At 73.3% G+C, this 55,886-nt stretch carries 54 protein-coding genes and 1 pseudogene (1 of these 55 running past the window's edge); 27 read left to right on the top strand and 28 right to left on the bottom strand.

Going from position 1 to position 55,886, the window contains the following annotated elements; translation table 11 throughout:
- From AB0B83_RS15955 to AB0B83_RS15940, 4 genes are all read right to left on the bottom strand, one after another.
- A protein-coding gene (locus AB0B83_RS15955) for a PPOX class F420-dependent oxidoreductase (RefSeq protein ID WP_357578825.1) crosses the window boundary here: on the bottom strand, positions 1-184 show its 5' end (the start). The gene continues 257 nt to the left of window position 1, outside the view; 184 of the gene's 441 nt are visible here — the first part of the coding sequence; the start codon lies at positions 182-184; the stop codon falls past the left edge of the window.
- 146 nt (positions 185-330) lie between these two features.
- A complete protein-coding gene (locus tag AB0B83_RS15950) occupies positions 331-1,356 on the bottom strand; it encodes an aspartate-semialdehyde dehydrogenase (RefSeq protein ID WP_311411981.1) in 1,026 nt (341 codons plus the stop codon).
- Between the two features lie 257 nt (positions 1,357-1,613).
- A complete protein-coding gene (locus tag AB0B83_RS15945) occupies positions 1,614-2,960 on the bottom strand; it encodes a pitrilysin family protein (RefSeq protein ID WP_357578824.1) in 1,347 nt (448 codons plus the stop codon).
- Positions 2,960-4,252 (bottom strand): pitrilysin family protein, encoded by a 1,293-nt coding sequence (locus AB0B83_RS15940; RefSeq protein ID WP_357578823.1) that lies wholly within the window; start codon positions 4,250-4,252, stop codon positions 2,960-2,962. Before AB0B83_RS15940 ends, AB0B83_RS15945 begins: the two co-directional genes overlap by 1 nt.
- A gap of 89 nt (positions 4,253-4,341) precedes the next feature.
- On the opposite strand from AB0B83_RS15940, the gene AB0B83_RS15935 reads away from it, so the two are divergent.
- Positions 4,342-5,082, top strand: coding sequence for a phosphodiesterase (locus tag AB0B83_RS15935; RefSeq protein WP_357578822.1), 741 nt, complete (start codon positions 4,342-4,344; stop codon positions 5,080-5,082).
- Here AB0B83_RS15935 and AB0B83_RS15930 read toward each other — a convergent pair.
- Positions 5,049-5,264: a hypothetical protein gene (locus AB0B83_RS15930; RefSeq protein ID WP_101415193.1), complete on the bottom strand. Its 216-nt coding sequence runs from the start codon at positions 5,262-5,264 to the stop codon at positions 5,049-5,051. The genes AB0B83_RS15935 and AB0B83_RS15930 overlap by 34 nt on opposite strands.
- A gap of 449 nt (positions 5,265-5,713) precedes the next feature.
- Between AB0B83_RS15930 and AB0B83_RS15925 the strand changes: the two genes are divergently transcribed.
- The 3 genes from AB0B83_RS15925 to AB0B83_RS15915 all read left to right on the top strand — a co-directional run bounded on the left by AB0B83_RS15925 (position 5,714) and on the right by AB0B83_RS15915 (position 7,709).
- Positions 5,714-6,811, top strand: coding sequence for a 3-deoxy-7-phosphoheptulonate synthase (locus AB0B83_RS15925; protein ID WP_357578828.1), 1,098 nt, complete (start codon positions 5,714-5,716; stop codon positions 6,809-6,811).
- Between the two features lie 315 nt (positions 6,812-7,126).
- Positions 7,127-7,366 carry a hypothetical protein gene (locus tag AB0B83_RS15920; protein ID WP_132239397.1) on the top strand — a complete coding sequence of 80 codons (240 nt, stop codon included), beginning with the start codon at positions 7,127-7,129 and terminating at the stop codon, positions 7,364-7,366.
- A 133-nt stretch (positions 7,367-7,499) separates the two neighbouring features.
- The gene (locus AB0B83_RS15915; RefSeq protein WP_088998736.1) at positions 7,500-7,709 is read left to right on the top strand and encodes a hypothetical protein; all 210 of its coding nucleotides are present in this window, start codon (positions 7,500-7,502) and stop codon (positions 7,707-7,709) included.
- A 54-nt stretch (positions 7,710-7,763) separates the two neighbouring features.
- On the opposite strand, the gene AB0B83_RS15910 is transcribed toward AB0B83_RS15915, so the two are convergent.
- From AB0B83_RS15910 to AB0B83_RS15900, 3 genes are read right to left on the bottom strand one after another with little or no spacing between them, the layout of a single operon-like run.
- Positions 7,764-8,300 (bottom strand): DUF1360 domain-containing protein, encoded by a 537-nt coding sequence (locus tag AB0B83_RS15910; RefSeq protein WP_132239401.1) that lies wholly within the window; start codon positions 8,298-8,300, stop codon positions 7,764-7,766.
- Between the two features lie 34 nt (positions 8,301-8,334).
- The gene (locus tag AB0B83_RS15905; RefSeq protein ID WP_132239403.1) at positions 8,335-8,655 is read right to left on the bottom strand and encodes a hypothetical protein; all 321 of its coding nucleotides are present in this window, start codon (positions 8,653-8,655) and stop codon (positions 8,335-8,337) included.
- Positions 8,655-8,981 carry a DUF6158 family protein gene (locus AB0B83_RS15900; protein ID WP_132239489.1) on the bottom strand — a complete coding sequence of 109 codons (327 nt, stop codon included), beginning with the start codon at positions 8,979-8,981 and terminating at the stop codon, positions 8,655-8,657. The genes AB0B83_RS15905 and AB0B83_RS15900 overlap by 1 nt, the downstream gene beginning before the upstream one ends.
- Before the next feature lie 122 nt (positions 8,982-9,103).
- Between AB0B83_RS15900 and AB0B83_RS15895 the strand changes: the two genes are divergently transcribed.
- Both AB0B83_RS15895 and AB0B83_RS15890 read left to right on the top strand, forming a co-directional pair.
- Entirely contained in the window at positions 9,104-9,541 is a 438-nt protein-coding gene (locus tag AB0B83_RS15895; RefSeq protein WP_357578821.1) for a hypothetical protein, read from the top strand.
- A gap of 26 nt (positions 9,542-9,567) precedes the next feature.
- On the top strand, positions 9,568-9,897 hold the full coding sequence (locus AB0B83_RS15890) for a DUF3817 domain-containing protein (protein ID WP_311411988.1): 330 nt from the start codon (positions 9,568-9,570) through the stop codon (positions 9,895-9,897).
- 6 nt (positions 9,898-9,903) lie between these two features.
- Here the strand turns inward: AB0B83_RS15890 and AB0B83_RS15885 are convergent, their stop codons facing one another.
- Positions 9,904-10,428, bottom strand: coding sequence for a DUF6232 family protein (locus tag AB0B83_RS15885; protein ID WP_357578820.1), 525 nt, complete (start codon positions 10,426-10,428; stop codon positions 9,904-9,906).
- Between the two features lie 496 nt (positions 10,429-10,924).
- Between AB0B83_RS15885 and AB0B83_RS15880 the strand changes: the two genes are divergently transcribed.
- Entirely contained in the window at positions 10,925-11,899 is a 975-nt protein-coding gene (locus tag AB0B83_RS15880) for an NlpC/P60 family protein (protein WP_357578819.1), read from the top strand.
- Positions 11,900-11,968: 69 nt separating this feature from the next.
- On the opposite strand, the gene AB0B83_RS15875 is transcribed toward AB0B83_RS15880, so the two are convergent.
- From AB0B83_RS15875 to AB0B83_RS15860, 4 genes are all read right to left on the bottom strand, one after another.
- On the bottom strand, positions 11,969-12,958 hold the full coding sequence (locus AB0B83_RS15875; RefSeq protein ID WP_207914530.1) for a sigma-70 family RNA polymerase sigma factor: 990 nt from the start codon (positions 12,956-12,958) through the stop codon (positions 11,969-11,971).
- A 448-nt stretch (positions 12,959-13,406) separates the two neighbouring features.
- Positions 13,407-14,363, bottom strand: a complete 957-nt coding sequence (locus AB0B83_RS15870; protein WP_357578818.1) for an N-acetylmuramic acid 6-phosphate etherase — start codon at positions 14,361-14,363, stop codon at positions 13,407-13,409.
- Positions 14,360-15,274, bottom strand: coding sequence for a MurR/RpiR family transcriptional regulator (locus AB0B83_RS15865; RefSeq protein WP_357578817.1), 915 nt, complete (start codon positions 15,272-15,274; stop codon positions 14,360-14,362). The genes AB0B83_RS15870 and AB0B83_RS15865 overlap by 4 nt, the downstream gene beginning before the upstream one ends.
- Before the next feature lie 282 nt (positions 15,275-15,556).
- A complete protein-coding gene (locus tag AB0B83_RS15860) occupies positions 15,557-16,300 on the bottom strand; it encodes a dTMP kinase (RefSeq protein WP_357578816.1) in 744 nt (247 codons plus the stop codon).
- Between the two features lie 101 nt (positions 16,301-16,401).
- Here AB0B83_RS15860 and AB0B83_RS15855 point away from each other — a divergent pair, with 101 nt between their 5' ends.
- The 5 genes from AB0B83_RS15855 (at position 16,402) to AB0B83_RS15835 (ending at position 18,884) form a co-directional block, all read left to right on the top strand.
- Positions 16,402-17,040: a nucleotidyltransferase gene (locus AB0B83_RS15855; RefSeq protein WP_357578815.1), complete on the top strand. Its 639-nt coding sequence runs from the start codon at positions 16,402-16,404 to the stop codon at positions 17,038-17,040.
- Positions 17,037-17,312 carry a hypothetical protein gene (locus AB0B83_RS15850; protein ID WP_132239421.1) on the top strand — a complete coding sequence of 92 codons (276 nt, stop codon included), beginning with the start codon at positions 17,037-17,039 and terminating at the stop codon, positions 17,310-17,312. The genes AB0B83_RS15855 and AB0B83_RS15850 overlap by 4 nt, the downstream gene beginning before the upstream one ends.
- Positions 17,313-17,321: 9 nt before the next feature.
- Complete coding sequence (locus AB0B83_RS15845; protein ID WP_357578814.1) at positions 17,322-18,098, top strand: metallophosphoesterase; 777 nt, start codon at positions 17,322-17,324, stop codon at positions 18,096-18,098.
- Positions 18,089-18,232 (top strand): GPGG-motif small membrane protein, encoded by a 144-nt coding sequence (locus tag AB0B83_RS15840; protein WP_007464364.1) that lies wholly within the window; start codon positions 18,089-18,091, stop codon positions 18,230-18,232. Before AB0B83_RS15845 ends, AB0B83_RS15840 begins: the two co-directional genes overlap by 10 nt.
- Before the next feature lie 157 nt (positions 18,233-18,389).
- The gene (locus tag AB0B83_RS15835; protein ID WP_357578813.1) at positions 18,390-18,884 is read left to right on the top strand and encodes a TspO/MBR family protein; all 495 of its coding nucleotides are present in this window, start codon (positions 18,390-18,392) and stop codon (positions 18,882-18,884) included.
- Positions 18,885-18,950: 66 nt separating this feature from the next.
- On the opposite strand, the gene AB0B83_RS15830 is transcribed toward AB0B83_RS15835, so the two are convergent.
- Positions 18,951-19,727 (bottom strand): peptidoglycan DD-metalloendopeptidase family protein, encoded by a 777-nt coding sequence (locus tag AB0B83_RS15830; protein WP_357578812.1) that lies wholly within the window; start codon positions 19,725-19,727, stop codon positions 18,951-18,953.
- Between the two features lie 247 nt (positions 19,728-19,974).
- Between AB0B83_RS15830 and AB0B83_RS15825 the strand changes: the two genes are divergently transcribed.
- From AB0B83_RS15825 to AB0B83_RS15805, 5 genes are all read left to right on the top strand, one after another.
- Positions 19,975-21,315, top strand: a complete 1,341-nt coding sequence (locus AB0B83_RS15825) for an ABC transporter substrate-binding protein (protein ID WP_357578811.1) — start codon at positions 19,975-19,977, stop codon at positions 21,313-21,315.
- A 69-nt stretch (positions 21,316-21,384) separates the two neighbouring features.
- Positions 21,385-22,434: a sugar ABC transporter permease gene (locus AB0B83_RS15820; protein ID WP_132239431.1), complete on the top strand. Its 1,050-nt coding sequence runs from the start codon at positions 21,385-21,387 to the stop codon at positions 22,432-22,434.
- A gap of 1 nt (position 22,435) precedes the next feature.
- Positions 22,436-23,404, top strand: coding sequence for a carbohydrate ABC transporter permease (locus AB0B83_RS15815; RefSeq protein WP_357578810.1), 969 nt, complete (start codon positions 22,436-22,438; stop codon positions 23,402-23,404).
- Positions 23,405-23,463: 59 nt separating this feature from the next.
- Positions 23,464-24,510 carry a LacI family DNA-binding transcriptional regulator gene (locus AB0B83_RS15810; protein ID WP_357578809.1) on the top strand — a complete coding sequence of 349 codons (1,047 nt, stop codon included), beginning with the start codon at positions 23,464-23,466 and terminating at the stop codon, positions 24,508-24,510.
- A 60-nt stretch (positions 24,511-24,570) separates the two neighbouring features.
- Positions 24,571-26,247: a glycoside hydrolase family 13 protein gene (locus AB0B83_RS15805; protein WP_357578827.1), complete on the top strand. Its 1,677-nt coding sequence runs from the start codon at positions 24,571-24,573 to the stop codon at positions 26,245-26,247.
- A 54-nt stretch (positions 26,248-26,301) separates the two neighbouring features.
- Here the strand turns inward: AB0B83_RS15805 and AB0B83_RS15800 are convergent, their stop codons facing one another.
- The 4 genes from AB0B83_RS15800 to xylA all read right to left on the bottom strand — a co-directional run bounded on the left by AB0B83_RS15800 (position 26,302) and on the right by xylA (position 31,583).
- Positions 26,302-27,726 (bottom strand): MFS transporter, encoded by a 1,425-nt coding sequence (locus AB0B83_RS15800; RefSeq protein ID WP_357578808.1) that lies wholly within the window; start codon positions 27,724-27,726, stop codon positions 26,302-26,304.
- A 62-nt stretch (positions 27,727-27,788) separates the two neighbouring features.
- Positions 27,789-28,892: a DUF5925 domain-containing protein gene (locus tag AB0B83_RS15795; protein WP_357578807.1), complete on the bottom strand. Its 1,104-nt coding sequence runs from the start codon at positions 28,890-28,892 to the stop codon at positions 27,789-27,791.
- Positions 28,893-28,932: 40 nt separating this feature from the next.
- On the bottom strand, positions 28,933-30,384 hold the full coding sequence (gene xylB / locus AB0B83_RS15790; RefSeq protein ID WP_357578806.1) for a xylulokinase: 1,452 nt from the start codon (positions 30,382-30,384) through the stop codon (positions 28,933-28,935).
- An 11-nt stretch (positions 30,385-30,395) separates the two neighbouring features.
- Positions 30,396-31,583 (bottom strand): xylose isomerase, encoded by a 1,188-nt coding sequence (xylA, locus tag AB0B83_RS15785; protein WP_357578805.1) that lies wholly within the window; start codon positions 31,581-31,583, stop codon positions 30,396-30,398.
- Between the two features lie 75 nt (positions 31,584-31,658).
- Between xylA and AB0B83_RS15780 the strand changes: the two genes are divergently transcribed.
- Complete coding sequence (locus AB0B83_RS15780) at positions 31,659-32,897, top strand: ROK family protein (protein ID WP_357578804.1); 1,239 nt, start codon at positions 31,659-31,661, stop codon at positions 32,895-32,897.
- A gap of 127 nt (positions 32,898-33,024) precedes the next feature.
- Positions 33,025-34,695, top strand: a complete 1,671-nt coding sequence (locus AB0B83_RS15775) for a PP2C family protein-serine/threonine phosphatase (RefSeq protein ID WP_357578803.1) — start codon at positions 33,025-33,027, stop codon at positions 34,693-34,695.
- Positions 34,696-34,769: 74 nt separating this feature from the next.
- Here the strand turns inward: AB0B83_RS15775 and AB0B83_RS15770 are convergent, their stop codons facing one another.
- A complete protein-coding gene (locus AB0B83_RS15770; RefSeq protein ID WP_132239497.1) occupies positions 34,770-35,303 on the bottom strand; it encodes a MarR family transcriptional regulator in 534 nt (177 codons plus the stop codon).
- 96 nt (positions 35,304-35,399) lie between these two features.
- Between AB0B83_RS15770 and AB0B83_RS15765 the strand changes: the two genes are divergently transcribed.
- Positions 35,400-36,530, top strand: a complete 1,131-nt coding sequence (locus tag AB0B83_RS15765) for a PP2C family protein-serine/threonine phosphatase (protein ID WP_357578802.1) — start codon at positions 35,400-35,402, stop codon at positions 36,528-36,530.
- Positions 36,531-36,542: 12 nt separating this feature from the next.
- On the opposite strand, the gene AB0B83_RS15760 is transcribed toward AB0B83_RS15765, so the two are convergent.
- From AB0B83_RS15760 to AB0B83_RS15725, 8 genes are all read right to left on the bottom strand, one after another.
- Complete coding sequence (locus AB0B83_RS15760) at positions 36,543-38,024, bottom strand: sugar transferase (RefSeq protein ID WP_357578801.1); 1,482 nt, start codon at positions 38,022-38,024, stop codon at positions 36,543-36,545.
- A 213-nt stretch (positions 38,025-38,237) separates the two neighbouring features.
- The gene (locus AB0B83_RS15755; protein ID WP_357578800.1) at positions 38,238-39,998 is read right to left on the bottom strand and encodes a substrate-binding domain-containing protein; all 1,761 of its coding nucleotides are present in this window, start codon (positions 39,996-39,998) and stop codon (positions 38,238-38,240) included.
- Between the two features lie 143 nt (positions 39,999-40,141).
- Positions 40,142-41,179, bottom strand: coding sequence for a lactonase family protein (locus AB0B83_RS15750; RefSeq protein WP_357578799.1), 1,038 nt, complete (start codon positions 41,177-41,179; stop codon positions 40,142-40,144).
- A gap of 115 nt (positions 41,180-41,294) precedes the next feature.
- Positions 41,295-41,897, bottom strand: a complete 603-nt coding sequence (locus AB0B83_RS15745; RefSeq protein ID WP_357578798.1) for an ATP/GTP-binding protein — start codon at positions 41,895-41,897, stop codon at positions 41,295-41,297.
- On the bottom strand, positions 41,878-42,267 hold the full coding sequence (locus AB0B83_RS15740) for a DUF742 domain-containing protein (protein ID WP_357578797.1): 390 nt from the start codon (positions 42,265-42,267) through the stop codon (positions 41,878-41,880). Before AB0B83_RS15740 ends, AB0B83_RS15745 begins: the two co-directional genes overlap by 20 nt.
- Positions 42,257-42,676, bottom strand: coding sequence for a roadblock/LC7 domain-containing protein (locus tag AB0B83_RS15735; protein WP_311412012.1), 420 nt, complete (start codon positions 42,674-42,676; stop codon positions 42,257-42,259). Before AB0B83_RS15735 ends, AB0B83_RS15740 begins: the two co-directional genes overlap by 11 nt.
- Positions 42,676-45,417 carry a nitrate- and nitrite sensing domain-containing protein gene (locus tag AB0B83_RS15730; protein ID WP_357578796.1) on the bottom strand — a complete coding sequence of 914 codons (2,742 nt, stop codon included), beginning with the start codon at positions 45,415-45,417 and terminating at the stop codon, positions 42,676-42,678. Before AB0B83_RS15730 ends, AB0B83_RS15735 begins: the two co-directional genes overlap by 1 nt.
- A 230-nt stretch (positions 45,418-45,647) precedes the next feature.
- Positions 45,648-47,138, bottom strand: a complete 1,491-nt coding sequence (locus AB0B83_RS15725) for a catalase (protein WP_357578795.1) — start codon at positions 47,136-47,138, stop codon at positions 45,648-45,650.
- Positions 47,139-47,345: 207 nt separating this feature from the next.
- Between AB0B83_RS15725 and AB0B83_RS15720 the strand changes: the two genes are divergently transcribed.
- The 5 genes and pseudogenes from AB0B83_RS15720 to AB0B83_RS15700 all read left to right on the top strand — a co-directional run bounded on the left by AB0B83_RS15720 (position 47,346) and on the right by AB0B83_RS15700 (position 51,626).
- Positions 47,346-47,939 carry a hypothetical protein gene (locus AB0B83_RS15720; RefSeq protein WP_151453310.1) on the top strand — a complete coding sequence of 198 codons (594 nt, stop codon included), beginning with the start codon at positions 47,346-47,348 and terminating at the stop codon, positions 47,937-47,939.
- Positions 47,940-48,201: 262 nt separating this feature from the next.
- Positions 48,202-48,393 (top strand): annotated as a pseudogene (locus tag AB0B83_RS15715) (hypothetical protein); the annotation flags it as partial.
- A 795-nt stretch (positions 48,394-49,188) separates the two neighbouring features.
- Positions 49,189-50,847, top strand: a complete 1,659-nt coding sequence (locus tag AB0B83_RS15710; RefSeq protein WP_357578794.1) for a sodium:solute symporter family protein — start codon at positions 49,189-49,191, stop codon at positions 50,845-50,847.
- A gap of 16 nt (positions 50,848-50,863) precedes the next feature.
- Positions 50,864-51,172, top strand: a complete 309-nt coding sequence (locus tag AB0B83_RS15705; protein ID WP_357578793.1) for a hypothetical protein — start codon at positions 50,864-50,866, stop codon at positions 51,170-51,172.
- An 88-nt stretch (positions 51,173-51,260) separates the two neighbouring features.
- The gene (locus AB0B83_RS15700) at positions 51,261-51,626 is read left to right on the top strand and encodes a hypothetical protein (protein ID WP_327029414.1); all 366 of its coding nucleotides are present in this window, start codon (positions 51,261-51,263) and stop codon (positions 51,624-51,626) included.
- Between the two features lie 111 nt (positions 51,627-51,737).
- Here AB0B83_RS15700 and AB0B83_RS15695 read toward each other — a convergent pair whose 3' ends face one another.
- Positions 51,738-53,525, bottom strand: coding sequence for a glycoside hydrolase family 6 protein (locus AB0B83_RS15695; RefSeq protein ID WP_357578792.1), 1,788 nt, complete (start codon positions 53,523-53,525; stop codon positions 51,738-51,740).
- 569 nt (positions 53,526-54,094) lie between these two features.
- Here AB0B83_RS15695 and AB0B83_RS15690 point away from each other — a divergent pair.
- Complete coding sequence (locus AB0B83_RS15690) at positions 54,095-55,129, top strand: hypothetical protein (protein WP_357578791.1); 1,035 nt, start codon at positions 54,095-54,097, stop codon at positions 55,127-55,129.
- A gap of 1 nt (position 55,130) precedes the next feature.
- A complete protein-coding gene (locus AB0B83_RS15685) occupies positions 55,131-55,814 on the top strand; it encodes a class F sortase (RefSeq protein WP_357578790.1) in 684 nt (227 codons plus the stop codon).
- Positions 55,815-55,886: the final 72 nt, after the last annotated feature.

Below are 55,886 nucleotides of genomic sequence, written 5' to 3'. Positions count from 1 at the left end.
GCAGGTTGGCGGTCTTGGCCCGGCCGTCGGTCACCGAGACGCGGATCAGGGCCGAGCCGCTGTCGAAGGCGTAGATCACGGTGGAGAGCTGCGGGCGACCGTCCCGCTTGAGCGTGGCCAGCACCCCCAGCCGGTGACCGGCGATCAGCTCCGTCAACGCCCGCTGGGTCTCGTCGTCCGCCACGGCAACCTCCGCTCGACCGGTCACGGCGTTCCCATCGAACCACGGCGGACGCCCCGCGTGACTGCCGTACGCCGACGCGGCGGGCCGCACCGGGGGACGCGACGGGCCCCCGCCACAGCCGGCGGGGGCCCGGGAAGGCGCGTCGGTCAGCGGCGCTCGGCGGCGACCAGCTCGGCGAGCTGCACCGCGTTGAGCGCGGCGCCCTTGCGCAGGTTGTCGTTGGAGCAGAACAGGGCGAGGCCGTGCTCGACGGTCTCGTCGGCGCGGATCCGACCGACGAAGGTGGGGTCCTGGCCGGCCGCCTGCAACGGGGTCGGCACGTCCGCGAGCGCCACGCCGGGGGCGCCGTCGAGCAGCTCGCGGGCCCGCTGCGGGCTGATCGGGCGGGCGAACCGGGCGTTGATCTGGAGCGAGTGGCCGGTGAACACGGGCACCCGCACGCAGGTGCCGGAGACGCGCAGCCCGGGGATCTCCAGGATGCGGCGGCTCTCGTTGCGCAGCTTCTGCTCCTCGTCGGTCTCGAAGCTGCCGTCGTCGACGATCGAGCCGGCGAGCGGGAGCACGTTGAACGCGATCGGCCGGGCGAACGAGCGGGGGGCCGGGAACTCCACGGCCGCGCCGTCGAAGGCGAGGCCGGTGGCGTGCTCGGCGACCTTGCGGACCTGCTCGTCAAGCTCGGCGACGCCGGCCAGGCCGGCGCCGGAGACCGCCTGGTACGTCGAGACGACCAGGCTGACCAGCTCCGCCTCGGCGTGCAGCGGGCGCAGCACGGGCATCGCGGCCATCGTCGTGCAGTTCGGGTTGGCGATGATCCCCTTGGGGCGTACGGCGGCGGCGTGCGGGTTGACCTCGGCGACGACCAGCGGCACCTCCGGGTCCATGCGGAACGCCGAGGAGTTGTCGATGACGACGGCGCCGGCGGCGGCGACCCGGGGCGCGAGTTCCTTCGCGCTGCCCTTGCCGGCGGAGAAGAGCACGATGTCGAGCCCGGAGTAGTCGGCGGTGGCCGCGTCCTCCACGGTCACCTCGCCGTCCCGCCAGGGCAGGGTGCGCCCGGCCGACCGCGCCGAGGCGAACAACCGCACCTGCTCCGCCGGGAACTCCCGCTCCGCCAGCACCTGCCGCATCACGCCACCGACCTGGCCGGTGGCCCCCACAATGCCGATCCTCATGCCCGCGAGGCTACCCAGCCCGGCGACCCGACCGGGAACGCTTTCCCACCCACCGGGGCCGGCGGCGCTCCCGCCCGGCGGTGGCCGTGGTCACCCCGGGCCGCGCCGGGACGCAACGACATCGCCGGAGGGGCCGGTGGGACGGGAGGATCGTCAGCCGGCGGGGCGGCCCGCCGGAGCATCCACGCCGGCCGCCCCGGACGGGCCACCCGCGCCGACCGGGGGCGGCGCGATCCATGTCACACCCCCCGCGCCGGTCAGGAGGCGTGCTCGACCAGCTCGCCCAGGCCGGCGGCGACGAGTTCGTCGCGGATCACCGCAGCGTCGCCCTCCACCACGATGGTGAGATCCTCCGGACGCAGGTGCGTGGCCGCCGCCGCGGAGACCTCCGCCAGGTCGGCGGAGAGCAGCGACTCGCGCAACCGGGCGTGGTAGTCGTCGGGCAGGTCGTGCACGACCAGGGTGGTCAGCGCGGAGGCGATCGACCGGGGGCTCTGCAACTCGACCGAGAGCTGCCCGGCCCGCCAGGAGCGCGCGACCGCCAGCTCCTCCTCGGTCACCCCGGTCTCCCGGGTACGGGTGATCTCGCCGACCGCCTCGACGACGGCCGGCGCGGTGACCGCCGTCTGCACGCTGGAGCTGACCCCGAACCGGCCGAACCGGCGGGACGAGGCGAAGTCGCCCCGGATGCCGTACGTGTAGCCGCGTACCTCGCGGATCAGGTGGTTGAGCCGGGAGGTGAACGCCCCGCCGAGCACCGTGCCGGCGAGCGTCATCGGCACGTGGTCGGGGTGGGAGCGGTGCGGCGACGGGTGGCCCAGTCGCAGCGTGGACTGCACCGAGCCGGGCCGGTCCACCAGGATGATCCGCCGGCCGGGGCGGGTCGGCACCTCGATCGGGCCGCCCCGGTCGACCGGCCCGCCACCGGTGCCCGCGAACGCCGCCGCGCCGAGCGCGTCCAGGTCCAGCCGGTCCAGGTCCCCGGCGACGACCAGCGTGCCGGGACGGATGAACCACTCGGAGTGGAAGACCGTGACGTCCTCGACGTCCAGCGCCGCCACCGACTCCGGGTCGCCGTAGAGGGGACGGCCCCAGCGGTTGCCGGCGCCGAACAGGTCCGCGCGCAGCGCCGCGTCGGCCCGCGGGCCGGGGTTGGCCCAGTCCATCCGCAGCGCGGTCGCCTCGTCGTCGCGGACCCGCCGGACGTCGTCCGGGTCCAGCTTCGGGGTGCGCACCGCCTCGGCGAGCAGCTCCACGGCGGCGTTCAGGCGCTCCACCGGCACCTGCACGCTGACCTGGAAGGAGTCCCAGTCCAGCCCGATCACCAGCTCGGTGCCGAGCCCTTCGATCGCCAGCGCGTACGCCGTCGCGTCGCGCTGCGCGGTCCCCTCCTCCAGGGCCTTGGCGAGCACCGCGCCGAGCCCTTCCTTGCCGGTGGGCTCGCGGACGGCGCCCGCGTCGAGCAGCAGCAGCGCCACGGCCAGGTTCTGCCCGGGCAGGTGCGCGGCGACCACCTGACCACCCGCCACCGTGCGGCGGACCACCTGCGGGAACCGGTACGGGCGGGCGGCGCCGGGCCCGGGACGGTCGGCGATCAGCGTCATCAGGGCTTCTCCTCGGGCAGGTAGGTCAGGGTGACCCGGTCGTCGGAAGCGAGCACCTCGGCGGCGGCCTCGGCGATCTGCTCGGCGGTCACCGCGAGCCAGGCCGGCAGCCGCTCCGCGGCCTTCGCCGGGTCGCCGAACTGGGTGGCGTAGCGCCCGAGCGTGTCCGCCCGGCCGTCCACCGTGGACATCTGCCGCCACCACGAGGTGCTCAGCAGGGACTTGGCCCGGTCCAGTTCGGTGGTGGTGACCGGGACGGTGGCCAGTTCGTCGACCACCTCGGCCAGCCCGGCGCCCAGCCGTTCGGCGCTCACCCCGGGGCGGGCCGTGGCGGTGGCGATCAGCGGCGCGGGGGCGTGCGCCAGGTCCACGCCGTACGCCCCGACCATGTCGGGCTGGGCGATCCGCTCGCCGTCGGCGAGGCGCTGGTAGAGGCGGCTGCCCCGGCCGCTGCCCAGCACGGTGGCGAGCACCGTCAGCACGTCGTAGCCGGGGCTGCCGAAGGGGTGGGTGCGGTGCGCGACGTAGACGCGCGGCGCCGGCACCTCGGCGGTGACCGTCTCCACGGCGGGTCGGCCGGTGGCCGGGACGGTCCGGCCGTCCGGGGCGGACGGGATCTCCGCGCGCGGCGGGATGGCGCCGAAGTACTTGTCGGCCAGCGCGAACACCTCGGCGGCCGAGGCGTCGCCCACGACGGTGAGCACGGCGTTGTTCGGCGCGTAGTACGTCCGGTGGAACGCCTGGAAGGTGGCCAGGTCGGCGGCGTTCAGGTCGGCCATCGACCCGATCGTGGCGTGGTGGTAGGGGTGCCCGGGCGGGTAGAGCAGCGGCAGCAGGCGCAGCCAGGCGTCGCCGTAGGGCACGTTGTCGTAGCGCTGGCGCCGCTCGTTCTTGACCACGTCCCGCTGGTTGTCCAGCGTCTCCTGGGTCAGCGCGGGGACCAGGCCGCCCATCCGGTCCGCCTCGAGCCACAGCGCCAGTTCCAGGTGCTCGGCGGGGACGGTCTCGAAGTAGTTGGTGCGGTCCGGGTTGGTGGTGGCGTTGAGCGAGCCGCCCGCGCCCTGCACCAGCTTCATGTGCTCGGTCTTCGCCACGTTGACCGAGCCCTCGAACATCAGGTGCTCGAAGAGGTGCGCGAAGCCGGTCTGGCCCTCGGGCTCGTGGCGGGAACCGACGTCGTACCAGAGGTTCACCGCGACCGCCGGGGCGGTGCGGTCCTCACTCACCACCACGCGCAGGCCGTTGTCCAGGCGGGTGGTCTCGATGGGCCAGGGGTAACCGCTGTCGGGCATGGCACGACGCTATCCGATCAGGTGGGCGGGAAGGGGACGCGCCGCACGCGGCGAGGCATCGACCGGCGGCCGCCGGGTACCGGGGAGGCATGCCGCCTGCCGCCACCGTGACCGACCGGGCCGCCGTCGCGGTCGACCGCGCGACCGCCGCCCTGACCCGGCTGCGCCGGGCCCGCCTGCTGCATCCCGCGGGCCGCTCGTTCGCGGGCGAGGTCGTCGTCTGGGGTACGCCGGGACCGCCGACCGGGGTGCCGCTGCTGGACGGCCCAGGCCGCTTCCGGGCGACCGTCCGGCTCTCCAAGGGCGTGCCCACGCCGGGCTCCTGGCCGGACGTGCTGGGGCTGGCCGTGCGGCTGCACCGCGACGGTGGCCGGCCGTTCGACCTGCTGGTCAGCTCCAGCGGGGCCGCGCCGCTGCTGCGGAACCTGCCGCTGCCCCGGCGGCGCTTCGCGGGGACGTACAGCACGATCATGCCGTTTCGCGCGGGTCGGCGGCGGCTCTTCCTGGCCGCGCTGGCCGACCCGGAGTCGCCCGACCTGGGCCGCAGCCTGGCCGAGGTGGCCGCCGCGGCCCGGGCGGACGCGCCGCGCCTGGTGCTCGCGGTCGCGTCCGCCGTCGGACCGTGGCGTCCGTTCGGGCAGGTCAGCCTCGGTGCCCAGCTCAGCGCCCGGGAGGACGCGGCGCTGGCCTTCGACCCGATCGGCAACCTGCCGCCGGGGCTGCGGGCGGTCGGCCCGATCGCCTGGCTGCGGGAGCACAGCTACCGGGGCTCGCGACGGACCCGGGGGGCCGTGGCTCAGTCGGGGGGCTCGATGGGGGTCACCGTCTGATCGGAGGTACGCCGCTCCAGCACGGTGTCGGGGGCGGCGTTGCGGTCCTCCTCCCGGAGGTCGGACTCGGCGAGGATGGCCTCCGCCTGCGCGTGGGGGTCGTCGCTGCCGGCCGCCGCCTCCTCCGGCAGCAGGTGTGCGCGGGACTCCACTCGTTCCTGGTCGCTCTGCTCGTGACTCATGACCGCCCACATACCCCGCCGCCGCCTCCGGCACGCCGCATGATCGCGCCCGGCTGATCGCGACCGGCCCCACCGGTGCTCGGGATCTCGGAGTTCGAGACGTGGATCCAGCCGGTGCCGGCGACGGAGCAGGCGCCGCCGTCGGGCGCGTCGTGCCAGGTGTCCGACGACCGGTGTCGTGAAACTACCGCCGCACGCATCGATGAAGGTGAACACGAAGCGAGTCTTTCCCGACGACCGGGTGGACCTTCCCGCGCAAACGGGTACGCTGGGCCGCGTGACGCGTTCGTATCGATGGTTTAGGCAGCCGGCTCGCACGCCGGTGACTTCACCATGATCTGACGTCACCACATTCGAGCCGGCCGGGCAGGAGCTCTCGTTCCTGCCCTTTTGCGTACGAGCAGCCGGCTCGACCTGGGCACCGGCCCCGGGGCACGGTCGGCGGAAGGATTCCCACCGTGACGACCCCGGAGACCGTTCGGGTCAGCGATCAGCGGATCGACCGTGTCGTGCCGCTGACCACCCCGGCCCTGCTGCACCACGACCTGCCCCTCGACGACACGCTCGCCTCGGCCGTGCTGGCCGGGCGACGCGCGGTCGGCCGGGTGCTGGACGGCGCCGACGACCGCCTGCTGGTGGTGGTGGGCCCGTGCTCGGTGCACGATCCGGCCGCCGCCCTGGAGTACGCCCACCTGCTCCGCGACGCCGCCGCCCGGGTGGCCGACGACCTGCTGGTGGTGATGCGGGTCTACTTCGAGAAGCCGCGCTCGACGGTGGGCTGGAAGGGCCTGATCAACGACCCCGGGCTGGACGGTTCCGGCGACGTCAACACCGGCCTGCGTACCGCCCGGGCGCTCCTGCTCGACGTGCTGCGCCTGGGGCTCCCCGTCGGCTGCGAGTTCCTCGACCCGATCACCCCGCAGTACATCGCCGACACGGTGGCGTGGGGCGCGATCGGCGCGCGGACGGTGGAGAGCCAGGTGCACCGGCAGCTCGCCTCCGGCCTGTCGATGCCGATCGGCATGAAGAACCGCCCGGACGGCAGCATCGGCACCGCCGTGGACGCCATCCGCGCCGCCGGCGTACCGCACGTCTTCCCCGGCATCGACGTCTCCGGCACGCCGGCGATCCTGCACACCCGGGGCAACGCGGACGGGCACCTGGTGCTGCGCGGCGGCGGCGGGCGGCCGAACTACGACGCGGAGTCGGTGGCCGGCGCCCTGGAGCTGCTGCGGGCGGCGGGCCTGCCCGAGCGCGTGGTGATCGACGCGAGCCACGCCAACAGCGGCAAGGACCACCGCAACCAGCCGCGGGTGGCGGCCGACGTGGCGGCCCAGCTCGACGCCGGCCAGCGCGGCATCGTCGGGATCATGCTGGAGAGCTTCCTGCTCGCCGGCCGCCAGGACCTCGACCCGACCCGCGAGTTGACGTACGGCCAGTCGGTCACCGACGCCTGCATCGGCTGGGACACCACCGAGGAGGTCCTCAGCCACCTGGCCGCCGCCGTCCGCACCCGCCGTCGCACCCCGGCCGCCACCCCCGCCTGACCTCCACCCCGCCCGCCACGGGGGTGGTGGAGACGGACAGTGCCGCCCCCGGGCCCGGGAGGGCTCGGGGGCGGCACCGGTGTCGGTGTGCAGGTCGCCTCTCGGCGAGTGGCACGACGCGGCTCCAGCCGGACGGAATTCCGCGAAGGCAATTTGGGTGAGGCCCGGGGACACTGGACACACCGACACCTGACTCAACCGGGGGCCCGCCGCCGGTGTTCCGGCCCTCGCCATAACCGCCGTCACAGCCCCGGCGACCACTCCGCGCACGGCCCGGCGACGTTTCACCGGTCCCGGCGCGGGTAGCTGACCGTCGTGACCGACGACGCACCCGTGACGGACGCGCCCGTGATCGAGGAGCCGGACATCCGGCGCCTCGACGACCTCCTCGAGGATCTCTACCACGGCCAGGAGCGGATCAGTCAGGCGGACATCTACCGCCGGGCCGTCGCCGCCGAGCTTCCCGCGCAGCTCCTCACCCGCATGGCCGCCCTGCCCGAGGGCGAGTACGCCGTGGACGAGGTGGCCGACCTGCTCGGCGGCTCGGTCACCTGACGCCGGGCGGCCGGGACCGGCACGGCCCCGGCGGGCCGTGACGCCCCGTCGTGGGGCGAGACCGCCGCCCACCCGTCCCCCGGGGGCGGACGGCCTTCCGCACCGGAGGCCGACGAGCAGTGAGGAGAGCGAGATGTCCCACCACGAGGAAGAGCACGAGAAGCTGCCGGCGCTCGGTCAGCCCCCCGGGGGCCGGGACACCCTGCCGGAGCCCGACTTCGCCAACGAGCACGACCGCACCGCGGTCGACCGGGACATCATTACCGGTGCGGACGCCGACGAGCGCGAGCCGGAGACGTCCCGCGGCTGGGCCGGCGAGGACCACGGCACGACCCCGACCTGAGGACAGCCACGACGAAGGGGCCGGCTCAAGCGCCGGCCCCTTCGTCGTACGTCGTCAGTCCTCGTCGTGGTCGCCGCCCTCGGCGGCCTGCTGGGCCACCGCGTACGCCATCTGGAGGAAGTCCGAGGCGGCCACGGCGGTCAGCGCGGTCGCCACCAGGCGGGTGAGCCTGGGGGCGAGCACCAGGCCGCCGGTGAACCCGGTGGCGACCCAGACGGCGAGGCAGAACGGGCAGCTCAGCAGCTCCCCGATCGCGTGCCGGGTGGAGCTGCCCTGGTCGCGGACCTGCTCCATCACCTCGCCGCTGCCGATCGGCTTGTCGTACCGGGTGAACGGCGCCCGCAGGGGGCTCGTCACCGCGTCCTTCGTCAGCAGCCGGCTCAGCTTGTGGGTGGCGATGCTCAGCAGCACCACGTCGGCCGGGGCGGGACGCTCGGGCACCGGTCGGCCGGTCGCCCTGACCAGACCGGCGATGCCGGCGGTCACCCCGGCGTAGGTTCCCATCGCCGCCAGGTACCCGCCCAGCGGCCGGTGTTCGTGCGGCGCGTACGCCTGGCGCAGCCGCGCCACCTTCTCCTTCAGGGCGGTCACCCGGTCTCCTCGATCCTCTCGGGGGCGGTCCGGCTCAGCCGGCCTGCAGGTTGTCGGCCACCTCGCGGGCGAGACTGTCCAGCGCCTCGTCGGCCAGCCGCTCGGCGTCCGGCCCGCCGGTGAGGTCGAGCCGCATCCGGGCGCCACCGGCCTGGGCGGGCTCCACCAGGATCTCCGCCGACCAGTCCTCGGCGGCGCTCCAGCGGGCCCGCAGCTCCTCGGCGCTGACCTCGTCCGCCGGGCTGCCGTCGGCCCGCAGCGGCTCGGGCAGCCACGCCGACGCCCGGGCGGGGTCGGTGGCGGTGTTGAACACGACCTCCGGCGGCGCGGACATCCCGCGCTCGGCGGATGCCATCAGGCGTCCCGCAGCCGGCTCGGGTCGACCTCGCGGCCGGGGTGCCGGGCGAGGTACTCGGTCTCCAGCTCTGCGGTGCGCCGCAGGTGGTTGGCGAGCGCGGAGTCCGCCGCGTGGCGCAGGGTGTCCAGGCGGGTCCGATGCAGGCTGTGCATCTCCCGGATCAGGTCCTCGTCGGCCAGCTCGGCGGGGTCGACGCCGAGCAGCTCGCCGTCGGGCGGATCGGCCTCGCCGGAGGCCCTGTCGTGGACATGGTCGCCGTCCCACTCGGGCATCCGCTGCTCCGGGCTGCCGAAGTCGTCCTGCCGTACCGATCCCGTCATGATCGACCCCCTGCTCTGGTTTGGGCTCGCGTCTAGACGGATGCCCACACCGGCAGGCACCAAACCATCCCCGCACCTACGACGCCGCGTCGGAGACCCCGGCGGCCCCCGGTACTCTCGATGCCATGAAACGGCTCTGGACCCCGGCGTGGATCGCGCGCCACGTGGCCATGGTCGTGCTCGTCTCGGGTTTCCTGGCGCTGGGCTGGTGGCAGGTCAGCCGGGCCGCCGCCGGCAACGCGATCAGCTGGGGCTACGCGGTCGAGTGGCCGATCTTCGCGGGCTTCGTGGTCTTCGTCTGGTGGCGTGAGGTCCGGCACGCCCTGCGCGGGCCGGCGGCGCCGGCCGACGCGCAGGGGGAAGCGTCGACCGCCGCCGGGACGCGACAGGCCGACGCCCCGCAGGCCGCCGCGACGCGCCCGGTCGTACGCCGACCCGTGCGGGTCGCCCGCGTGCCCGCGGCTGCCGGCGGCGGCGAGGACGGCGACCTCGTCGCCTACAACCACTACCTGCAATGGCTGAACGACAACCCGGGTGCCAAGCCCGGTGACTACCCCGGCTGAGGCCGGGCGCGAAAGGACGGACGACGGTGGGCGCAGCCCTGACCCGGTACCGAGTCATCGCCTGGATCGTCGGCGTGGCGCTGATCCTGCTGGTCGTGATCGGCATGCCGATGAAGTACGGCTTCGACGACCCGATCCTGGTGGAGACCGTGGGCCAGGCGCACGGCTTCCTCTACATGCTCTACCTGGTGGCCGCCTTCGACCTGTCCCGCCGGGCCGGCTGGCCGCTGAAGCGGATGGTCCTGGTGATGTTGGCCGGCACGGTGCCGTTCGTCTCCTTCTACGCGGAGCGCCGGGTCAGCAACTGGGTGACGGCGGAGCAGTCCGAGCGCACCCCGGAGCCGGTCGCCGGCTGATCCCGGTCACCGGGTGGGCCGCCACGGGTCGGCCGAGGCGAGCGGGTCCTCCCAGCCGCCGTACCGGTTCATCTCCCGGGCCCGGCGCAGGGCCCGGGTGACCTGGCCGAACTGCCGCTCGTCGTCACTGCTGAACAGCAGCACCCGGTCGCCCCGGCGTCGGCCCCACAGCTCGTACGCGGGCGGCCGCCACCGGTCCCCCACCAGCGCGACCAGCACCGGTAGCAGGAACACCAGGCCCAGAACGAGGTACGCCCCCGCGGTGAGCCGTTGCAGCCCGCCGGTGAAGCCGAGCAGCAGGCCGACGCCGCCGACCATGGCGCCGGTGACCAGGACGGCCCGTACCGCGACGCGGTCGTGCGGGCCGCGGCCGGTCTGCAGGTGGGTCAGCTCGGTGACCTGCCAGCTGTTGCGGCCGACGGTGAAGCGGTCGACCGTCACGATGATCCCGGGTCGGGCGTAGAGGAGGGTGCTCTTCTGCGCGGTCGTCCGCGATGACCGCGTCTGTCGGGTGGCGCCTTGAGGGTTCACGGTTCTACCTCCCGCGGCTGGGTGCCGGGTCGGCTCCCGTCGACGGTCTCGCATCGCCGGTCGACGGGATTCCCGGCTGCGCGCTTCATTGTGTGGCGCACGTGCCAGCCCGGACGGCGATTTCGGCTCGCGTCCGGGGGCCGCGGTCGCGTGGCCCGCCGGTTCCGGCCGCCATGTCGGTCTTGTCGGTCATAACGGCTCACGGTCCGCCGGCATACGCCGACAACGACGAACGGCACGGATCGCCCGATCGCCGACAATAGCCGCCGCCCGCAGCGGCTAGCCGGAGGAGTCGATCACGCGCCGCACCCGTCGTGATCCGCAATTTCCGTCACTCGGCCAACATTCGACCCTGCTTCAACTGCGCATCACTCCTGCCCCGGGATAGGTTGTCCCGGTCGGCCCGGTCGATCGCCGTCCACCCGGACGGCACCGGCCCGGTGCCGCCGGGGCGTCAGCAGCCCACGGCGGCCGATGGGAGAGGAGCCTTCCGCTCTTGTCGTCCCTCAGGAACACGCTGCGCGCCCTGGCGGTCGCCGTGGTGTCGGCCACGCTGCTCGCCCCGGCGATACCCGCCCGGGCCGAACCGTCCCCCGCCGAGCTGACCCGGCGGATCGAGAATTCCTCCTCCCAGCTGGAGCACGTCGTCGAGGCGTACAACAAGCTCCGGGAGGAGATCAAGACCAACCAGGCCGCCGTGGCGCGGGTGCAGAGCCGCATCGGTCCGCTGGAGCAGGAGACCGAACGGAGCCGGGCGGACGTCGGCGAGATGGCGGTGACCGCGTACAAGACCGGCAACAACCTGAGCACCGCGGAGGCGCTGCTGCGTCCCGGCGGTGCCGACACCCTGCTCGACCGGCTGAGCATGCTCGACCAGCTCACGCGGCAGCGGCAGGCGAAGATCTCGAACTTCACCGGCAACCAGCGCCGGCTGCTCGACGAGAAGACCCGGCTGGAGGTCACGCTGGGCCGGCAGGCGGTGCAGGCCCGAGAGATGACCGCCACGAAGAAGCGGATCGAGCGCGACCTGGCCGAGCTCTACGAGCTGCGCCGACAGGCGTACGGCCGGGCCACCGAGAAGCCGGCCGCCCGGTCCGACAGCGCGAAGGAGGCGCCCACGGTCTCGGGCAAGGCCGGCGTCGCGGTGCGGTACGCGTACGGCGCGCTCGGCAAGCCGTACGTCTGGGGCGCCGACGGACCGAACGGCTACGACTGCTCGGGCCTGACCTCGGCGGCCTGGCGGGCGGCCGGCAAGTCACTGCCGCACAACACCCGGATGCAGTGGGGCGCGGTGGCCCACATCAGCCGCAGCGAGCTGCGTCCCGGCGACCTCGTCTTCTACAGCGGGCTCGGGCACGTGGGCCTCTACGTCGGCGGCGGTCAGGTGATCGACGCGCCGAGCGCCGGGCGCAACGTGCTCAAACGGGGCATGAACCTGATGCCCATCCAGGGCTACGGTCGGGTCCGCTGACCCACCGGCAACGCGAACGGCCGGCGTCCCCCTATCGGACGCCGGCCGTTCGCGTTGTTCCTACCCTGCTCAGGCCGCCTGCAGGCCCTCGGCCCGGGCCAGCTCGCGGAGCCGACCGAGCGCCTGGATCTCCAGCTGCCGGATCCGCTCCCGGGAGAGCGAGAACCGCGAGGCCACCTCGGTGAGGGAGTGCTCCCGGCCGTCCTCGAGCCCGTAGCGGGCCCGCATGATGCCGGCCGAACGGTCGTCGAGGTGGTTGAGCAGACCCTCGATCCGCTGCCGCTCCAGCCCCGTCAGGACGATCTCCTCCGGCGACGGCGCGTCGCTGTCGGCGACCAGGTCACCGAGGTTGGTGTCGCCGTCGTCGCCCACCGGGGTGTCCAGCGAGACGGTGTCCTGCGACCAGCGGACCAGCTCGTTGACCCGCTCGACGGTGACCCCGAGGGCCGCCGCGATCTGCTCCGGCTCCGGGTCGCTGCCCAGCTCACGGGTGAGCTGCCGGGCCACGTTGCGCATCCGGTTGACGTCCTCGACCAGGTGCACCGGCAGTCGCACGGTGCGCTCCTGCTGGGCGATCGCCCGGCTGATCGCCTGGCGGATCCACCAGGTCGCGTAGGTGGAGAACTTGTAGCCGCGCACGTAGTCGAACTTCTCGACCGCCCGCACCAGGCCGGTGTTGCCCTCCTGGATCAGATCCAGCATGGGCATGCCCGAACGCACGTAGCGGCGGGCGATCGACACGACCAGTCGCAGGTTGGCCCGGATGAACAGATCCTTGGCCCGCTCGCCCTCGGCGACCAGCCGCTCCAGGTCGTCCCGGTCGGCACCGGCGGGGACGCGGTCCTCGCCGAGCAGGTGCTCGGCGTAGAGGCCGGCCTCGATGGCCTTGGAGAGGTCGACCTCCTTGGCGGCGTCCAGCAGTGGCGTCCGGGAGATCTCGTGAAGGTAGACGCCGACCAGGTCGCGCTCCTCGGCAACCTCGTCGGTTCGCATGCCGATGTTCTTGTCCACGTTGCCCACGGTCCCCTCGCTCGCGCCGGTTGCCCGGTTCCTTGCCATCCCCACGTCCATCAGCCCTCCCCCGTAACTTCCGCTGTGCCCACCGGTGCTGACACCTACACAACAGTTGAGACGCGTCGGGGATTCCATGTCGTGAGTCGAAAGTGTCACGAATGCCTGATAATCCGCTGAGAGCGCGGTCCATGTTTGCTGTCAGCACCCCGGGTGGCGGCTCTCCGATGGGCACCACGCCAGGGGCGGCGGATCGACGTGTCGCCGTGTCCCGGTCCATGGCAGCATTGCCCCGCCCGCACACGCAGCGACCCGGGTCACCGTCGGGCTGCGATCCTGGTCACTGCGGAGTCACGCACGGGTGGACCGGTCGGTTCATCCACGCCCGTGGTAATACCCCACCCCCCGGTGAACAATCCGCACCGCGGAACCGTGCCCGTACGTGACGGGGATCGCAGGGCGGGTGTGGCGGGGGCTGGGGCGGGAGTGGGTCGGGTCAGGAGGCGAGCAGGGCCAGGGCGCCGCGGACCTGGTCGGCGGAGCGGGAGAGGGCGGCCCGCGCGGCGGACACCTCCACCCCGGAGACGAGCGAGACCAGCGCCACCTTCATGTCGCCGTCGGCCTCGTTGAGTGCCCGCCGGCAGATCTCCTCCGAGCAGCCGGTCGCCTCGATCAGGATCGAGATCATCCGGCCCCGGAGCTTGGCGTTGGTGGCGACCATGTCGATCATGAGGTTCGAGTAGACCCGGCCCAGCCGGACCATCACGGCCGTGGAGAACGTGTTCAGCACCAGCTTCTGCGCGGTGCCCGCCTTCATCCGGGTCGACCCGGTGACGACCTCCGGTCCGGTGTCCACCCCGATGAAGACGTCCACCGACCGGGCGGCCTGCGCCTCCGGGTTGGCACAGAGCAGCACGGTCGAGGCCCCCTTGGCACTCGACGCGGCGAGCGCCCCCAGGACGTACGGTGTGCGTCCGCTGGCGGCGAGCCCGACCACCAGGTCCCCGGCCCGTACGCAGTCGGCGGCCTCCGCCGCGCCGCCCCGGTCGTCGTCCTCGGCGTCCTCGACCGCCCGCCACATGGCCTCCGGCCCGCCCGCGATGTGGGCGCAGAACCAGTGCCGGGGCGAGTTGAAGGTGGGCGCCAGCTCGGCGGCGTCGATCACGCCGAGCCGGCCGGAGGTGCCTGCGCCGAAGTAGTGCACCCGGTGCCCGCCGCGCAGGGCGGTCACCGCCAGGTCCACCGTCGCGGCGATCTCGTCGAGGACGGCCGCGACGGCGCCGGGCACCCGCCGGTCCGCCTCGTTGATGACCGTGAGCACGTCCCGGGTCGACATGAGGTCGAGGTCCGCGCTGAGCGGGTTGCGCCGCTCGGTCGGCGCGCCGACCCGGATCACCGGCCGGGCCGTCACCGGGGCCGTCACCTCGTGGGGTTCCACCGCGCCCGCCGTCATGCCCGCCTCCGTCCCGGGCCGACCCGGTGCGACCGGACCGCCTCGGCTGTCGCTTCGAGGGCCTTCCTGGCCCGGGACCGGTTGCGCGCGGCCACCCCGACGAAGAGGCAGTCGACGACGGTGAGCTGGGCCAGCCGGCTCGCCATCGCGCCCGAGCGGTAGGTGGTCTCGCGGGCGGCCGTGGTGAGCACGAAGTCGGCCACCTCGGTGATCGGCGACCGGGGGAAGTTGGTGAGCGCCACCGTGGCCGCCCCCCGGGCCCGCGCCTGCTCCAGCACCTCGATCACGTCGGAGGTGGTGCCGGTGTGCGAGATGCCGACCGCGACGTCGCCCCGCCCGAGCAGCGCGGCCGACGTCAGCGCCGTGTGCACGTCCGGGAAGTAGAAGGCGGTGCGGCCGATGCGGTGCAGCTTCTGCTGGAAGTCCGAGGCGACGAAGCCGCTGGCGCCCGCCCCGTAGACGTCGATCCTTCCGGCGCCGGCGATGGCGTCGACGACCTGCTCGCAGATCGCCGGGTCGAGCTGCTCGGCCGTCTCCTCGACGGCCCGCGCGTCGTTGAAGGCGATGGTCGCGATGATCTGGGCGAGGTCGGCCCCGGGTGGGATGTCGCCGCCGACGACCCGCGCGTCGGGCGGCTCGACCCGGCGGGCGGCCTCGGCGGCGAGTCGGATCCGCAGCTGCGGGTAGCCGTCCATGCCGACCGATCGGCAGAAGCGGATGACGGTCGCCTCGGATGTCTCGGCGGCGGTGGCGAGGTCGGTGATGGTCCGACGCGAGGCGGCGGCCGGGTCGGCGACCACCAGCCGGGCGACCCGCTGCTCGGCCGGCGACAACGACGGGAGCAGGCCGCTGATGTGGACGATAAGCCCACCCGGCTCGTGACTCGCAGAAATCTTCGGACTCTTCGCCACGGATGAAACTTACTTTCACGAGGCGTGAGCGTCAACCATGACTGCGCGTATTGAGGAAAGTACCGCCCGCCCGGACATGCCGTTTCGCCCAGCGTGCCATCCGTACCGCCCAGCGTGCCATTCCACGGAGGACGTCGCCTCCCCCGCCGGACCTGCGTGGAGAGGCCACCCGGTCGCCGCCGGCCCACACTCGGCCCCGTACAGACGATGCCATCCCGCCGCCTCCCGCGGTGCCCCGCCACCCGGCCGGATCCCCTGGCAGCCGGCCCTGGGGCCGTCGGCTCAGGCGCTCAGCCGGCCGATCGCGACCGGCTCCGCGCCCGGCGGCCCGGGCACGACGGCGGACCGCACGTCCCGCCCGTCGGTCAACGGGCCGTCGCGACCGTCGGCGGACGACTCCAGCCAGCCCGCCAGGTGCGCCTGGATCTGCCGGGAGACCTCCTCCGGCGGGCGCCCGGCGTCCACCACGACGAAGGTCGGATACTCCGGCAGGGTCCGGTACGCGGTGTCGGCGGCGGTCAGGTAGCGCATGCTCTCGTGGTCGGTGCCGCGCTGCTCGATCCGCCGGTACGCCTCGGCGGGATCGACGGTCAGCAGGAAGGTCAGCTGCGGTCGCGGGAACATCCGGTAGCCGGCGCGGGCCAGCCGCTCCCAGCGCTGGCCCCCGTGCGCCCGGATGCTCGCGTACTGGCAGGCGGAGTAGCGGTCCATCACCGCGACCCGGCCGGTGGCCAGGCAGCTGAGCAGGGCGAGGGCGATCGCCAGCCAGCGGAGCACGGACTCCACCGCCAGCATGCCGCTGCGCCCGACGAGCCGCTGTGCGTCCGGGCGGCCGAGGCGGTGCGCGAGGCGGCCCAGCCACCGCCGCCCGCCGGCGTTGCGGTGGTAGGTGGCGGGGCGGCCCGCCGCAGTGAGCGCGTCGGCGAGCCGGTGCGCCTGGGTGGTCTTGCCCGAGCCGTCGATGCCGATCAGGGCGACGGCGCGCAATCGGGCCCTGCCGCGCCGCGCCCCCGGTGATCTGGACACTCTGCACAGGCTATCCGACCCGCGCTCGCGTACCCGGAGATTTGTGCCGTGTCCTCCCGGTTGACCCCGACCGTGCCACCTGCCAGGTGTGGCCCGCCGGGATGCCGGGTACCGGAGTTGGATCAGCCGCCCACCAGCATCGACGGGAGACGCCAATGGCAGAGCGCGGGGACGAGAGCCTGGTGCACACGTTGAAGAAGGTCGCCGCCGTGCTCAAGCAGGAAGAGATTCCCTTCGCGCTCGGGGGCAGCTTCGCGGTGTACGCCCACGGCGGTCACTCCAGCGACCACGACGTCGACTTCCTGATCCGGGAGGTCGACGTGGAACGGTCCCTCGAGGCGCTGGTCGCGGCGGGCTTCACCGCCGAGCGGCCGCCCGAGGACTGGCTGGTCAAGGTGTTCGACGACGGTCGCATGGTGGACCTGATCCACCGGCCGATCGAGACGCCGGTGACGGAGGAGACGTTCGCCGACACGGTCGTGCGGCCGGTCGACGCGATCCACATGCCGGTGCTCTCGGCCAGCCAGCTCATGGTGCACAAGCTGCTGAGCTTCTCGCAGCACTACTGCGACTTCGCCCGGGGCCTGCCGCTGGCCCGTTCCCTGCGGGAGCAGATCGACTGGGAACGGGTACGCAAGGAGACGCAGCACTCCCCGTACGCGGAGGCGTTCCTGGTGCTGCTGGACCGGCTGGAAGTGGTGCCGCACTCCGGCACCGGCGAGGGAGAGGGGACACCGTGACCGAGCACCGCGACGTCGCCACCGGACCGCCCGACGAGTACGTCGAGGCGGAGATCCACCGGCTGCTCGCCGAGGACCCGGACGTGGCCGAGCAGGGGATCACCGTGGTCCGCCGGGAGCGCGGCCTCGTGCTCTACGGCGAGGTCGAGAGCCCGCACCGGCGCGAGGAGATCCTGCGCCGGGTGGCCGAACGCTTCCCCGACGTGCCGGTCACCAGCGACATCGGGGTGATCCGCGCGCAGGCGCCCACGGAGATCGAGCAACTGCCCTGAGGAGGTTCCATGGTGATCCGGATCGCCGCCGTGGGCGACGTGCATCTGGACGAGGACGTGGTCGGCCGGTTCCGGCCGGCACTGGACGAGCTGCCCGAGCACGCCGACGTGCTGTTGCTCGCCGGCGACCTGACGCGGCACGGGACGGAGTCGGAGGCCCGGTGCGTGGCCACCGAGTTCGGCGGGCTGGGCGTGCCGGTGGTGACCGTGCTGGGCAATCACGACCACCAGTGCGACCAGGTGCCGCAGGTGGTCAAGGTGCTCGAGGACGCCGGGATCACCGTGCTGGAGGGCAACGGCGTCGTGTTGGACTGCGCCGGTGGCCGACTGGGTGTGGCCGGGGTGAAGGGGTTCGGCGGGGGGTTCGCCGGCCGCTGCGCCAGCGACTTCGGCGAGCCGGAGATGAAGGCGTTCGTCCGGACCACCACCCAGAGCGCGGACGCCCTGTCCGCCGCGCTGCGGGGACTGGAGTGCGACGTGCTGGTGGCGCTGACCCACTACGCGCCGGTGCCCGACACGCTCGCCGGTGAGCCGCTGGAGATCTACCCGTTCCTGGGCTCGTACCAGCTCGGGCAGGCGATCGACTCGGCGCCGACCGCGCTGGCCCTGCACGGGCACGCGCACGCCGGCTCCGAGCGGGGCACCACGCCCGGCGGGGTACGCGTCCGCAACGTCGCCCACCCCGTGATCAAGCAGGCGTACAGCGTCTTCCACCTGGGCGACCACCTCGATCACGCGCAGGTTTCCGGCGTCGGTGGGTCGGGTATTCAGCAATCATGGAGCTGATTCTCTGGATTCTCGCAGTCGTACTCGTGGTCGCCGGCATCCTCGCGCTGTTCCGGCGGCAGATCCTGTGGGGCATCGTCCTCATCGTGGTCGGCCTGCTCGTCGGGCCGGGTGGTGTGAGCATCTTCAATTGACGAGGCGGCTACAGGCCGCCGTTCAGGACCCACCGGGGTCGTCGTGACCGGAACTCCGTCCTCCCGACAGGAGCATCCGGACACGACGACCCCGGTGTCGTGCCGTCCGGGGGTGACGGCGGGTTTACCGTCCGTCTCCGGCGGAAATATCTCGACCATGGAGATGTCTGGAAGCGCTGAACGGACCGGCGGCGCCCGGCAGTGGTGGGCGCTGCTCGGCTTCGGGGCGGCGGTGTTCGTCGCCGCGGCGATCGGCGGGCTGGGTGTGCAGGGCACCTCGGCCGAGTACGCGAGCCTCGAACAGCCCGCCTGGGCTCCCCCGTCCTGGCTCTTCGGACCGGTCTGGAGCCTTCTCTACGCGATGATCGCGGTGGCCGGCTGGCTGGTCTGGCGGCGGGTCGGCTTCGGCCCGGCCCTCTGGGCGTGGATCGCCCAGCTGGTGCTCAACGCCGTCTGGACGCCGCTCTTCTTCGGCGCCGGCCGCTACGGGCTGGCGTTCGCCGAGATCCTGCTGATGTGGGTGGCGATCGGCGTGACGGTCGCGCTCTTCCGCAGGGTGTCCCGCCCGGCGACCCTGCTGATGCTGCCCTACTGGGCGTGGGTCACCTTCGCGGCCGCCCTCAACTTCGCCATCTGGCGCCTGAACGGTTGAGCCGGGCGGCGGAGGGCACGACGACGGAACGGGGCCCCGGCGTGCAGCCGGGGCCCCGTCACCCGTTCAGCAGCGCGGTACGCCGGGGATGTAGCCGTCGTAGCCCGTGTAGACGTACGCGTCGGCGATGTAGCGGCCGGAGCCGATCCGGTCCCAGATGGTGCTGGTGCCGTAGGTGCCGGTGACGCTGGTGCCGCTGGTCTGGCAGTAGATGGTCACCCGCGCGCCGTCCGCGACGGTGCCCACCGCGGCGTAGCCGGTGCCCGGGCCGGAGCGGACGGTCAGCGCGGTGCCGCTGGTGTTGACCGTGCCGGAGCCGGAACTGCTGCTGCAGCCGTTGTCGCTGGAGTAGCTCTTGGTGCCCCAGTAGAGGGCGAGCGCACCGTTGAACCGCACCTGGATGTCGGCGCCGTTGAGCCGCTGCTCGTAGTGCAGGTGCGGGCCGGTCGAGCCGCCGGTGCTGCCGACCCAGCCGATCACCTTGCCGTAGCCGACGCTCTGGCCCACGGAGACGTTGAAGCCGTTGAGGTGGGCGTAGTAGGTGTGGTAGCCGCCCGCGTGGCTGATCCGGACGTACTTTCCGTAACTGGTGCCGCCGAGGTCCGTGACCCGGTCGACGGTGCCCGGCGCGCTCGCCACCACCGGGTCGCCCAGGTCGTCGGTCCGGTTGAAGTCGATCGCGTACGCCGGGCTGTGGCCGGTGCGCGTCTGACCGGACCAGGACTGCCCGCACGGGAACGGGACCTTGAACGTGGGGGCCGCCATCGCCGGGGCCGCCGGGACGACCAGCGCGCCCACAGCCAGCAGACCGGCCGCCAGCAGGCCCAACCACCGCTTGCCCATCCAACACCTCCTATGTCGAAATCCTTCGATCGCCGGCCTCCAGAGTGACAGAAAATGACATCGATGGAAAGGGGTCGAATTCCCGTGTGGGAGCGTGCCCAACAGGGGGTTTACGGGTTTCCGGATTGTTACTCGCTCGTGTCCGGATAGGGGTGGACCAGGCCAGATGCAAGCGCTTACATGTGGTGACGCCCATCGGACCGGCGCGGGTTCGATCCCTGACGCGCCGGCAAGGAAGGAGAACGGCATGGCGTTTGCCAGATCACGCCGGGCTATCGCGATCGCCGGCGTACTGGGGCTGGCGCTGAGCGCCACGGCCTGCGGCACCGGTGACGACAAGAAGAGTGACGCCGCGGGTTCCGCGGAGTGCGCCGCATACGAGAAGTACGGCGACATCGACGGCAAGAAGGTCAAGATCTACTCGTCCATCCGGGAGATCGAGGCCGACCGCCTCGACGAGTCCTGGAAGCAGTTCGAGGACTGCACCGGGATCGAGATCGACCACGAGGGCAGCGGCGAGTTCGAGGCGCAGCTCAACGTCCTGGTCGACGGCGGCAACGCCCCCGACCTCGCGTTCATCCCGCAGCCGGGCCTGCTCAAGCGCTTCGTCGACTCGGGCAAGCTCAAGCCGGTCGGCGCCGAGACCAAGAAGATGGCCGAGGAGAACTACCCGGCCGACTGGCTGAAGTACAGCACCGTCAACGGCCAGTTCTACGGCGCCCCGCTCGGCTCCAACGTGAAGTCCTTCGTCTGGTACTCGCCGAAGACCTTCAAGGAGAAGGGCTGGACGGTCCCGACCAGCTGGGACGAGCTGATCAAGCTCAGCGACCAGATCGCGGCCACCGGCACCAAGCCGTGGTGCGCCGGCATCGAGTCGGGTGAGGCCACCGGCTGGCCGGCCACCGACTGGATCGAAGACCTGATGCTGCGGACGCAGACCCCCGAGGTCTACGACCAGTGGGTCACCCACGGCATCCCGTTCAACGACCCGAAGGTCGCCGAGGCCCTCGACAAGGCCGGCACCATCCTCAAGAACGAGAAGTACGTCAACGGCGGCTTCGGCGGCGTGAAGAGCATCGCCACCACCTCCTTCCAGGAGGCCGGCGTGCCGATCACCACGGGCAAGTGCGCGCTGCACCGCCAGGCGTCCTTCTACGCCAACAACTGGCCGCAGGGCACCAAGGTGGCCGAGGACGGCGACGTCTTCGCCTTCTACTTCCCGGCGATCGACGCCAGCAAGGGCAAGCCGGTGCTGGGCGGCGGCGAGTTCGTCGCGGCCTTCAACGACCGCCCCGAGGTCCAGGCCGTGCAGACCTACCTCGCGTCCGGCGAGTACACCAACAGCCGCGCCAAGATCGGCGACTGGGTGTCGGCCAACAACAAGCTCGACCTGGCCAACGTCCCCAACCCCGTCGACAAGCTCTCCGTGCAGATCCTCCAGGACAAGTCCAGCGTCTTCCGCTTCGACGGCTCGGACCTGATGCCGGCGGCCGTCGGCTCCGGGACGTTCTGGAAGGCCATGGTCCAGTGGATCAACGGCAAGGACACCGCGACCGTGCTCCGGGACGTCGAGACCAGCTGGAAGTGATCTGACCGGTGGGCCGGTCCGCGGGGACGCGGGCCGGCCCACCGGCCGGTCAAGGACCTGGGAGGGTCGATGGAGTTCGACTTCGCTGCGGAACAGCCGAAGTTCCTCATGCTGATGTACGGGCTGATCGCCTTCGTCGCGGTGGTGGGCGGTCTGCTCCTGCTCCTCGACGTGGTGCCGGCCTGGTTCGCCCGCCGCCGGGAGGCGCAGCTCGTCGCTGCCTCCGCGAGTGGCGCCCCGATCCCCCGCCGGCGCAAGCCGCGCGAGGGGGTCTTCGCGCTCTTCTTCCTGCTGCCCACGCTGCTGCTGCTCGCCATCGGGCTGGTGGTCCCGGCCGTCCGCACCCTGCTGCTGTCGTTCATGGACCAGGGCAGCGACAACTGGGTAGGGCTGCGCAACTACGGCTGGATGTTCTCCGAGGACTCCATCGTCCGCGTGTTGATCAACACGCTGATCTGGGTGCTCCTCGTCCCACTGGTGGCCACCACGTTCGGCCTGCTCTACGCCGTGCTGGTGGACAAGGCCCGGTTCGAGGCGGTGGCCAAGTCACTGATCTTCCTGCCGATGGCGATCTCCTTCGTCGGCGCCAGCATCATCTGGAAGTTCGTCTACGCCTACCGCGGTGACGGGCAGGAGCAGATCGGTCTGCTCAACCAGATCGTGGTCAGCCTCGGCGGCGAGCCGAAGCAGTGGCTGCTCAACCCACCGCTGAACACGCTGCTGCTGATCGTGATCATGGTCTGGATCCAGGCCGGTTTCGCGATGGTGGTGCTCTCCGCCGCGATCAAGGCGATCCCCGCCGACATCGTGGAGGCGGCCCGGCTCGACGGGGTCACCCCGTGGCAGATGTTCTGGCAGATCACCATGCCGAGCATCCGGCCGGCGCTGATCGTGGTCGTGGTGACGCTGTCGATCGCCACCCTCAAGGTCTTCGACATCGTCCGGACGTCCACCAACGGCAACTACGACACCAGCGTGATCGCCAACGAGATGTACAACCAGGCGTTCCGGTACGGCGAGAACGGGCAGGGCTCCGCCCTGGCGGTCTTCCTGTTCGTCCTGGTGATCCCGATCGTGATCTACCAGATCCGCAACATCCGTCAGCAGCGGGAGGGCTGAGATGACCACCGCGACGCCCACCGTCGCCGCCGGCACCCAGAAGACCGGCGGGCGGGGCACCAGCACCGCCGGTCGGGTCCGCAGGCGGTTGAACAGCCGTACCGCGACGCTCGTCTCGATCGTCATCGCGGTGTTCTGGACCATTCCCACCTTCGGCCTGTTCATCTCCTCCTTCCGGCCCGAGGACGAGATCAAGAGCAGCGGGTGGTGGAACTTCTTCACCAGCCCGTCGTTCACCCTGGACAACTACCAGGAGGTGCTGTTCGGGCGCTCCTCGTCGTCCGGGCAGCTCGCCAGCTACTTCATCAACTCGCTGGCGATCACCATCCCGTCGGTGCTCTTCCCGATCGCCTTCGCGGCCCTGGCCGCGTACGCGCTCGCCTGGATCAACTTCCGGGGGCGGGACTGGCTCTACATCGCGATCTTCGCGCTGCAGATCGTGCCGCTGCAGATGGCCCTGGTGCCGCTGCTGAAGTTCTTCTCCACCGGGGTCACCGTCGGCGGGATCACCGTCATGCCGGCCTGGGACCTGGTCGACGAACAGAAGTTCGCGCAGGTGTGGTTCGCGCACACCTGCTTCGCGCTGCCGTTCGCCGTCTTCCTGCTGCACAACTTCATGGCGCAGCTGCCCGGAGAGCTGATGGAGTCGGCCCGGGTCGACGGGGCCACCCACCCGAAGATCTTCCGCAGCATCGTGCTGCCGCTGATCACCCCGGCGCTGGCCGCGATCGGCATCTTCCAGTTCCTCTGGGTCTGGAACGACCTGCTGGTCGCGCTGATCTTCGCCGGTGGCGGCGACGAGACCGCCCCGCTCACCGTCCGGCTGGCCGAGATGGCCGGCACCCGGGGCAACGAGTGGCAGCGGCTCACCGCCGGCGCGTTCGTCTCGATCGTCGTACCGCTTATCGTCTTCCTGTCCCTCCAGCGCTACTTCGTGCGCGGCCTGCTCGCCGGCAGCGTCAAGGGCTGAGACGTCTCCGCCGCCGCCGGTGACCCGGCGGCGGCGGAGCTGCGCGGAGCGGGGGTAGCGTGACGAGGATCGATGATGTCGCACGCCTGGCCGGGGTCTCCACCGCCACCGTGTCCCGGGCGCTGCGAGGGCTGCCGACGGTCTCGGCCGCAACCCGGCGCCGGGTGCTCGCGGCGGCCGAGCAACTGGAGTACGCCGTCTCGCCGAGCGCCTCGCGGCTGGCCGGCGGGCGCACCGGCACGGTCGCCGTCGTGGTCCCCCGCATCACCCGGTGGTTCTTCGGCACCGTCGTCGAGGCGGTCGAGGACATCCTCCAGCAGGCGGGCTACGACCTGCTGCTCTACAACCTCGGCGGGCGGGAGCAGATCCGTCAGCGGGTGCTGCGCACCGCCAACCTGCACAAGCGCGTCGACGCGATCATGCTGGTCGCCACGCCGCTACGGCCCGCCGACCTGACCGCCCTGACGAAGCTGAAGCTGCCCGGGGTGACCATCAGCTCCGGCACGGTGGTGCCCGGCTGGCCCTGCGTACGCATCGACGACGTGGGCGTCGCGCGGACCGCCACCCGGCACCTGCTCGACCTGGGGCACCGGCGGATCGCCCACATCTCCGGCGACCCGGACGACGAGCTGGCGTACACCACGCACCTCGACCGGCGGCGCGGCTACCGGGAGGCGCTGCGCGACGCCGGGATGGTCCCCGATCCCGGCCTCGACGTGGAGTCGCAGTTCACCATCAGCGGCGGCACGCGGGCCACCGAGGAACTGCTCCGGCGCGGCGACCCGCCGACGGCCATCTTCGCGGCCTGCGACGAGATGGCGATGGGGGCGATGACCGCGCTGCGCGACGCCGGCCTGCGGGTGCCGCAGGACGTCAGCGTGATCGGCGTCGACGACCACGACCTGGCCAGCGTCCTCGGGCTGAGCACGATCGCCCAGCCAGCGGCGGAGCAGGGCCGGCTCGCCACGCGGATCCTGCTCGACCCGCTGCACGGCCGGGCCCTGCCGCCGGGGAGCACCCCCTATCTCGACACGCCGGGATCACCGGTGATCCTGCCCACTCGGCTGATCGTGCGTGAATCGACCGCACCGCCCCGGGCACACTAACGGGAAACCGGCGACGCCCGGCAGCATCCGACCGTCCGGCTCGACACACGGGAGAAGGCCCTGAACAGCAACCTGACGCACCAGGACACGCCCGCCGGCCCGGCCACCGGTTGGTGGACCAGGGCCACCATCTACCAGGTCTACCCGCGCTCCTTCGCCGACTCCGACGGCGACGGGATCGGCGACCTGCCCGGCATCACCGCCCGCCTGGACCACCTCGTGGAACTGGGCGTGGACGCGCTCTGGCTGTCGCCGTTCTACCCGTCGCCGCAGGCCGACGCCGGGTACGACGTGGCCGACTACCGGGACGTGGACCCGCTCTTCGGCACCCTCGCCGACGCCGACCGGCTGATCGCCGGGGCGCACTCGCGCGGGCTGCGCGTCATCGTCGACCTGGTGCCCAACCACACGTCGTCGGCGCACGAGTGGTTCGCCGCGGCGCTCGCCGCCGCCCCCGGCAGCCCGGAGCGCGACCGCTACGTCTTCCGCGACGGCCGGGGATCGGACGGCGCACAGCCCCCGAACGACTGGCAGAGCGTCTTCGGCGGACCGGCCTGGACCCGCGTCGCCGGGGCCGACGGCCGCCCCGGCCAGTGGTACCTGCACCTGTTCGACTCCGGTCAGCCCGACCTCAACTGGGACAACCCCGAGGTCCGGGAGGAGTTCCTGGAGGTGCTCCGGTTCTGGCTGGACCGCGGCGTCGACGGCTTCCGCGTCGACGTGGCGCACGGCCTGATCAAGCAGGCCGACCTGGCGGACTGGCAGGAGCCGCAGGAGATCCTCTCCGGTCAGGAGATCGACAAGCCGCGCCCGCCGATGTGGGACCAGGAGGGCGTGCACGAGATCTACCGGGAGTGGCGGCGCGTGCTGGACGGCTACCCGGACGAGCGGATCCTGGTCGCCGAGGCGTGGGTCGAGCCGGCCGAGCGACTGGCCCGCTACGTCCGCCCGGACGAGATGCACCAGGCGTTCAACTTCGAGTACCTGCTGGCCGCGTGGACCGCCCCGGCCCAGTACGCGGTGATCACCCGCTCGCTGGAGGCCACCGACGCCGTCGGCGCCCCGACCACCTGGGTGCTCTCCAACCACGACGTGGTCCGGCACGCCTCCCGGCTGGGGCTGCCGGTCGGCGGCAAACGGCCCAACGGCATCGGCATCGGCGACCCGCAGCCGGACGCCGCGCTCGGCCTGCGCCGGGCCCGGGCGGCCACCCTGCTGATGCTCGCCCTGCCCGGCTCGGCCTACCTCTATCAGGGCGAGGAACTGGGCCTGCCGGAGCACACCACGATGCCCGACGAGGCCCGGCAGGACCCGACCTGGGCGCGCAGCGGGCACACCGAGCGGGGGCGCGACGGCTGCCGGGTGCCGATCCCGTGGGAGGCCGACGCGCCCTCGTACGGCTTCGGGCCGACCGACGCGAGCTGGCTGCCGCAGCCGTCGCTCTGGGCCGAGTACGCCCTGGACCGGCAGCGGGACACGCCCGGCTCGACGTACGAGCTGTACCGGACGGCGCTGCGGCTGCGCCGCGAGCACCGGCTCGGCGAGGGCCCGTTGGAGTGGCTCGCCTCCGGCGACGAGGTGCTCTCGTTCCGCAACGGGGGGCTGACCGTGCTGACCAACTTCGGCGACGCCGCCGTGCCGCTGCCCGCCGGGTCCGAGCTGGTGCACGCCAGCGCCCCGCTGGACGCCGACGGCGCCGTGCCCACCGACGTGACGGTCTGGGTCCGCCCGGCCTGACGTGTAAGGAAGAGCACCTTCCACTAACGCATAGCGTTGGGAAGGTGCCCTTCCTCACAGCCGTTCGGCGCGGTCGTGCAGCAGGTCCCGGACGTCGTCGATGTCGCCCGGCGAGGTCCGCGAGGCCAGCCAGTACATGATGCCCGTCGGGATGAAGAAGAGCTGGAAGGCCGCCAGCCCGACGGCGTAGTTCAGCGGCGGCGGGAAGGCCGCACGCAGGCCGTGGAAGGCCACCCCCACCAGCCCGTTTCCGGCCGCCCGGCCGACGCCGTTGACCAGGTTGCCGAGGCTGTAGACGGTGCCCCGGTGCTCCGGCGGGTTGACGTCGGCGATCAGGGCGAACCAGTTCGGCGAGTTCGCCGAGGTGAGCGCCAGCGCCACGACGGCGGTGAGCAGGCTCAGCCCGACCGTCGGCTCCGTGAACACGCTGGTCAGCACCGCCCGCACCACCGCGCCCGCGCCGGCGCCGTCCGGCACGTCGATGCGTACCGGCACGAAGAAGAGCACCAGGTAGAACGGCAGCGCCGCGAGGATGCCGACCGCCGCGACCAGGGCCCGGCCCCGGGGCGTACGCCGTTGCAGCGCGTCGCCGACCAGCCCGCCCACGATGGAGAGCACCCCGCCGAGCTGGAACAGGGTGGCGAAGACGCTGCCCACGATCACGGCGGTGGCGGCCGAGTAGCCCTGGTCCTCGGCCCGCTGGGCGAAGAGCACCGGCAGCCAGACCAGCGACCCGAAGGCCGCCTGCGCGGTGAGGCCCTGGAGGATCAGCCAGCGGTTCGTCCGCCTGCCGAGGATCCTCGGCAGGTCCGCCCGGCTGATCCGGTAGTCGTACTCGGCGCCGGTGGCGAGCGCGTCGGCCAACTCCGGCTCGCTCTGCCCGCGCCGGATGTCGTAGGTGAACAGGTAGGCGACGGTCGCCGCGACGCCGACCACTGTCAGCAGCAGGAAGGGGCGTCGCCAGTCGGCGGCCCCGAGCAGCCCGCCGACCAGCGTGCCGGCGAGCGTGCCGACGCCCTGCGACAGCCCCCAGAAGCTCATCACCAGCCCCCGGCGGCGGGGCGAGATCAGGTCGGTGACGACCGAGAAGCCGACCGATCCGACCGCGCCCAGCCCGACCGCCGCCAGGATCTGCGCCGCCAGGAAGGCGGGATAGTTCGCCGCGACCGCGCTGCCGCCCGTGCCCAGCGCCCAGATGAGGGTGCCGACCATCAGCAGCGGCTTGCGGTTCGCGCGGTCGCCCACGTACGCCCAGCCCACCGCGGCGACCGCGCTGGCCAGGAAGCTCACGGCGGTGACCAGGCCGAGCAGCCGCTGCGGCACGTCGAAGGCGGCGGAGATGGGCCCGTACAGCGGGGGCACCAGACCGATCGCCACGTTGTCCAGCGAGGCGAGCAGCACGAAGACCACGACGCTGTAGAACCGGTGCGCGGGCGTCCCGCCCCGGGCCCGCGCCGGCCCGCCCCTGGTCAAGGTCATGTGCGGCAGCCAACCAGGATCAGGTCACGAGCGGGTGACGACGCGCGGGCGCGCCGGGGCGCTCAGAGATAGCCGCCGATCGTGGGCGGGGCGGCGGGCGCGGCCGGCGTGCCAGCCCGCAGCGCGTACAGCTCGGCGAGGGTCGCGCCCTGGGGCGGCACCCCCGCCCCCGCGCCCAGCCACCCGGTCGCCTCCTCGTACGACAGCGGGCCCACCTCGATGCGGGCCAGGCAGCGTCCCGGGCGGACCACCGCCGGGTGCAGCCGGGACAGGTCCTCGTTCGTGGTGATCGCGACGAGCACGTCGCGCCCCTGGCCGAGCAGCCCGTCGGTCAGGTTGAGCAGCCGGGACAGGGCCTGCCCGGCGGCCTGCTTCGCCTCGCCCCGGATCAGCTCGTCGCAGTCCTCCAGGATGAGCAGCCGCCACCGGCGGCCCGTCCCCTGCTCGCCGTCCTCGTCCCCGACCGCCACCTCGGACAGGTACGCCGTGTCCGCGAAGAGCACGTCCGGGTCGAGCACGGCGTCGACCTGGCACCAGTCGCGCCACTGGCGGGCGAGGGCGCGCAGCGCGGTGGTCTTTCCCGTCCCGGGCGCCCCGTGCAGCAGCACGAGCCGACCGGAGAGGCGCTCCGGGGTGGTCGCCATCAGCTCGTCGAGCGCGTCGCGTGCCGCGGCGGCGTAGTTCGGCCGGATCGCCGCCCACTCCGGCGCGGCGATGGAGCGTACGTCGCGCTGGCTGCCCCGGCGGGGGTTCTGGTGCCAGAAGCCGATCCGGCCGGCGCCCGGATCCTCCGGTTCGGCGGCGCCGTCGACGATCCGGTCCAGGGCCGGCCGGCCCACCTCCTCGGAGACCGCCGTGACCGTCACCTCCGCGCCGCGCCCCTTCCAGGTGACCACCCTGGCCGTCCAGCCGTCGCCGGCCAGCAGACGGGACAGCTGGCGGTTCTCCACCGCCGTGCGGAGCAGTCGCCCGTCCGGGGCGGTCAGCGGCGCGTCGGGGCGCACCCGGGAGAGCCGGACGGTGTGCGACCACGGGTGGCGGCCGGTGACGAAGTCCGCCAGGACCAGCGCGTCGATGACGTCGCAGGGGGTGTCCGCGTCGTCGTACTGGAGCATCGAGGGAATGCCGGTGCCGGGCGCCTCGTCCGCTTCGGGGGTGGTTCGCATCCGTCGATGATCGCGAGCCGGGGCGCGCCCGTACAGTCCTTTACCCCGCCACGGCGTCGACCCGGTCGAGGAAGTGCTCGCGGGCGGCGGCGTACCGCTGCCGGATGGCGGGGACGGGGGCGGCGGCGTACTCCTCGGTGCCCTGGACGGACCACGTGGGGGGCGCCGCGCCGCCCAGGGCGACCCAGGCGGCCTGGCGGGCGGCGCCGTCGGCCACGTACTCGCCGGGCGGCGGGACGACCACCGGCACGCCGAGGACCTGCGGCGCGATGCGGCGCACCGCCGCCGAGCGGGCGCCCCCGCCGACCAGGATCACCCGGCGCACGGCGGCGCCCTGGGCGGTGAGCGCGTCGAGGCCGTCGGCGAGGGCGCAGAGCAGCCCCTCGACGGCGGCGCGCGCCAGGTGGGCGGCCGTCGAGGTGCGCAGGGTCAGCCCGTGCACGGCCCCGGACGCCAGCGGCCGGTCGGGCGTCCGCTCGCCCTCCAGGTAGGGCACCATGACCAGCCCGTCCGCGCCGGCGGGGGCGGAGAGCGCCAGCCGGGCCAGCTCGTCCAGGTCGACCCGGAGCATCGCCGCCGCGGCGTCGAGCACCCGCGCGGCGTTGAGCGTGCAGACCAGGGGCAGGAAGCGGCCGGTGGCGTCGGCGAAGCCGGCGACCGTGCCGCCCGGGTCGGCCGCCGGGGCGTCGGCGACGCTGAACACGGTGCCCGAGGTGCCGATCGAGACGACCACGTCGCCCGGGCCCGCGCCGACGCCGAGCGCGGCGGCGGCGTTATCCCCCGTGCCGGGGCCGAGCACCGCCCCGCCAGCGGGCAGGCCCGGCAGAGCGTCGGGGCGTACGGCGCCGGCCGGTTCCGCCGGGCCGAGCACGGTCGGCACGTGCGGCCGCCGGCCGAGCGCCCGTTCCAGCAGGTCGAGGCGGTAGTCGCCGGTGGCCGGGGACCAGTAGCCGGTGCCGCTGGCGTCGCCCCGGTCGGTGTGCAGCGCGGCCAGCCCCGGCGCGCCCGCCAGCCGCCAGGTCAGCCAGTCGTGCGGCAGGCAGACCGCCGCCACCCGGGCCGCGCGCTCCGGCTCGTGCCGGGCCAGCCAGCGCAGCTTGGTGACGGTGAAGCTGGCGACCGGCACGCTGCCCACCGCCTCGGCCCAGAAGCGGCGGCCGGCCTCCCCGCCGCCGGCCTCCCCGACCAGCTCGGCGGCGGCCCCGGCGGAACGGGTGTCGTTCCACAGCAGCGCCGGCCGGACCACGTCACCCGCCTCGTCGAGGCACACCATGCCGTGCTGCTGGCCGGCGACGGAGACCGCCGCCACGTCGGCCAGCCCGCCGGCGGCGTCGACCGCCGCGCCCAGCGCGGACCACCACGCCGCCGGGTCGACCTCGGTGCCGTCCGGGTGCGGCGCCCGGCCCTGCCGGAGCAGGGCGCCGGTCTCCGCGTCCCGGACGACGACCTTGCAGGACTGGGTCGAGGAGTCGACCCCCGCGACGATCGGCATCGCCGGCGGCCTCAGCGGGCGCCGAGCAGGTGCTCGACGGCGAGCTGGTTGAGCCGGACGAAGCCGAAGCCCTTCGCGGCGGCCCCGTCGACGTCGAACTCCTCGAACGCGGAACGGTCGGCGAGCAGGTCGGCGTAGCCCTCGCCCGGCGCCAGCGTCGGCGTGCCAAGGTCGGCGACCCGGCTCGCGGCCAGCGCCTCGGCGACCTCCGGGTCCGCCCGGAACGCCGCCGCCCGCTCCTTGAGCAGCAGGTAGGTGCGCATGTTCGCCTCCGCCGACGCCCAGACGCCTGTCATGTCCTCGGTGCGCGAGGGCTTGTAGTCGAAGTGCCGGGGGCCGTCGTAGGCGGGCCCGCCGCCGGGGCCGCCGTGCTCCAGCAGGTCGACAAGGGCGAACGCGTTCAGCAGGTCGCCGTGGCCGAAGACGAGGTCCTGGTCGTACTTGACGCCGCGCTGGCCGTTGAGGTCGATGTGGAACAGCTTGCCCTGCCAGAGCGCCTGGGCGATGCCGTGGGCGAAGTTCAGGCCGGCCATCTGCTCGTGCCCCACCTCCGGGTTGAGCCCGACCAGCTCGGGGCGGGCCAGGGTGGAGATGAAGGCCAGGGCGTGCCCGACGGTGGGCAGGAGGATGTCGCCGCGCGGCTCGTTCGGCTTGGGCTCGATGGCGAAGCGCAGGTCGTAGCCGGAGTCGACCACGTACTGGCAGAGCAGGTCGACGGCCTCCCGGTAGCGGTCCAGGGCGGCCCGGACGTCCTTGGCGAGGTCGTACTCGGCGCCCTCCCGGCCGCCCCACATCACGAAGGTGCGGGCGCCCAGCTCCGCGGCGAGGTCGACGTTGCGCAGCACCTTGCGCAACGCGTAGCGCCGGACGTCGCGGTCGTTGCTGGTGAAGCCGCCGTCCTTGAAGACCGGGTGGGTGAAGAGGTTGGTGGTCACCATCGGGACCACCAGGCCGGTCTCGTCGAGCGCCTTGCGGAAGCGGGCCACGTGCTGGTCGCGGGTGGCGGCGTCCGCGCCGAAGGGCACCAGGTCGTCGTCGTGGAACGTGATCCCGTACGCCCCGAGTTCGGCGAGCCGGTGCACCGCCTCGACCGGGTCCAGCTCGGGGCGGGTGGCGTCGCCGAACGGATCGCGGGCCTGCCAGCCCACCGTCCAGAGGCCGAAGGAGAACTTGTCGGCGGGGGTGGGACGGGGTGCCATGGCAGACCTCCGAGGTGTCGTCCGCTATTTGTTCAGTGGTTGAATTATTTGGCGGGCCTGTGGCACTGTCAAGGGGTGAGCCGACCCGACGCCCCGCCCGGGGCCGTACGCCAGGGCAGCCTGCGCGAGTGGAACCTCGCCGTGGTGCTCGGCCGGATCGCCGGTGCCGACCGCCCGCCGTCCCGGGCCGAGCTGGCTGCCGGCACCGGCCTCACCCGGGCCACCGTCTCGGCCGTGGTGGAGGACCTGCTCGCCGGCCGGTTGGTCGCCGAGTCGGAGCCGACGCCCCGGACCGGCGCGGGACGGCCCTCGCGGGGCCTGGTGCTCGCCACGGACGGCCCGGCCGGGCTCGGCCTGGAGGTCAACGTCGACTACCTGGCCGCCTGCGTGGTCGACCTCGCCGGCCGGGTCCGCCACCACACCGTGCACCGCGCCGACCTGCGGCCCCTCTCCCCCGCCGAGGCGCTCGCCCGGCTGGCCGACCTGGCCGCCCGGGCCCGCGCCGACGCCGCCCGAGAGGGGCTCACCCTGGCCGGCGCGGCCCTCGCGGTGCCCGGCCTGGTCGACGACGCCGGCCTGGTCCGCCTCGCCCCGAACCTCGGCTGGCGCGACGTGCCCGTCCCCGCGCTGCTCGCCGAGGGGCCGCCGCTGACCGCGCACGTCGACGGCGTACCGCCGCTGGTGGTCGACAACGAGGCCAACCTCGCCGCGCTGGGCGAGCTGCACGCCGGGCCGGCGGGCCGGGCCAGCTTCCTGCACATCTCCGGCGAGGTCGGCATCGGCGCCGGGATCGTGCTCGACGGATCCCTGTTCCGGGGCGCGCGCGGCTGGAGCGGGGAGATCGGTCACCTCCCGATCCGGCCCGACGGCCCGCCCTGCCGGTGCGGCGGGCGGGGCTGCCTGGAGACGTACACCGGTCAGGAGGCGATCCTCGCCGCGGCCGGCCTCGCCGGCGCGGACCTGCGGGCGGACACCGCGACGACCCGGCTGGCCGAGCTGGCCGGGGCCGGCGACCCGGGCGCGCTGCGGGCCCTGGCCGAGGCCGGGACCGCCCTGGGGGTCGCCGTCGCCGGCGTGGTGAACCTGCTGGACCTGGACACCGTGGTGCTCGGCGGCGGGTACGCCCCGCTGGCGCCGTGGCTGCGCCCGCCGGTGCTCGCCGAGATCTCCCGGCGGGTGCTCACCGCGGCCTGGTCGCCGGTCACCGTCCGCCCGGCGTCCCTCGGCGCCGCCGCCGCGGCCGTCGGCGGGGCCGGTTCGGTGGTACGCCGGATCCTGGCGCGCCCGGCCGGCTGGCTGGCCCGGGCGGCCTGAGCCGGATTCCCCCGACGGCGGCGTCGCCGCGCCTCGGTACGCTTGTCCCAAGGCAACGACCCCCATCCGAGGAGAGCACGACCAGCATGCGCACAGGTCGACAGACCGGGGCGCCCGGCGAGCGGCGGTGACCACCGTTCCCGGGGGCGGTGGCACGCGCCCGGCCGACGGCGGGCAGCCCGCCCGCCTCCGCTCCGGCCTCTCCCCCGGCCCCGCGCGCCCGGTCGACTCCCGGCTGACCCGGGAGGTGCTCGACGGGCTCACCGAGGCGGTCGTGACGACCGACCGGGCGGGGCTGGTGACGCTGGTCAACGCGACGGCGACCGCCCTGCTTCCCGAGCTCGTACCCGGCACGGACCTGCGCACCTGTCCCATACCGGCGATGGCCCGGTCGGCGGGGGCCGGGGCGGACAGCTTCGACGCCGAACACGGCGGTCGCCGGCTGCGGGGCGTACGGCGCGACCTGGCCGACGGGCGGCACGCCTGGTACGTGCGGGACGTCACCGAGGAACACGCGCGCATCGAGGCGCTGAGCGTCGAGCGGTCCCGGACCACGTTCCTCGCCCAGGCCGGCAGCCGCCTCGGGCTGTCCCTCCAGCGCGAGCAGACGCTGCGGACCGCCACGACCCTGCCCGTCCCCTACCTGGCCGACCTGGCCATGGTGGTCCACCTGCCGCCCCCGCCCGCGGAGGGCCAGCCGCACTGGATCCGGTACGACGGGGTCGATCCCGCCCCGGCGACCGGGCTGGCGACCTGGTCGCTGACCGACTCGCTGCCCGGCCTGGCCGAGGCGCTGGCCGGGCACGCGGCCAACCCGTCCCCGTGGCCGGACCAGGAGACGGCCGTCCTGTCCACCGTGCTTCCGCCCGGCTTCGGCCGGCCCGGCACCGTGCTGGCCAGCCCCATGCGGGGCGCCGGCCGCACCACCGGCGCCCTGGTGCTGGTCCGTCGTGCCGGGCGGGCCGGCTTCGCCCGGCGCGACATCGAGCTGGCCCGGGAGTTCGCCGCCCGCGCGGGCGCGGCCCTCGGCGCCGCCGAACTCTACGGCGAACAGGTCCACCTGGCCCGGGTGTTGCAGAACAGCCTGCTCCCGCCCGACCTGCCGGCCGTGCCGGGCGCCACCCTCGCCGGCGGGTACCGGGCGGCCGGGGACCGGCTGCGCATCGGCGGCGACTTCTACGACGTCTTCCCCATCCCCCGGGGCGCGATCTTCGCCCTCGGGGACGTGGCCGGCAAGGGCGTCGGCGCGGCCGTCCTCACCGGGCGGGTCCGCCAGTCCCTGCGGACCCTGCGCCTGGTCGAGCAGCGGCCGCTGGAGTTGATGCGGCTGCTCAACCAGGCGCTCTTCGACTCCCCGGACTCGGCCCGCCGCAGCCAGTTCACCACCCTGCTGCTCGGCACCCTCCACGCCGCGCCCGGCGGCGGGTGCACCGTCCGGATCGCCGGCGGCGGCCACCCGTCCCCGCTGCTGGTCCGGGCCGACGGTGGGGTCGCCCCGGTCGCGGTCGGCGGGATGCCGGTAGGCGCGCTGGCCGCCGCCCGGTTCGCCGAGGCGGAGCTGTGCCTCGGCCCCGGCGAGCTGCTGCTCGCGTACACCGACGGGGTCGTGGAGGCGCGCGGCGGCCCCGGCGGCCAGGAGATGTTCGGCGAGGAACGGCTGCGCGCGGCGCTGGCCTCGGCCGCCGGGCTGGCCCCGGCCGCGCTGGTCGACCGGCTCCTCGATGCCGTCGACGAGTGGCTCGACGGGCAGAGCCAGGACGACATCGCGATGCTGGCCGTCGCGGCGGCAGCGCCCTGACCGAGCCGTCGCGGGGCCGCGCCCGATCCTTCGGCAGACCCCGTCGACGGAAACCCGGGCCCACTCCGGCCGGGTCAGGCCGTCCTGGCCACCCGCGGCTCGTTCCCCGGCCGCTCCTGCGCCGGTAGGCCGACCGGACGCTCCCGCGGCACCGCCGACCATGGGCCGGCCGCCTCGACGGACTGCACGGAGGCGTTCCGGTGCCGCGCCGCCTCGTCGAACTCCCGCATGCCCCGCAGCAGAGCCTGCCGTCCCTCGGCGGTCATGTCGGCGAGGATCGCCGCGAGCTGCTGGCGCCGGTCGTCCCGCAGCTCGGCGAGGAGCCGGCGGGACTCCGGGGTGAGATGCAGCGAGATCTCCCGCCGGTCGAACCGGCCGGGCTCCCGTTCCAGCATGCCCGCCGCCACCAGGCGGTCGCAGAGCCGGCTGGCGGAGGAGAGCAGCATGTCGAGCCCGGTGGCCAGGCGGCGGAGGTTGATCCCCTCGTGCTGCTCGACCAGCATGATCGCGCGTAACTGCGCGCCGGAGACCCGGCTGGTCGTCCGCTCCCGCGCGGCCTCCCAGACCGTCAGCAGGGCATCGGCCACCGCGTCGAGCTCGACCGCCATACTCGTCTCGGGTCCGCAAGGACCGTGCAGTTCCGCCATGGTGGGGCCGAGACTACTCCGAATCCCCAAGTCTGGGCTCGTGACGAAGGAGCGATGATGAGCGAACCGGTCAACCGGGCACGGCACGTCCTCAACGAGGCGCCCGCCGATCTCCTGCTGGACCGGATCGCCGACGTCCTGGCCGTGGGCTACGGGACGACCCGGGTGGAGCTGCTCCAGGTCGACTACCGGCTGGCGGCCCTGCTGCCGCTGGTCGGCGACGAGCCCGTCACCGCACCGGGGCACCCCGCCTGGCGCTGCTTCGACCACCAGGCCCCGATCGTCGCCGACGACACCGGCTACCTCCCCGTGTCCATGCGCGGGGAACGCCGTGGCGTGCTGGTGGTGGCCCCCGTGCCGACGGGGCCGGGCGCGCTCGACGAGCTGACGGAGATCGCGACCGCGCTCGCCCACGAGATCGCCGCCGTCACCGAGGGCACGGACGTCTACCGGATGGCGAGCCGCAGCAGGCGGCTCACCCTCGCCGCCGAGATGCAGTGGGAGCTGCTCCCCGGCCGCAGCCGGACCCGCCCGTCGTTCAGCCTCGCCGGGCAGTTGGAACCGGCGTACGCGGTGCGCGGCGACAGCTTCGACTGGTCCGACGACGGCACCAGCGTCTGGTTGTCGACCATCAACGGCACGGGCGAGGGGGTGTCCGCCGCGATTCTCACCTCGCTCGCGACTCACGCGCTGCGCAACGCCCGCCGGTCCGGGCTCACCCTCGCCGACCAGGCGGCCCTCGCCGACCAGGCGGTCTACGACCTGCACCGGGGGGAGCAGCACCTCGCGGTGCTGCTGATGGAGCTGGACCTGCGTTCGGGGCGGCTCGCCGTCGTCGATGCCGGGTCGCCCCGCCTGATGCTGCTGCGCGACGGGGACGTGAGTGAGCTGCCGCTGGAGGCGCAGTTCCCGCTCGGCATGTTCGAGGCCACCGACTACCACGAGCAGCACTTCGAGCTGTGCCGCGACGATCGGCTCTTCGTGGTCAGCGACGGCGTCATCGACGCCACCGGGCAGAGCGTCCGGTACGGCGAGAGTGCGCTGGACCGGTTCCTGCGCCGGACCAGGCCGATGGAGCCGCTGGACGCCGTCCGCTCGCTGATCGGCGACCTGCGCGCGTTCGTCGCCGGCGACCTGATCGACGACGCGGTGGTGGTCTGCCTCGACTGGACGGGCCCGCAGGACTGAGCGTCCGGCCGCTCAGTACGCCCCGCGGCTGTTGACCACCGCGCCGAAGGTCTTCCAGAGGATCGTCAGGTCGGCCGCGAGCGACCAGTTCTCCACGTAGTAGAGGTCGAGCCGGATGCCGTCCTCCCAGCTCAGGTCGGAGCGGCCGCTCACCTGCCAGAGGCCGGTCATGCCCGGCTTGACCAGCAGCCGGCGGGCCACGTCGCCGTCGTAGCGGGCCACCTCCGACGGCAGCGGCGGGCGGGGGCCGACCAGGCTCATGTGCCCGAGCAGGACGTTGACCAGCTGCGGCAGCTCGTCCAGCGACCACTTGCGCAGCAGCCGCCCGATGCGGGTCACCCGCGGGTCGTCGCGCATCTTGAACATCAGGCCGTCGGTCTCGTTGCGGGCGGCCAGCGCGGCCAGCAGGGCGTCGGCGTTGACCACCATGGTGCGGAACTTGTAGACGCCGAACTCCCGCCCGCCCTGCCCGACCCGGGTCTGCCGGAACAGCACCGGCCCTCGGCTGTCGACCTTGATCGCCAACGCGATGACGGCCAGCAGCGGCAGCAGCAGCGTCAGCGCCACCGACGAGACGGCCCGGTCGACGAAGCCCTTGACCAGCTTGCGGGCCCCGCGGAACTCGGGCGCCTCGACGTGGATCAGCGGCAGGCCGGCGACCGGCCGGGTGTGGATGCGCGGGCCGGCGACGTCGGTGAGCGCCGGGGCCACCACCAGGTCGATGCCGGTGCCCTCCAGCTGCCAGCCCAGCCGGCGCAGGCGGGTGGCGGTCAGCTCGCCGGAGGCGGTCACCGCGACGGTGTCCGCACCGATGGCGGTGGCCGCCTCGGGGATGCCCCGGAACGAGCCGACCACCGGCACGTCGCCCAGCCGCTGTGCGACCGGGGCGAGCAGCGCGTCCGGGATGCAGGCCCCGACCACCTGGTAGCCCGCGTACGGCTCGCGCCGCAGGGTGTGCACCAGCTCCAGCACGTGCGCGGTGTCACCGACCACCAGCACCTTGCGCGACCAGCCGGCGCCCTCGGAGCGCGCCCGGTGCAGGCGCTTGCGGGCGGCGAACCGGGCCAGCTCCAGGCCGAGCATGCCGACGGCGAACGAGATGCCGAGGAATCCCCGGGAGACGCCCACGTCGGCGATGTAGCCGGCGATCGCGATGCCACCGGCGAGGCGCAGGCTGGCGGTGCCGACCCGCCGGTACTCGTCGGCGCCGTAGCCGAGGACACGGTCGTCGTAGCAGCGCAGCACCCGCAGCGAGACCAGCCAGGCGAGGACCAGCCCGGGAGCGACCAGGACGTACGGGATCTTCGATCCGCCGGGGGCGTCGTCGCCGAACCGGGCGACGTAACCGACGAGCACGGCGACGGTCAGGACGGTGGTGTCCAGCACCACCAGGGAGCGGACGTAGGCACGCTCGCGGGTGCGGGCCGGCCCTGGCCGTGGTGCGTCCGGTCTCGACGACGTGCTGGCGGGGGTCAACAGCGTCGCTGAGGTCACCGGCCCTCCCCACTTCGGTCGCCGACGGCCCGTACGCCGGGCCCGGGTCGCGGGCCGCCCGTAGGGGCACCAGGACATCGTGCCCCGACAACCCCGCTCGCCGATTGCTTCGGACGCATTACCGTCACTACTTTCCCCGAGGAACCCCTTGCGGGGAAAGGGCCCACGGCACCGGATCCCGTGCGGCGGGTGCGCCCCGCGCTGCGTTGCGGCTCAGGCCGGGGCCTTGCGCAGCGCGATCGCCTTGAGGAAGATGTCGCCGATCTTGGTCGGGTCCTCGGTGACGAAGGCGCCTCCGCCGGTGACGTCGGTGATCGACTTCAGCTCGGCCTTGCTCACGTCGCTGCCGATACCGATGATCACGACCTGCACCGGCCGCTCCGGATCCTTGAGCTTGTTGAGCTCGGCCAGGAGCTTCTGCTGCGTGATGCCGTCGGAGTCCTCGTTCTTGCCGTCGGTGAACAGCACGATCGAGTTGACCCGGCCGGGCTCCCAGTTGTCCTGCACCTCCTGGTACGCCGCCAGCACGGTGTCGTAGAGGCCGGTGTCGCCGTTCGACGAGCGGATCGAGCCCAGGGACTGCTCCAGCTTGCCGCGCTGGCGGGACAGCGGCCCGATGGTGAGCAGCTCCCGATGGTCGCGGGCGCCCACCAGCTGCGTGGAGAACGTCCAGAGACCGATCGACCAGGAGTCGTCGAAGAGGTTCAGCCCGCGCCGGGCCGCCTCGACGGTGACCTGCTGCCGGGTCGCGTTGCCGGCGTTGGCCACCTTCTCCTTCATCGACCCGGAGACGTCGATGACGGCGAGCATCCGGCCGGACTGGGTGGCGATCGACCAACTGGAGACGGCCCGCTCCATGGCCTGCGGGTCGAGCCCGCCCGGAGCCGATCCGCCGCCGTTGGCCGGCGGGGCGGGCGCGCCGCCGGCCGGGCTGGGCGCGCCCTGCGGCGCGTCGAAGCCCGCGCCCCAGTTGCCGTCCGGCGCGCGCAGCGACCGGCTCGCCAACTGGTCACGGAAGTCGTCGGTGACGAGCACCTCGTAGAGCACCCTCGCCGCGGCCGCCTTGGCCGGCTCGATGCCGGGCAGCACCGCGTACGGGTAGTCCAGCGGCGCGGGCGCCGGCTCCAGGTAGAGCGCGGCCAGCGGCACCGGCGGCTTCTTGCTGTTGTACTGGATCACGTCCTCTTCCGAGAGCGCCGCCGCACCCAGGCTGCTCGCGATCGTCGTGGGATCCGAGGCGGTGGGGAACCGGGCTAGCAGGTCCGGCCGCAGCGCCGAGCGGTCGGTGGCGAGCGCCCGCAGCGCGGCCACCTTCTCCTTCTCCGCGTCGGGGCCGCCGGAGGCGCTGGCGGCGGCCGTCAGCGAGAGCAGGCCGGACAGGCCGGCGGCGTCGCGGGTCGGCTCGACGATCCCGGTGCGCAACGGCTTGTCGCTCTGCACCTGCTGCAGGAGCTGGGTCCAGCTGAACTTCTTCTGCGGCCAGCCGAGCCGGGTGGCGATCGGCACCGGCATCGCCACGACCACCGGGCTGCGGGCGATGGACGCCCCGTTGCCCGGCTCGAAGGCGGTGGCGCCACCGGTCTTGAGCCGCAGGAGCCACGTGGAGGAGTCGGGCACCCAGACGTCCGGGCTGACCGAGGTGCCGCTGGCCTGCCCCACGCCGGCCAGGGTGACGCCGTGCTTGGCGGCGACCGTCGCGGCCACGTCGACCGGATCGGCCGCCGTGACGTTCACCGCGATGCAGGTGCCACCCACCGCGGCACCGTCCTTCACCCAGCGCGCGGCGGCGGCGTCGACCGCCGGGGCGAGCTCGGCCGCGACCGCGACGGACAGCTCGGTCCGGCCCGAGCAGTTCGGTTGCGCCAGCTGCTGGTAGCCGAACCAGCCGCCGGCCGTGACGGCTAGGACGCCCACGGCAGCGGCGGCGGTGGCTGCGTGGAAATTCGTACGCATGCGATGGCGGCCTGCTGACACGGTGACCATCTTGCGGACCTGTCGGGACGACTGCCACGGGCCGTTCGGACGAAAGTTACGCAGAAGAAATAGTTGATCACCGAATTGCTACGGTGGGTGATTAGGCCGCCTCATCGCGTCGATGTCGCGGACATGTTGGCTGGTCAGGGCAGCAAGCAGGTGGGGGACGTCACAGCCACCGGCTCCCCGATTGGAGCCGGGACGCCGGTGCCCGCGTCCACCCGGAAGATCCGGATCATGTCGGCCCGCTCGTCGGCGACGTAGAGATGCTCGCCGGCCAGGGCGAAGTGCCGCGGCCACTCCCCGCCCGTGTCCACCTCGGCGACCAGCTCGGGCAGCTCGCCAGCGACGGCGAAGACCGCGACGGTGCCCACTCCCCGGTTGGCGACGTAGAGGAAGCGTCCGTCCGGGCCGACCGCGATCTCCGACGGCTGGACGGGCCCGGTGCGGTCGCTGGCCTCGACGCGGCCCCGCTGGTGCAGCGCGCCGTCGCCGGTCAGCTCGTAGGCGGTGACCGAACCGTCCAGCTCCCCCGCCACCCAGCAGCGCCGCCCGTCCGGATGCCGGGCCAGGTGCCGGGGACCGACGCCGGCGGCCGTGCGCACCCGGGGTGCCCGGGGTACCAGCCGGCCGGAGGCCGCGTCCAGGTCGTAGCGGTAGATCGAGTCGGTGCCCAGGTCGACCGCGAGCAGCGGGCCCCGGCCCGGGTCGGGGTTCACCATGTGGGCGTGCGCGCGTTCCTGGCGCTCCCGGTCCGGCCCGTGCCCCTCGTGCCGCACCAGGTCGCTGCGCTCGCCGGGCACCCCGTCGGGGTCGAGCGGGAACACCGTCACGCTGCCGCCGCCGTAGTTGGCCACCACGAGGTGGCCGCCGTCCGGGACGACCGCCAGGTGGCAGGGCTCCGCGCCCCCGGTGGGCCGGGTGCCGAGCGGGGTCAGCTCGCCGCCGGTGCCGACGCGGAAGGCGCTGACCTGCCCGTCGGGCAGCTCGTTCACCGCGTAGAGCACGGGCAGCCGCGGGTGCCGAGCCAGGAACGAGGGCGAGGGGGTGACCGCGACGGTGCCGAGCGGGGTCAGCTCACCGGAGACGGGGTCCCGCCGCGCCGCGACGATGCCGGCGGCCCGGCCCCCGCTGTGCGCCGTGTAGCCGCCGATGTGGACGATCTCGCCCTGACCTGTCACCGCATCCGCCTTCCGCCGATTCCTCCGTCGATCCCACAAGCGTTCCCACTGAGCCGCCCGCTTAGCCCCGAAACCCCCACCGAATCGTGGCGGCCGCCGGACGAGGCCCGCCGGCTCAGGCCGCCGGCACGGGCTCGCCGCGCTGCCGGGCCACGTGCTCGACCAGCGCGATCAGCACCTCCTTGCCGGACTGCCGGTCCCGCGCGTCGCAGAGCACCAGCGGCACGTCGGGGTCGAGGTCCAGCGCCTGGCGTACGGACTCCAGGCTGAACCGGCGGGCGCCGTCGAAGCAGTTCACCCCCACCACGAACGGGACGCCCCGCTGCTCGAAGTAGTCGATCGACGGGAAGCAGTCGGCCAGCCGGCGGGTGTCGGCGAGCACCACGGCCCCGAGCGCGCCGAACGCCAGCTCGTCCCAGAGGAACCAGAACCGGTCCTGGCCCGGGGTGCCGAAGAGGTAGACCTGGAGGTCGTCGTTGATCGTGATCCGGCCGAAGTCCATCGCCACCGTGGTGGTCGACTTCGTCTCGACGCCGGAGAGGTCGTCGGTGCCGATGCCGGCACCGGTCAGCACCTCCTCGGTCTGCAACGGCCGGACCTCGCTGAGCGCGCTCACCAGCGTCGTCTTGCCGGCGCCGAACCCTCCGGCGATCAGGATCTTCAACGCGAGCGGGATCCGGGAGTCGGATCCGGTTCGGTCATAGCGCACGGAGTCCACTGACCACCGCCTTGAGGATGTCGTCGTCGGGCAGGTATGCGGCGGCCGTCGGCTGGTGCACCGCGACCAGCCCGCGCGACAGCAGGTCGCCGAGGAGCACGCGGACCACGCCCACCGCGAGGTCGAGGTCGACCGCGAGCTCCGCGACGGGGACCGGTCGGGCGGCCAGCTCCACCAGGCGCCGGTGCTCGGGGTGCAGCTCCGGGTGGACGGTCGGGTCGGCGGCCGCCTCGGCCAGCACGTACGCGACCAGGTCGAAGCCGACCGCGCCCGAGCGGACCCGACCGCCGGTGAGGGTGTAGGGCCGCACGACCGGGCCGGCGTCGTCGTCCAGCCACTCGTGCTGCGGCCCGGGCGACTCAGCCCGCATCGGCGGTCCCCGCCGTCGTCCGGGCCGGGGCGCTGAGGTACTCCCCGACCCGGGTGACGAGCATCGCCATCTCGTACGCCACGAGGCCGATGTCCGCGTCCGCGTCGGCGACCACGGCCAGGCAGGCGCCCTGCCCGGCCGCGGTGACGAAGAGGTACGCGGACTCCATCTCCACCACGGTCTGCCGGACCGCCCCGCCGGCCACCTGCCGGCTCGCGCCCCGGGCCAGGCTGGAGAAGCCGGACGCCAGCGCGGACAGGTGCTCGGCGTCGGCACGGTCCATTCCGGCGGAGGAGCCCATCAGCAGCCCGTCCGCCGAGAGCACCACCGCCTGTCGGGCGGGCGGCACCCGTTCCACCAGCTCGTCGAGCAACCAGTCGAGATCGGCGCTCTGCCTTGTCGGATGCATCAGGCGTCCCTCTCAGTCGCGGTCCTGGGTTCGGTGTCCACCGGCTGCTCGGCCGGCGTCGGGTTCGGGTCCGCACGCGGCGGGTCGGCCGGCGTCGGGCTCGGGTCCGCACGAGGCGGGTCCGGCCGGTCGGCGGCGGCGGGCGCGGCCTGTCGCGGGGTCGTCCCGGTGGCCGCCGCGCGGCCACGGGCGGTGCCGGCCTGCAGTGCGGACATGATCCGTCGTGCCTCCTCCGGGCTGCGCGGGGCGGGACTGGCGATCACCGGTTGCCGCAGCGTCGGGCCGTCCAGCGCGGACCGCCGCCCCGAGGCGTCCCCGGCCAACGAGTGCTCCCCGGTCGTGTCCGGGTGTCGGGGCCGGACCGCCGGCGGCCGCCGGCGCACCCGACGGGGCAGCCCGTCGATCTCCCCGACAGCCTCGACCGGGGCGGGACCGCCGGCGGCCGCCCCACCCGGGGCCGAACCGGAGGCCGCGCCGTCCGGGACCGGACCACCGGAGGCCGCGCCGTCCGGAGCCGGACCACCGGAGGCCGCGCCGTCCGGAGCGGAACCAACGGAGGCCGCGCCGTCCGGGGCCGGGTCACCGGCAGCCGCGCCACTCGGGGCCGGACCATCGGGGGCCGCGCCGTCCCGCCGGCCCGCGGACGGTACGCCGGCCGGGGCCGGCCGCGCGGGGCCCGTGCCGGCGTGCGCGGGGCGGGAGGAGGCCGGAGCCCCGGCGGAGCGGGGCGTGGCGGGCCCGGTGGAGCGGGCCGGGCGGGGCAGCGTGCCCAGCCGGCCCGCCCGGGCGAGCCGCCGCTCCTCCGACGTCGAGGCGGGTCGGGGCGCCACCGGCGGGCCGCCCGTCGGGGGCAGGGCGGGCTCGTCGGTGACCAGGTCGGCGGGGATGAGCACCACGGCGGTCAGCCCGCCGCCGTCGGACGGGCGCAGCCGCACCCGGACCCCGTGCCGGGCGGCGAGGCGGGCCACCACGAAGTGTCCGAGGCGGGCGGTCTCGGACGGCTCGAAGTCGGGCGAGCGGGCCAGCCGCCGGTTCGTGTCCTCCAGCGCGGCGGCGGGCATGCCCAGGCCCCGGTCGGTGACCTCCACCGCGTAGCCGTTCGCCACGTGCTGGCCGGAGACCTCCACCCGGGTCTTCGGCGGCGAGAACGCGGTGGCGTTCTCGATCAGCTCGGCGAGCAGGTGGATCACGTCGCCGACGGCCCGCCCCAGCACGCCGGCGGGTGCCACGGTGGTGATGTCGACCCGGTCGTACGACTCGACCTCGGAGATCGCGCCCCGGACCAGGTCGACCGTCGCGACCGGGTTGCGCCAGCCCCGCCCGGGGGCCGCGCCGGCCAGGATGACCAGGTCCTCGGCGTGCCGCCGCAGCCGGGTGGCGAGGTGGTCGACGCGGAACAGCTCCGCCAGCTCGTCCGGGTCCTCGGTGTGCCGCTCCATCCGGTCGAGCAGCGCGAGCTGTCGGTGCACCAGCCCCTGGCTGCGCCGGGCGATGTTGAGGAACACCTCGTTGAGCCCCCGGCGCAGGGTCACCTCGTCGACGGCCGACTGCACGGCGGTGCGCTGCACGGCGGTGAACGCCCGCGCCACCTGGCCGATCTCGTCGCCGCCGTACTCCAGCGGGGGCGCCTCCCGGGCGACGTCGACCTGCTCGCCCCGGCGCAGCCGGGCCACCACGTCGGGCAGCCGGTGCTCGGCCGTCTCCAGCGCGGCCGTGCGTACGCCGGAGAGCCGGTGCGCGAGGTTGCGGCCGACCCGCAGCGACACGAGGACCGAGACCACGACGGCGGCCAGGCCCAGCAGCCCGGCGGCGCCGAGGCGGACCAGGATGCGCACGGCCGACGGCACCGACCGCTCGGCGAGCCCGTCGGCCTGCGCCAGCTCGAACTCCCGCAGCGCCTGCTGCACCGCCTGGTAGTTCTCCTGCCAGGCCCTCGGGTCCACCCTCGGCCGGGTGGCGGAGCCGGCGCCCACCAGCTCGTCCTGCATCGCCCGCAACCGGGCGAAGGCCGCCCCCTCGGTCAGCCGCTGGAACGCGGCGCGCTCGGCGTCCGGCAGGTCGGCGATCGCCGTCTCGGCGAGGAACCGCTGGTTGGCGACGGTCTGCACCAGCTGGAGGTGCTCGCCGTCGGCGAACCGGCCGGCGGTGAACGCCCCGGCGAGCAGGGCGTCGGTCTGCCCGAGCAGCTCCCGGGACCGGCCGAGCCCGGTGACGGCCAGGGCCTGCCGGTTGAGGTCCCGGTCGGGCAGGTTGGCCATCGCGGAGAACGCCTGGAAGGCCGAGTTGATCATTCCGCTGTAGAGCCCGACCGCGCCGGCCCGGTCCACGGCCCGCCGGTCGATGAAGCCCCGCCCGGCGGGCAGCGCGTCCAGCGCGGTGACCAGCTGGTCGAGCCGGGCGTCGAGGATGGCGTCGGCGGCGTCGCGCAACTCCTCCCCGCCGACCCGCCGGCGCAGCTCCGCGATCGCCCGGTCGGTCCGCTGCCGCTGCTCGGCGAGCCCCGGCGCGTCGCTGTCGCCCGCCAACTGCACCACCGAGAGCCGGCGTTCCCGTTGCAGCTCGGCCACCACCGTCTCGCCGGGACGGCCGAGGTCGTAGAGGAGCGTCCGGGCGGCGAGCAGGTCGAGGGCGGGCCCGAAGGTGAGTGTGGTGGCGAAGATCCAGAGTGCCAGCAGCGCGGTCACCGGCACGACGACCAATGCGGTCAGCTTCGAGCGGATCGGCCAGTCGCGGGTGTTCAATCAGACCTCGCCCGGAAGGTGTGGCTGCGGGGGCGCCGGCGCCGGCCGGGCAGCGTCGCGGTCGGACTGTTCCGGCCCGCGGTGCCGGGCAGGTCCGGCTGACGCCTTGGGCAGGATACGTAATCCTCGCCCGATGCACTACCGTCCGTCGCGCCGGGCCTACCGGACGAACGTCCATGATCGACGAACGCCCCGCCGGGGGCCGGCGGGGCGTTCGTGGGCGGTACGGATCAGGCGTCGACGGAGATGCCGAGGCCCTCGGCGACCCGGCGGCCGTAGTCGGCGTCGCACTGGCTGAAGTGCCAGACCATCTTCTCCTGGATGTGCTTGTCGCACTGGGCCAGCAGGGTGGTGAGGTTGAGGATCAGGTCGTCCCGCTCCCAGTCGGCCATCTCGCGGTAGCGCCGGCCCGCCTGGGAGTAGTTGTTCTGCCGCTCGATCGGGGCCTTCATGACCTGGCCCGAGACGAACGGACGGTACTCCCGGTAGGACTCGTCGGCCTCCCGGAGACCGGCGACCGAGGACGGCTCGAAGTTGATGTGCGGGTTGGCGCCGCGGTCGTCCACCCCGTACGACATCTGGCCGCCGGTCTGGTTGGTGCTGACCCGCACGTCCTCGCGCGGCCGGTTGACCGGCAGCTGGAGGTAGTTCGGGCCGACCCGGTAACGCTGGGTGTCCGAGTAGGAGAACGTCCGGCCGATCAGCATCTTGTCGTCGGAGAAGTCGATGCCGTCGACCAGCACGCCGGTGCCGAAGGCGATCTGCTCGTTCTCGTTGTGGTGGTCGGTGATGTTGCGGTTGAGCGTCATCACGCCGACCGGCAGGTAGGGGAAGTCCTCCTCCGGCCAGATCTTGGTGTCGTCGAGCGGGTCGAAGTCCAGCTCCGGGTGCTCGTCGTCGCTCATCACCTGGACGTTGAGCTCCCACTTCGGGTGGTCGCCGCGCTCGATCGCCTCGTAGAGGTCCTTCGAGGCGTGACCCAGCTCGGTGGCCTGGATGGCGTCCGCCTCGGCCTGGGTGAGGTTGTGCTCGCCCTGCTGGGACAGCCAGTGGAACTTGACCAGCACGCCCTCGCCCTCGGCGTTGACGAGGCGGTAGGTGTTCACCCCGGAGCCGCGCATCGTCCGGTAGTTCTTCGGGATGCCGTACGGGGAGAAGAGCCAGGTCAGCATGTGCATCGACTCGGGCGTGTTCGACATGAAGTCGAAGATCCGGTTCGGCTCCTGGCGGAAGGTGACCGGGTCCGGCTTCAGCGCGTGGATCACGTCCGGGAACTTGATCGCGTCGCGGATGAAGAAGACCTGGAGGTTGTTGCCCACCATGTCCCAGTTGCCGTTCTCGGTGCGGAACTTCACGGCGAAGCCGCGCGGGTCGCGCGCCGCCTCGGAGGAGTCCCGGCCGCCGATGACTGTGGAGAAGCGGATGGTCACCGGGGTCTTCTTGCCCCTGGTCTGGAACAGCTTGGCCCGGGTGTACGTCGACGCCGGCTGGTCGCCGATCGTCCCGTACGCCTCGAACTCGCCGTGCGCGACGAAGCCGCGGGCGTGCACCACCCGCTCCGGGATGCGCTCCCGGTCGAAGTGGCTGATCTTCTCCAGGAAGTGGTAGTTCTCCAGCGTCGCCGGGCCGCGCGAACCGACCGTCCGCTGCTGCTGGTTGTTGTGCACGGGGTGACCCTGACGGGTGGTGAGGATCGGCCTGTTGGCCTGCGGGTCGCTCATGGCTCTCCTCCTGATCGGTGTGGCGGCTGGCTCGTGGACTCACCCCACCCAAGCTCGCTTTTTGGAATGAGTCAAGTTTTGGGCGTCCTAGGCACCCTGTGTGACTCGTCATGGCGGGGCCCGCGCCGGCCGGTCGTCAGGAAAGTGCACCGGAACGGGATTGGCGGGCAGTGAGCGGAGGGAATACCACCTGACGAAGGAGGAGCCATGTCGCCCACGCAGATAGTCGTCATCGTTCTCGTCGTGCTGGTGATCGCGGCCGTAGCCGTGGCCGCCCGGTCGTACGCCCGCCGCCGCGCGCTGCGGTCGCGGTTCGGTCCCGAGTACGACCGTGCCGTCGCCGAGCAGGACAGCCGGACCGCCGCCGAGCGGGAGCTGCGGGAGCGGGAGCGCCGCCACGCGGAGCTCACGCTGACCCCCCTCGCCCCCGAGTCCCGGGCCCGGTACTCCGCCGCGTGGGAGGAGCTCCAGGTCCGCTTCGTCGACTCCCCCGCCGAGACCGTGGGCGAGGCGGACGAACTGGTCACCCGGCTCATCGCGGAACGTGGCTACCCCACCGGCGAGTTCTCCGACCAGATCGCCCACCTCTCCGTCGAGCACGCCCGCACGCTGGGCCACTACCGCGACGCCCACGACATCCACCTGCGCAACTCCCGGGGCGAGGCGAGCACCGAGGAACTCCGCCAGGCCGTCGTCCACTACCGCGCCCTCTTCGCAGACCTGCTCGGCGAGGAGCCGGTCGGAGCCCGACCGTCCGAGCAGCACGACCCGGACAGCCAGCACGACGTCACGAGCCGCTAGGAGGATGACCATGCGCCAGGAAGAGCAGCGGGTGGGCAACGAGCACCCCGAGGCCGTCCGCTCCGAGCCGGTGCCGGTGCCGCCTCCGGGCGACCGGTCCGGCCGGGCCGACGTACCCGAGGACGTCCTCGACGACCGGGGCACCTTCGACGATCCGGCGGTCGCCGACCGCGACCGGGCCGGCCACGACGACGAGCCGTCGCGCGACCGGGACGCCCGCCGGGCCCGGCCGGACGACCGGGACACCGACCGCGAGGGCGGGTTCCACGAGCCGGGGCCGGTGCCGACCGCCTTCGGGGCCACCAGCGTCGGCGGCGCGGTCGCCGCGTCCGCCCTGGCCAGCCCCCTGCCGGAGGACGAGCCCGACCCGCGTACGGAGTCGACCGCGCGGCCGGGCGACGGTGCCGTGGGCGGCCCCCGGGAGGGCCGCCGGGCGGACCCGACCGCCGAGTTCCACCGTTCCGTCGGGCTTGGCGACGACCGTTCCGACGACCGGCAGGCCCGCCGGGACGGCGCCGAGGTGCTGCCGCCGGACGCCGCCGACGGCCGTCCCGAGCGTCGGGCCGACGTCACCGGGTGGGCTGGGGACCCGGAGGGCGGCGCGGCCGGGGCGGCCGGGTACGGCAGCGCCACGCCCGCGATGGTCGACCCGGACGCCGAGCACGCGCCGGCCGGGCGCGCGGCCACCGGGGAACTGGGGGCCGCCGGCACCGACCGGCCGGCGGGCTCGACCGTGGCCGCCGAACCGGCCAGCCTCTTCGACCCGGCGACGGCGCAGGGCTTCCGGGACCGCTGGCGCAACGTCCAGCTGCGCTTCGTGGACGATCCCCGCGCGGCGGCCGGGGAGGCCCAGTCGCTTGTCGACGAGGCCATCCAGGCGCTCTCCTCGGCGCTGTCCGCGCAGAAGAACAAGCTGGGCGGCTGGCAGGACGCCGGCTCCGCCGACACCGAACAGCTCCGGATGGCCGTCCGCCACTACCGCGACTTCCTGGACCGGGTGCTCGGGCGCTGACCCCGGTTCCCCTCAGGCGCCCCCGGCCGACCGGCCGGGGGCGCCGCCGCGTCCGGACTCCGCTGTCGCTGGCCGCCCTCCGACGCCTCCGGTGAGAGCCGTCCCGTCCGTGCCCACCCGGGCCGGGACAACGGGGTGCGGGCGGGTTTGGCCGCCGCAGGCGTGAAACTGCGCGTTCGGGGTAATTGCCCGCGCGCACACGCACCGGACACGGATGGTCGACGAAGGGTTACCGGGATGGACGGCGATGGCCTGCGGCTGAACATGAACGTCCTGGACTACGGCATCCTGGCGCTCTACTTCGTCACGGTGCTCGGTGTCGGTTTCGCCGCCCGGCGGGCCATCCGGACCAGCGTCGACTTCTTCCTCTCCGGCCGCTCGCTGCCCGCCTGGGTGACCGGCCTGGCCTTCGTCTCGGCCAACCTCGGGGCGTTGGAGATCATCGGCATGGCCGCCAACGGCGCCCAGTACGGCGCGATGACGCTGCACTACTACTGGATCGGCGCCGTGCCGGCGATGGTCTTCCTCGGCATCGTGATGATGCCGTTCTACTACGGCTCCAAGGTCCGCAGCGTGCCCGAGTACCTGCGGCTGCGCTTCAACCGCCCCACCCACCTGCTGAACGCGCTCAGCTTCGCCGTCGCCCAGGTGCTCATCGCCGGCGTGAACCTCTACGCCCTGGCACTGATCATGCAGGCGCTGCTCGGCTGGCCGCTCTGGGTCGCCATCGTCATCGGCGCGCTGATCGTGCTGGCGTACATCACCGTGGGTGGGCTCTCCGGGGCGATCTACAACGAGGTGCTCCAGTTCTTCGTGATCATCGCGGGCCTGCTGCCGATCACGATCCTGGGACTGGTCAAGGTGGGCGGGGTGTCCGGCCTGATGGACGCGGTGCGCGAGTCCAAGCTGGGCGAGGCGGGGCTGCACACCTGGCAGGACACCGGCGGCACCGACAACCCGCTCGGCGCGCACTGGATCGGCATCGTCTTCGGGCTCGGCTTCGTGCTCTCCTTCGGCTACTGGACGACCAACTTCGCCGAGGTGCAGCGCGCGCTGTCGGCCAAGAACATGAGCGCCGCCCGGCGGACGCCGATCATCGCCGCGTACCCGAAACTGCTCATCCCGGTGGTCACGGTGATCCCCGGCCTGGTCGCCCTGGTGACGGTGCAGGGGCTCGGCGCGGAGAGCGGCGACCTGGTCTACAACAACGCGATCCCGCTGCTGATGCGTGACCTGCTGCCCAACGGCGTGCTCGGGATCGCGGTGACCGGCCTGGTCGCGTCGTTCATGGCCGGAATGGCGGCGAACGTGAGCGGCTTCAACACCGTGTTCACCTACGACATCTGGCAGCAGTACGTGCGCCGGGACCGCCCCGACGACTACTACATCCGCATCGGCCGGTGGGCGACGGTCGGCGGCGTGCTGGTGGGCATCGGCACGGCGTTCATCGCCGCCGGCTTCAGCAACATCATGAACTACATCCAGGCGCTGTTCTCGCTGTTCAACGCGCCGCTGTTCGCCACCTTCATCATCGGCATGTTCTGGCGGCGGATGAGCGCGGCGGCCGGCTTCCTCTCCCTGCTGCTGGGCACCCTGGCGGCGCTGGCCACCTACCTGCTCTACAAGGCCGGGGTGGTGCACTTCAACTCCGACCTGGAAGAGAGCTTCTGGGGCGCCGGCATCGCGTTCGTCACGGCGGCCGTCGTCGCCGCCGTCGTCACCCCGTTCACCGCGAGGAAACAGGACGACGACCTGCGCGGGCTGGTCTACGGCATGGGCGCCGTCGACGTGAAGGGCGACCTGCTGACCGGGGACGCCGTCTGGTGGCGCTCGCCGGTGCTCCTCGGCCTGATCGCGGTGGCGCTGTCCCTCCTCCTCTACGTGCCGTTCTTCTAGGAAGGGGTGCTCGGCCATGAGCATGGAAAACCTCAACCCGCACGGGCACGACCGGTCGGTCGAGGCCACCGAGGAGGCCCGCCGCCGTTCGGCCGCCGCCCGGCTGTTCGACATCCGCCGGGTGATCGGTGGCCTCTTCACCGCGTACGGGGCGATCGTCACCCTGATCGGCGTCTTCGACGGCGATTCCGCCGTGCAGAAGGCGCAGGGGGTCCGGATCAACCTCTGGGCGGGTCTCGGCATGCTCGCCTTCGGCGTGCTGATGCTGCTCTGGCAGTGGCGCAATCCGGTCGAACCGCCGGAGACCTCCGACGAGGAGCGCTGAGCCGCCCCGCCGGCACCCGGCATGGGCACCGCCCCGCCGGGTACGCGAGCAGGATCAGGAGACCACCTGGCGACAGGAGGGCAGCGACATGACGGATCGTGACCGTGACCGACCGCTGGAGGAGAGCCCGGAGGTGGCCGCGGCGGTCGAGGACGACACCGGCATCCCGCAGCTGAGGACCGGCGGCGGCGCCGACCGCGACACTCCGTCGTTCACCGGGGACCGGTCGGGCGGCGACGAGCTGATCGGCGACCCGTACGCCGCCGGCACCGGCGCGACCGGCACCGGCACGGGCGCGGCCCCGGACGACATCCGCACCGGGGCGGAGCAGCCCTGGGAGCCGGAGGACCTGGTCGCGGCCCGGGGGCAGGACATCACGCCGGAGAACGTCGAGCGGGCCCGCCGGGACCTGGCCGAGCTGGGCCGCGCGGCGATCGAGAAGACGGTGCCCTGACCGGCGTACGCGAGGGGCCCCCGGCCCGACCGTCGGACGGTCGGACCGGGGGCCCGGGGAACCTGCCGCTGGAGCGCCTCACCTACTGCCAGCGGCGGGTGGGCTCCAGTCTCAGAGCGCCGGGTACGCGTTCTGCATGAGCTGCGTGAACTGCGCCGGGAACCAGGCGCCCGAGATCGGGGCGTCCGGCAGGGCGCCGCTCATGCTGTTGCCGTTGCGGGCGTTGCCGGTGTAGGTCGGGTCGCACATCCGGTCGAAGCCCTTGCCCTCGTTGTTCGGGATCTCCTTGCTGGAGCCGTCCGACTCGCCCGGGGGCTTCACCCAGACGTAGGCGTCGATGCCCGGCTCCGGCGCGGCCTTCGGCCGCTCGCCCAGGCCGGCCCCGGCCTGGTTGCACCAGTTGCCGGTGTGGAACCGACGGTCCACCCGACCGCCGTTGACGTACGTGTCCACGTTGGTCGTCGCGCCCGGGCCGGTGGGCCGGGCGGTGCCGCCCCAGCCGTTGCGGGACGTGTCGATCAGCATGCCGATCTTCGAGTCGAAGCCCTTGGCGACGAGCTCGTTGCGGAACGCCTGGGCGAACGAGAGCTCGTCCACGTAGAAGTTCCAGTCGACCCACTTTGACTGCCGCACGGTGGTGCCGTTGACGTTGTCGGTCACCTTGAAGTGCGGCTCACGCAGCGCCGAGTAGTTGGCGGTGTTGACGATGAAGCCGTGCACGTTGTTCACCGTGCTGCCGGAGGCGACGGCGGCGTCCTTCAGGATCTGCGCGGTCGGGCTGAAGTTGCTGTCCCAGCCGATCCAGCCGTGGTGCGCGGCGTCGATGTAGTTGTAGACGTTGCCGATCGCGCCCAGCTTCGACAGGGCGTAGCCGACCCCGTTGACGTAGGCGCCGTTGGCCTTCACCGTGTCGCACATGACCGTGCCGCCGGGGTTGCCGGAGGTGTTGGTCACCAGGTTCGGCAGCGAGTCGATCTCGATGATGTTGACGATCCGCAGGCTGGCGTACTTCGGGTCGCCCTGGATCGCAGCGATCGGGTCGATGTACTCGGCCTTGTAGCGCGGCAGCTCGTGAGCCTGGAGCTCACCGTTCGAGGCCAGCGCCGAGCAGTCGCGGCCGGGCAGGTTGTAGATGACGAACTGGATGTAGTTCGCCCCCTGCTCGAGCGCCTTGTTCAGGTGGTCGCGGACGCCCATCGCGCCGTTGGAGCTGCTGTCCGGGGTGCCGTTGATGGCGGCGATCCGGTCGATCCAGACGGCGGTCGGGTTGTTCGACACCCGGCTGCCACCGGCCACGGACTCGGCCTTGGCCTTCCACTCCGGGTTCACGTACCCCTTGGCGTTGAGGTACGGGTTGTCCACCCGCTGACCGGGGGGCGGGGTGGTGGGCGGCGGCGTGGTGGGCGGCGGGGTGGTCGGCGGCGGCGTCGAGGGCGGCGGCGTGCTGGGCGGCGGGGTGGTGGGGTTGGTGCCGCCGTTGCAGGTCACGCCGTTGAGCGTGAACGACGTCGGCTTCGGGTTGCTGCCGCTCCAGGCGCCGTTGAAGCCGAGGCTCACCGTGGCGCCGCTGGCCACCACGCCGTTGTAGGACTCGTTCTGCGCGGTGACGTTCTGGCCGCTCTGCGACCAGCGGGCCGACCAGCCCTGCTGCACCCGCTGGCTGCCGTCGGGGAAGGTGAAGCCCAGCGTCCAGCCGTTCAGGGCGTCGCCGGTGTTCTTGATGTTGACGGAGGCGGTGAACCCGCCCTGCCAGTCGCTTGTCGTGTACGACACGTCACACTGGGTGGCGGCATGCGCCACGGTGACCGGCAGGGTCACCAGTCCGCCCGCGACCAGAGCGCCCGCGCCACCGAGCGCGAGGGCCCGGCGGGGGCCGGACAGCCTTCTCCACACATTCATGCTACTGATCTCCTTGGGCGAGACCGGATCCGTTGACGGCCCGGCGATACGGCCCGATGGGCGTCCTGCGCGGACGTCCGCCGGCACCACGGGTTCTTCGGGGGTGCCCGACCCGGACGGGCGTTTGGTGGTGGTCCGACCGGCGACGATGGGCCGGTCGGGAGGCGGGAGGTCGTCCGGCGGACCGGTGCCCTCGACTCCTACCTGCGCGGTGTGGCTCCCCGAACCGCGTGCAGCGATTCTTGCATGGGAGCGCTTCCATGGCAATGCCTCGATGCGGCAGGGAGTGGCCGGAGGGGACGGCCGGTGCCGGCGGGGCGGACGGGACGGGACGCGCCCACCGGCGCGGGCACGCGCCGCGCGACCGGGCCCTCCGGGTGCCGTGAGGGCGGGAACCACCCGAGCCAGCCGGACACGTCACCAAAGCGGCGTAGCTCCCCTACCGCCCTTAGCCTCCGCAAATACCAAAACACGAATCTTTCCCTGCATAGCTCGTGAATCGGTCTAACGTCGTCCGTAGCTCGGTTGTCACCGGGCTCTAGGACAACAGGGATGGAGTGACGCAGGTCATGGCAAACAAGATGCTCGGGAAGGTCGTTGCTGGCGCGGCCCTCGGTGGCGCCTCCTTGCTCGTGTTCACGCCGGGGATCGCGTTCGCGGACGGCCACCACGACGACGAGGGCAAGGTCTATGCCAAGCCGCACGTCGTCAGGGCGGGCGAGACGGTCAAGCTGCTCGAGGTCTGCCCCGACCGGCAGGAGCACGCCTTCGTGTGGTCGAAGGTCACCGGCAAGGTCAAGCTCAAGCCGGCCGAGGGCCGCAACGACTGGCGTGGCGGGGAGGAGGACTCCCGCGACCACGACAAGGGCCGCGACCAGGAGGACAAGGGCCGCGACCACGACAAGGGCAAGGACCACGAGGACAAGGGCCACGACCACGACAAGGGCCGCGACCACGGCAAGGACGACAACGGCAAGGACGAGACGCCCAAGCCGCAGCCGACCGCCACCGCCACCGCCACCGGGCAGCCGAAGCCGCCGACCAACGGCCAGGGTGGCGGCGCCGCCGACGCCGGCGCCGAGGGCGAGCGCGACTGGAAGGGCTACGAGCACGGCCAGGACGCCGAGGGCGACCGCGAAGGCCGCGACAAGGGCCACGACAAGAGCGACCGCGAGGGCCGCGAGGACAAGTACGGCTCGGGCAGCAACGGCTCGGACGAGTACGACCGCGAGGACCGCAAGGACCACGACGGGTACGGCTCGGACGAGTACGACCGGAAGGGCCACGACAGCGGCTGGTCGGACGAGGAGTCCGAGGGCAACGGCAAGGACGAGGACCGCTGGGAGCACAAGCGGGACTTCATCTACTACGGCGAGGCCGAGGTCTCCGAGGACGCCAAGCCGGGCCGCTACGAGCTCAAGGGCTCCTGCGGCGAGGGCGAACTGGTCGTGCTGCCGCGCGGTGGGGTCGACGGTGGTGACGGTGGCGTCGCCGCCGGCACCGACCGGGGCCTGGCCGCCGGTGGGGCGAGCCTGATCGGCGCGGCGGCCCTGGGCGGCCTCGTGCTGATGCGCCGGCGTCGGACCGATGAGTCCTTCGTCTGACATGACGGCGACACCGGCCGGCGGCCGTCACGGGACACCGTGGCGCGCCGCCGGCGCGGCCGTCGTCGTCGTGGTCGCCATGGTCGGCGCCGGTCTGATCGGCGCCTCGGTCAAGACCGCGCCCGCTCCCCGCCCCCCGCAGCCCCTGGCCGCACCCGCCAGCACCGGGCCGGCGGACGCCGATGTGCCGAACCCCGACGCGGACCCGGACGTCGCCGGCACGGGCCTGGCGCGCTCCGCCCCCACCACGATCGCCATCCCCCGGATCGGGGTCGACGCCTCGATCATGTCGCTCGGCACCAACCCGGACGGCACCGTCCAGGTGCCCCCGCTGGAGCAGGCGCAGCTGGCCGGCTGGTACGAGCCGGGGCCGAGCCCGGGTGAGATCGGCAACGCGGTCATCGTCGGGCACGTCGACTCCGCGGAGATCGGGCCGGCGGTCTTCTTCTCCCTCGGTGCCCTGCAACCGGGCGACACCATCACCGTCACCCGGGAGGACGGGCAGCGGGCCACCTTCACGGTCGAGTCGGTCAAGGCGTACCCGAAGACGGAGTTCCCGACCGAGCAGGTCTACGGTCCCAGCGACCGGCCCGGCCTGCGCGTGGTCACCTGCGGCGGGACCTTCGACCAGGCTGCCGGTAGCTACCCCGACAACGTGGTCGTCTTCGCCTCCATGCCGGCGTGAGCCGGCATCCACGCGGCAGCCTCCACCGGGGGACACGACGCGGCCCGGCCGGTCGGGATACCGGCGAGATCG

The organism is Micromonospora sp. NPDC049060 (assembly GCF_040649055.1).
GTDB lineage: Bacteria > Actinomycetota > Actinomycetes > Mycobacteriales > Micromonosporaceae > Micromonospora > Micromonospora reichwaldensis.
Note: the sequence above shows the minus strand (reverse complement) of the source record. Positions and strands in the feature narration are given on the sequence as shown.

Bases quoted from the DNA above. Each gene is read 5' to 3' on its own strand.
- AB0B83_RS15950 (WP_311411981.1), bottom strand. From the start codon at position 1,356: ATGAGGATCGGCATTGTGGGGGCCACCGGCCAGGTCGGTGGCGTGATG.
- AB0B83_RS15945 (WP_357578824.1), bottom strand. From the start codon at position 2,960: ATGACGCTGATCGCCGACCGTCCCGGGCCCGGCGCCGCCCGCCCGTAC.
- AB0B83_RS15940 (WP_357578823.1), bottom strand. From the start codon at position 4,252: ATGCCCGACAGCGGTTACCCCTGGCCCATCGAGACCACCCGCCTGGAC.
- AB0B83_RS15935 (WP_357578822.1), top strand. From the start codon at position 4,342: ATGCCGCCTGCCGCCACCGTGACCGACCGGGCCGCCGTCGCGGTCGAC.
- AB0B83_RS15930 (WP_101415193.1), bottom strand. From the start codon at position 5,264: ATGAGTCACGAGCAGAGCGACCAGGAACGAGTGGAGTCCCGCGCACAC.
- AB0B83_RS15915 (WP_088998736.1), top strand. From the start codon at position 7,500: ATGTCCCACCACGAGGAAGAGCACGAGAAGCTGCCGGCGCTCGGTCAG.
- AB0B83_RS15905 (WP_132239403.1), bottom strand. From the start codon at position 8,655: ATGGCATCCGCCGAGCGCGGGATGTCCGCGCCGCCGGAGGTCGTGTTC.
- AB0B83_RS15895 (WP_357578821.1), top strand. From the start codon at position 9,104: ATGAAACGGCTCTGGACCCCGGCGTGGATCGCGCGCCACGTGGCCATG.
- AB0B83_RS15875 (WP_207914530.1), bottom strand. From the start codon at position 12,958: ATGGCAAGGAACCGGGCAACCGGCGCGAGCGAGGGGACCGTGGGCAAC.
- AB0B83_RS15870 (WP_357578818.1), bottom strand. From the start codon at position 14,363: ATGACGGCGGGCGCGGTGGAACCCCACGAGGTGACGGCCCCGGTGACG.
- AB0B83_RS15855 (WP_357578815.1), top strand. From the start codon at position 16,402: ATGCCGGGTACCGGAGTTGGATCAGCCGCCCACCAGCATCGACGGGAG.
- AB0B83_RS15845 (WP_357578814.1), top strand. From the start codon at position 17,322: ATGGTGATCCGGATCGCCGCCGTGGGCGACGTGCATCTGGACGAGGAC.
- AB0B83_RS15840 (WP_007464364.1), top strand. From the start codon at position 18,089: ATGGAGCTGATTCTCTGGATTCTCGCAGTCGTACTCGTGGTCGCCGGC.
- AB0B83_RS15835 (WP_357578813.1), top strand. From the start codon at position 18,390: ATGGAGATGTCTGGAAGCGCTGAACGGACCGGCGGCGCCCGGCAGTGG.
- AB0B83_RS15830 (WP_357578812.1), bottom strand. From the start codon at position 19,727: ATGGGCAAGCGGTGGTTGGGCCTGCTGGCGGCCGGTCTGCTGGCTGTG.
- AB0B83_RS15825 (WP_357578811.1), top strand. From the start codon at position 19,975: ATGGCGTTTGCCAGATCACGCCGGGCTATCGCGATCGCCGGCGTACTG.
- AB0B83_RS15820 (WP_132239431.1), top strand. From the start codon at position 21,385: ATGGAGTTCGACTTCGCTGCGGAACAGCCGAAGTTCCTCATGCTGATG.
- AB0B83_RS15815 (WP_357578810.1), top strand. From the start codon at position 22,436: ATGACCACCGCGACGCCCACCGTCGCCGCCGGCACCCAGAAGACCGGC.
- AB0B83_RS15800 (WP_357578808.1), bottom strand. From the start codon at position 27,726: ATGACCTTGACCAGGGGCGGGCCGGCGCGGGCCCGGGGCGGGACGCCC.
- AB0B83_RS15795 (WP_357578807.1), bottom strand. From the start codon at position 28,892: ATGCGAACCACCCCCGAAGCGGACGAGGCGCCCGGCACCGGCATTCCC.
- xylB (WP_357578806.1), bottom strand. From the start codon at position 30,384: ATGCCGATCGTCGCGGGGGTCGACTCCTCGACCCAGTCCTGCAAGGTC.
- xylA (WP_357578805.1), bottom strand. From the start codon at position 31,583: ATGGCACCCCGTCCCACCCCCGCCGACAAGTTCTCCTTCGGCCTCTGG.
- AB0B83_RS15770 (WP_132239497.1), bottom strand. From the start codon at position 35,303: ATGGCGGTCGAGCTCGACGCGGTGGCCGATGCCCTGCTGACGGTCTGG.
- AB0B83_RS15765 (WP_357578802.1), top strand. From the start codon at position 35,400: ATGAGCGAACCGGTCAACCGGGCACGGCACGTCCTCAACGAGGCGCCC.
- AB0B83_RS15740 (WP_357578797.1), bottom strand. From the start codon at position 42,267: ATGCGGGCTGAGTCGCCCGGGCCGCAGCACGAGTGGCTGGACGACGAC.
- AB0B83_RS15735 (WP_311412012.1), bottom strand. From the start codon at position 42,676: ATGCATCCGACAAGGCAGAGCGCCGATCTCGACTGGTTGCTCGACGAG.
- AB0B83_RS15725 (WP_357578795.1), bottom strand. From the start codon at position 47,138: ATGAGCGACCCGCAGGCCAACAGGCCGATCCTCACCACCCGTCAGGGT.
- AB0B83_RS15720 (WP_151453310.1), top strand. From the start codon at position 47,346: ATGTCGCCCACGCAGATAGTCGTCATCGTTCTCGTCGTGCTGGTGATC.
- AB0B83_RS15710 (WP_357578794.1), top strand. From the start codon at position 49,189: ATGGACGGCGATGGCCTGCGGCTGAACATGAACGTCCTGGACTACGGC.
- AB0B83_RS15705 (WP_357578793.1), top strand. From the start codon at position 50,864: ATGAGCATGGAAAACCTCAACCCGCACGGGCACGACCGGTCGGTCGAG.
- AB0B83_RS15700 (WP_327029414.1), top strand. From the start codon at position 51,261: ATGACGGATCGTGACCGTGACCGACCGCTGGAGGAGAGCCCGGAGGTG.
- AB0B83_RS15695 (WP_357578792.1), bottom strand. From the start codon at position 53,525: ATGAATGTGTGGAGAAGGCTGTCCGGCCCCCGCCGGGCCCTCGCGCTC.
- AB0B83_RS15690 (WP_357578791.1), top strand. From the start codon at position 54,095: ATGGCAAACAAGATGCTCGGGAAGGTCGTTGCTGGCGCGGCCCTCGGT.
- AB0B83_RS15685 (WP_357578790.1), top strand. From the start codon at position 55,131: ATGACGGCGACACCGGCCGGCGGCCGTCACGGGACACCGTGGCGCGCC.